The following is a 57671-nucleotide window of genomic DNA, read 5'->3' on the forward strand; positions in this document are numbered from 1 at the left end:
TGCACCGTGTTCGCGGGGCAGTTCTGCATGACGGGCAGCCGCGTGCTCGTGCACCGCGCGATTGCCGAAAAGGTCAAGGGCGCGCTCGCGGAGCGCCTGGGCGCGGTACGCGCCGGTCCCGCGCGCGATGCGTCGAGCCAGATGGGCCCGTTGATCGACAAGGCGGCCGTGCAGCGCGTGGATGCCGCGGTCGAAGCGGCGATTGCGGCCGGTGCTCGCGTCGTGGTGCGCGGCGGCCCGTCATCGGACCCGGCGCTCGCGGGCGGCGCGTTCTACCTGCCGACGCTGCTGGAAATCGACGATCCGTCGCTTCCCATTGCCCGCGAAGAAACGTTCGGGCCTGTGCAGACATTGCAGGTCTTCGACACGGAAGAGCAGGCCATCGACATGGCGAACGACAGCGAATACGGCCTGAGCGCCTGCGTGTGGAGTCGCGATGTCGATCGTCCTGTCCGCGTGGCCCGGCGCCTGCATGCGGGTCTTGTTTCGATCAACAGTTGGGCGAACCTCGCGGTCGAATTCGAGGAAGGCGGCTTCAAGGCCAGCGGATCGGGACGCCTGGGCGGTCTTGCCTCGGTTGAAGACTTCCTCGAATACAAGCAGATCACGCAGGACTTCGTGCCTCGCGCGCATTGAAGCGCGGCCGCGGCTGCTATGCAACCTTGATATAGCGACGCCTGTTTTGTCATGTGGCGTGGAGCCTGGGCGACTCCAATAATGGGCGAAGCCGTGGCCGGGAGGAGACAGCCACGGCTTCAAAAGCGCGCTAATAAAATGGAGACGTGAGCATGACCAGTAACGCAGGAGGGAGCCGTGAAGCGGCGCATGACGGCCCGTTCGTCGAACGGGCTGGCGACCTGACTGTCTCGGGACGCATGCGCGGCGTGGGCGCTTCGCCGCACGCCGTGGAGAGCCCGTTGATCGTCGCGCTTCATGGCGGAACGTATTCGTCGGCTTACTTCGATGTGCCAGGTTATTCGCTGATCGACCACGCGGGCGCGCTCGGCTTGCCGATCATCGCACTGGACCGCCCGGGCTACGGCGAAACGACACCGCTCACACCTGAAAACGCCACGGTCGCGGGCAATGCCGAGCGGCTCGACGCGATATTGGGCGAAGTCTGGAAACGCCACGGCGCGGGCCGCAGCGGCCTGTTCCTCGTGGGTCATTCGATCGGCGGCGCAATCGCGGTCTCGATTGCCGCGCGGCGGCCCGCGTGGCCGCTTGTCGGCATCGCGGTCTCCGGCGTGGGTCTGGTGACGCCGCCGGAAAGCCTCGATCACTGGTCGGCGTTGCCGCAGATTCCGATGATCGATCTGCCCGCGGAAGTGAAGGATCAGGTCATGTTCGGTCCCGAGTGGACGTTTGCCCCGGATATGCCCAGCCGCAGTCACGTAGCCGATGCGCCCGTGCCGCGCGCCGAACTGATCGACATCGTCACGACGTGGCATGGCTCCGCAAGAGACATCGCGAGCCGCGTTCAGGTGCCCGTGCATTACCGGCAGGGCGAGTTCGACCGCCTGTGGATCACGGACGCCGATCAGGTGGCCGGATTCGGCGCCGCGTTCTCTGCATCGCCGCATGTGGACGCCGCGCTCTATCGATGCGCCGGCCACTGCATCGACTTTCATCGTTTGGGACTTGCATTTCAGCTTGAACAACTCGCGTTTGCCCTGCGTTCAGCACGATTGCTGTAATTCGGGCGCTCACGAATTTCATATTAAAAATAGAATCTGGATTGGAGACGGTATGAAAAGAATCGCGTCCGCGATATCGCTTATGTGCATTTCCCTGAGTTCCCACGCGCAAGGCAGCGTCACGCTTTTTGGCATGGTCGACGAGGGGATCACCTATGTCACGAACGTGCACGGCGGGCATCAAGTGGCGGTGCAGGACTCAATACAGTTTCCCAGCGTATTTGGATTTCTGGGCAAGGAAGACCTGGGCGGAGGTACGTCCGCGATCTTTCAGATGATTTCGCAATTCAGCGTGAGCACGGGCGCGTTGATTGCCCCCAACACGCTGTTCAACCGGACGGCGCTGGTGGGGTTGAACAACGTCGACTATGGGAAGCTGACGTTCGGCAATCAATACAGCGTCATGATGGACAGCCTGGTTTTTGGCGGCTACGACGCGGCGTTTACGTACGGTGGCCTGTTCAACTTGCGGCAAGGTCCGTTCGCAAAGCTTGGTATTACTAATAATCCGACCGGATCGTTCGAATTCGATCAGCTTGGCGCGGGCGGCATTCCGAATTCCGTCAAATACGTTTCGCCCATTTTTCACGGCGTTTCCGCGGCGGCGCAGTACAGCTTCGGCGGCGTAGCGGGCGATTTCAGCGCCAACCGCGCAATGTCGTTCGCGCTCAATCTGCAGACGGGTGGATTCTCTGCGGCGCTGGCCTACCTCGATCGCCGCTATCCGTCCATGAACAACGGGCTCGACGGCATTCGCAACTATGGCGCGGGATTGAAGTACTTCTTCGCCGATACGACGGCCAGCGTACTGTTCACCGATACGCAAAACACCTTGACGGGTGCGAAGATCTGGGTCGTGCAGGCAGGCCTGCAGCGATGGTTCGGCACGGCGTGGCTGGCCGGCATCAACTACCAGTATATGAAAGGCAACGCCGAACTGAGTCACAACAAGGCGAACCAGGTGACCGCCGGCGTTCAGTACTGGTTGTCCAAACGGACCGATGTCTATGTCACCGCGGTGTTTCAACAGGCCGGTGGCGACGAGGGCGCCAATGCATGGATCAACGGGTTGTCGCAGTCGTCTTCCTCGCGGCAGACCGCGTTGCGCATCGGTCTCGCGACATCGTTCTAGGCCTCGGCCGCAACAATGCGGCTGGCGGTTCGCCGCAGCAAATCGCAAAGATACTCGCTGGCCGGCGTGGACGGCACGCTGCTGCGGCGGACCAGCGACATCGGCGCGCCCGCGAGTGTCTCTTCGATCGGAATGGCCACGGTCAGATCCTTCGTAAGGGGCGACGCCAGCCACATTTGCGGAACCATGACGAGCATGTCCGTCGAAAGTATCGCGGTAATCCAGCTAAGCGCCGATTCGGTTTGAAGCGCGAGCTTGGGCACCTTGAGGCCGCGGCCGGAAAAAACGCCGGAAAACTCCTTCTCGGCCTGCGAAGTCACGGAGGTCGTGATCCAGCTTGCTTCGGTCAGTTGCGCCAGCGAACGCGCGCGCGCCAGCGGGTGCCCTTTTCGCGCGAGTACGACGCGCTTCGTGGCGAAGAGCGTCTCGAGCTGCAAGCCCGGCGCGGTGCCGCTTTCGGGCGCGGGGCCCACATAGAAGTCGACCTGTCCGCTGCGAATGCGGGCGTCGATCACGGGAAACACGCCTTCGATCACACGCAACACGACGTTGGGATAGCGCTGCGTGAACGGCCCCAAAGCCTCTTGCAGAAGCGTCAAATGAGCCATTGAGGAAACGCACGCCACCACCGTGCCATGCACAGATCCCTGCAATTGCTGGATTTCGTCGCGAGCGCGGCGCAATTCGTTCATTGCCGTGCTCGCGCGGCGTACGAACAGATTTCCCATAGGCGTGAGCGCCGCGCCCGTGGCCTGGCGTTCGAGCAATGGCGCGCCCATTTCCTTTTCCAGTTCGCGCACGCTTCGGCTCAACGCAGGCTGCGATACGCCGAGATGTTTGGCGGCCGCGTTGATGCTGCCTTTCTCCGCGACGGCCAGCAAGTCGCGCAAATGATGCATTTTCATGGTCTCTCGCATGGCTCGCTATGAATGCCCTTGCCCGAAAAACCGGGCGCGCCCAGCCTACTGTCATTTCGCGGCGAATGAAATCATGAATGTCCCCATCCCTCATCCCTCATCCCTTCTCCCGCGCGTGCCGCAATGCGCCTATGTCGCCACGGCATAGGCACATCGTACCCGGCATCTAGGCTCGAATGACATCAGCGCACATAGTTTCCTGAATCCGGTGTGTGGATTCGCACTCCGATGAAAACCGGCCTGCATACGTGGCTCGACCTATCCGAGGAAACAACTTTGAATACGACCGTGCAGAATCCGGCCCGCGCCTGCGCACTCTTTCTGCCGCGCACGCTATCGGGCGCCGGTTCGATTGCATCGCTCGCGAGCGAATTGCATGACCTTGGCGTCACGCGGCCGCTGCTGGTGACCGATCGCGGCGTCGTGGCGGCGGGCCTCGCGGCGAAGACGGTTGCGGCGTGCGCAGAGGCCGCGTCGGTCGTGATGTTCGACAGCGTGACCGAAAACCCGCTCTTCGCCGACGTCGACAACGGCGCGGCGCTTTACGCTCGCGAACGATGCGATGGCGTCATCGCGTTAGGCGGCGGTTCGGTAATCGATACGGCGAAAGTCATTGCGCTGCTCGCCACGCATGGCGGCTCCGTTGCCGATTACATGGGCCCAGGCGGCGCGGCGCACGATGCGGGGGCGCCTTTGATCGCGATTCCCACCACGGCGGGCACGGGCAGCGAAGCGTCGCCATCGGCGGGCATTCATCCGGACGCGGTCACCGCATCGGTTGGCATTAGCTCGCGCTATCTCGTGCCTGGCGTTGCCATTCTCGACCCGAATCTCACGCGCAGTCTGCCGCCCCGGCTCACGGCCGCGACGGGTATCGACGCGCTTTCGCATTGCATCGAGGGCTATCTTTCGTCGCGCAGCATCCCGCTTGGCAAGGCAATCGCGCTGGATGGAATCGCGCACGTGGCTGCTTATTTGCGGCGCGCAGTGAGCGACGGCGACGACACCGCTGCGCGCGCGGGAATGTCGCTGGCCGCCTATGCGGGCGGGGTGGCCATCGGCATGGGGCTCGGGCCGGCGCACGCCGTCGCGCTCACATGCAGCGACCAGGGCTTCCATCACGGCGTATTGAGCGGCATTGGCCTTGTCACGACGCTGGAATTCACGGCCGAAGGCGCTCCTGAACAGGTTGCGCAAATCAGTTCCGCCTTCGGGCTGAGATCGTCGATGTCGCTCGCGCAGGGCGTCGCGGCGTTGATGCATGAGTTAGGTCTCCCTACGACTCTCGCCGAACTGGGCTACGCGCCCGGCGATCTGAAGGCGCTCGCTCGCGCCGCGCATGCAAGTCACTTCAACCAGTTCGCGCCGGTTCGCCCGGACGAACCGGAGTACCTGAGGCTGCTGCAAAAGTCCCTGAACGCGTCGTAGCCAGCGAAAGACACCATCCAACAATAAGCAGGAGACACCATGTTTGACGACTTGATCGACAACCGGGCCGTGAGTGGACGGCAAAAGCTCATCTTCGCGCTTTGTCTGATCGTCCTGATCATCGACGGGATGGACGTTCAGTTGCTTGCCTTCGCGAGCCCGGTGCTGCTGCGCGAATGGCACATCGTCAAGACGCAGCTTGCGCCGGCGCTGGCGGCCGCGCTGGTCGGCATGGCCGTGGGCGCCACGTTCGGCGGACTCACGGCCGACCGGCTCGGTTGCCGGCGCACGCTCATCGGCGCGGTCGTATCGTTTGGCTTGACGACACTGGCCTCCGCGCTGGTCACCGGCGTGACGCAGTTGATCGTGTTGCGCTTCCTGAGCGGAATTGGCTTTGGCATTGCCGTGCCGGTCGCCATGGCGCTAGTTTCCGAATGGAGTCCGCGCCGGTTGCGCGGGCAACTGGTGTTGCTCATGTCGATCGGCACCATGCTGGGCGGCACGCTCGGCGGCGTGCTCGCCGCGTGGCTGATCCCGGCGCTCGGCTGGCGCAGCCTTTTCTACGTGAGCGGCGGCGTGACGGTCGTCGCCGCGGTTCTCGGCGTCATTTACCTGCCCGAATCGCTGGCATTTCTGAAGCGCCAGGCGCGCGAGAGCGAAGCGCGCGCCTGGCTCGAACGGGTCATCGGGGGCGAGATCGGGCCGCTGCGCGCGTCCGCAGAGCGATCGACGCCCGACGCATCGGTTGCCGGAGCGGGCGCGCGTTTGCTCTCGCCCGCCAATCTGCGCGTGAACGTCGGGCTGTGGACGGCATTTTTTACGTTGTCCTATGCAGCGTACGCGTATGTAAGCTGGACGCCCACGATGCTGGTCGGCGCCGGTTTCAATCTGCGGAGCGCGATTGCAAGCACGTCGATCTACACGTTCGCGGCGGTGCTTGGCGTGCTCACGTCCGGCGTCATGCTGCCGCGCATGGGCTCGCGCAGCCTGCTTGTGATCGCGATCGTCGTAACAGGGGTCGCGACCGTCGCGTTTCCCTACCTGCTGGCCGGCGGCGTGACGATGCCCTTGCAGGTGAAGGCGGCCATGTTCTTCGCGGGACTCGGCGGAGGCATGTCGCAGTCGACCATCTATGCGCTCGCGGCAACCGCCTATCCGGCGACCTACCGCGCGACCGCGTTGGGGACGTGCGTCGGCATCAGCCGGGTAGGGGGAATTGTCAGCACGTCGAGCGGCGGCGTGTTGCTGGAGGCGAGCGGGGCGAACGGTGTCGTGTATTTCGGCGTGCTCGCCGTCATGCTGACGATCGGCTTGATCGGTCTCGTGGCGATGAACCGGCATACCGTGCGCACCGGCGCGGTTTCGAGGCGCGTGAGCGCCTGAACGGCACGAACTTCCGCACAGAGCCCGATCTGCTGCGCACTTATGCTGCGAAGCACGCTTTTCGACCCGTCAATTCGACACCATCTGCTCCATGGAACGAAATATCATCGAATTGCGGACGAAGCGGCGTTGCCCTGGTCGTATTCGTCGGGAGAAAGTGGGGATGGGACCGCATCGACGCGCTACACTCCTGGGCGTCAAGGCTGTGAGGCTGCGCGCATGTCGCGGCTTCGCTATCCGGCCGAATCGACTCTCCAGGACAGGCAATGGTGCAACTCGACGCAATCGACATAAGAATTCTCAACGAACTGCAGCAGGACGCGCGCCTGTCGAACGTCGAACTGGCGGCGCGCGTGAACCTTTCGGCTTCGCCCTGCCTCGCGCGGGTGCGGGCAATGGAACGCGCCGGCCTGATCCGGCAGCGCGTCACGCTTCTCGCCCCGGAAATGTTCGGCTTGAACGTGAATGTCTTCATTCACATCTCGCTCGAAAACCAGCGGCGCGAAGGGTTGGACGAGTTCGAGCGAGCGGTGGTTGCCATACCTGGTGTTATGGAGTGCTATCTGATGACAGGCGACGCGGACTATCTGCTGCGCGTGCTGGTGCGCGACACCCAGGCGCTGGAGCGGCTCATCGTCGACGAACTCACGCGCATTCCCAATGTGAAGAGCATACGTTCGAGTTTCGCGCTCAAGCAGGTAATGTATTCGACGGCGATTCCGCTGCAAGGCAGCTAGCCTGCGGCGTAGTCGAGAAATAGCTGACCTTCTTTCGAATTCATGTTGAGCGCCCAAAGCGGCTTGTTGACGTCGAGACGGCCCGAGGCCCAGTCCTGCAGGTAGGACAGCGAGAAGCCGACGCCCTCGTCGCAGAGCTTGCGGGTGCAGCCGAGGCTTGCCAGTGCCATGCGCGTGTACGCGTTCATGTAGGCGTTGGGGTCCGTCACGCCCTGCCTGATCGACTGGATTGCCTGGGACGTCGCGCCCATGAGGAAATCGGTGGCGGCCGCGACTTCGTCGAAATGGAATTGCCCGGCGCGCCTGCCGTTTTCGAGGTCGGCCGCCATGTATTTCGCGAGCAGCGTGTGGTGCGGCCACGCGTCGGGAAGCGCCATGAAACCGGCCCATTTACGGTCGAGCAGGGCGCGCACGAGGAAAACGCGAAAGCCGACGGACGCCCTTTGCCACGGCTGCGTGAGCACGTCGTAGACCGGCAGGATGTCCGTAATCATCTGGTTGCTGAACTCCTGGCCAATTGCGGCCAGCACTTGATCGAGCGAATCGAAGTAGTTGTAGAACGTCCCGCGCGAGACCCTGGCTTCGCGGATCACGTCGTCGATGACGGGCGCGGGCCCCGTATGGTCGGCGAATACGCGCGTTGCTGCGTCGATCAGTTTCGTGCGCATCATGAGGCGCTTTTTTTCGGCGATCTTGGAGCGGTGGTCCATGACTTTCATATTCCTTCGTGCAAACGCGGGCAGTACCGTTTTCGTAGTATATGACGTTTTGTCAGAATGACACGGGTGGCTTATAGGAAACCCCAGGAGAGGCCAATATAGCTTGAGCGCGCGCTAGCGTGGTCCTATATTTCTCGCATGGTTAAGAATGACATTGATGTCATTCATTATTCCGGGAGACGACCATTAAGCCGTGCGGGCCTGTCGATGACGGTGCCGCGCCATGCGCTGATCCCATCCCTGCCTGAGCGGGCGCGAACCGCGCGCCGGTCGCGGCGCTTGAACCTTGCCGTGTCGTGGCAGACAACGTGATTAGGATGACTAAGATGAACGTGATGACGAGCGAGTGTGCACTTCAGGACGAACAGATCGGCGCCGAGTGGCCTGTGCAGCAGCGCGCGACGTTCGGCCCGACGCTCCATGAACTGGTTGGCCGCGCAACAGCGCTTCAACCGTTGCTCATGAAGAACGCGGTGGAGTCGGAGCGCAATCGCCGGGCAAGCGAGGAGAATATCGCCGCCATCGCCGAGGCGGGACTCTTTCGATTGATGGTGCCCAAGCGTTACGGCGGCTACGAGGGCACGCTGCGTTCGCATCTGGAAGTGTCGGCGGCGCTCGGCGAGGCATGTGGCGGGACCGCGTGGGTAGTGGCGCTCACGAACGTGTGCGCGTGGTTCACGGGGCTGTTCCCGCAGCAGGCGCAGGACGAAGTCTGGGGCGACAATCCGGACGCGCGGGTGTCGGGCGTATTCACGCCCTCCACGCAATCGCGCCGCGTGGAAGGCGGTCTTGTGATTTCGGGCAAGTGGTACTTCTCGTCCGGCTCGCTGCACGCCGACTGGGCCGCCGTGGGCGTGATCGAGCACGACGCCAACGGTGCGTTCAGGAAGCAGTATCTGGCGCTCGTGCCGATGTCGGAACTGTCGATCGAGGACACGTGGTTCACCGCGGGCATGCGCGCTTCGGGCAGCAACTGCATTGTCGGCAACGAAGTGTTCGTGCCGGAGCATCGTCTGCTCGACATGATGGAAGCCATCGAAGGCCGATATCCGACCGAGTGCAAGGAAGAAGCGGCTTACCGCGCCGCGTTCGTGCCGTTTGCGGCGCTGATCCTCACGGGCCCGCAACTCGGGCTTGGCCGCGCGGCCCTGCGCTTCGTCATCGAGAAAGCGCCGCAACGGGCGATTGCCTACACATCGTTCGAAAAGCAGACGGATTCGACCGTCTTCCAGACACAGATTGCCGAAGCCGCCATCAAGATCGACAACGCGCACCTGCGCGCATTTCGCGCGGCCGACGAGATCGACGCGGCCGCGTGTCACGACATGCCGCTCGACCTTCTCACGCGTGCACGCGTGCGGGCCGACACGGGAATGGTGACCACCTACATCACCGAAGCGCTCAATACGCTGCTGTGGGCACACGGCGCGGGCGGCTTCGCGGAGACGAGTCCGTTGCAGCGCTGGTGGCGCGACTCGAATACGGCGGCGCGGCACGCGGTGGGATTGCCGGCAATCGGGCTGGAGTTGTATGGCAAGGCGCTGCTCGGCGTCGAGAACAACATCACGCCGCTGGTCTGATCATGAATGCACTGACTCAGCCGCGCGCGGAGTCCGCGATCGACGCCAGGGTGCTTCGCGCGACGATGGGCATGTTCGCTACGGGCGTGACGGTCGTGACCTACCAGGTCGAAGGTCAGCCGGCCGGCATGACCGCGAACGCGTTCATGTCGGTTTCGCTGGAGCCGCCGCTCGTGCTGGTTTCCGTGCGAAAGAGTTCGCGCTTTAACCAGTGGGTCGAGGAGGGCGTGCGGTTCGGCATCAACATTCTGGCCGAGGATCAGCGGGCATTGAGCGCGCATTTTGGCGGCTGCCCGCAGGACGATCTCGAACTGCCGTTTTGCGCGCACGAAGGCACGCCGCTGCTCGAGGGCAGCCTCGTGCAACTCGTCGCGCGGGCCGTGGACGTGCATCCTGCGGGCGACCATCTGCTTTACATCGGCGAACTGGAGTATGTCCGTCACGGTACGCAGCGTCGCCCGCTCGTGTTTTACAGCGCCAAGTATCAGCAAATGCATGCTCGCTCGCCGATGGTTACGGCGCAAGGCTGTATCGAAGGGTGGTAGCCGAGGCCATGCCGCCCGAACCGGAACCTGCGTGAAGTCAGTTAGGCATACAGAATAACTATGCGGCGCCGTGCGATGCGCGGGGCAGTAGTTGGGGGCGGGTATTGCATGGGTTGCATTCATGCAAGCCCCGCCTGTGATCGACGAACTACCGGATAAACGACATGAAGTCCGATCCTCACCATGTGTTGCATGATGCGCTGGCGCGTCATGCGGAACACGGTCTCGACAACGACAGGCAGGAAACCGCCGAATGGCTCGAAGCGCTGGAAGCCGTTGCACGCGTATCGGGCGTGGACCGCGTGACCTTCCTGCTGCAACGGCTCGCCGAGCACGCGAATCACTTGGGTGTTTCGCCCGCGGCGCATCCGTACTCGCTGTACCAGAACACCATTGCGGTTGAGGACCAGCCCGCGTATCCGGGCAACCTCGCGATGGAGGAGCGCATTACCTCCATCATCCGCTGGAATGCGCTGGCGATGGTTGCGAAGGCCAACAAGGCCTACGGCGAGCTTGGCGGCCATATTGCGAGCTATGCCTCGGCGGCAGAGATTTTCGAGGTGGGCTTCAACCACTTCTTTCGCGCCGACACCGGGACCGCCAGGGGCGATCTCGTGTATTTCCAGCCGCATTCGGCGCCGGGCGTGTACGCGCGCGCGTATCTGGAGGGACGTCTTGACGCCGGCCAGCTCGACCGCTACCGCCAGGAGGTGGACGGCGGTGGTCTGTGTTCCTATCCGCACCCGTGGCTCATGCCTGAATTCTGGCAGTTTCCCACGGGGTCGATGGGCATCGGGCCGATTAGCGCAATTTACCAGGCGCGCTTTCTCCGCTACCTGGAGCATCGCGGCATTGCGGACACGTCGCACCGGCGTGTATGGGGCGTGTTCGGCGACGGCGAGATGGACGAGCCCGAGTCGATTGCGGCGCTTTCGCTGGCCGCACGCGAAGGGCTCGACAACCTCGCGTTCGTGATCAACTGCAACCTCCAGCGTCTCGATGGTCCGGTGCGAGGCAACGGCCAGATCATCCAGGAACTGGAATCGCTGTTCACGGGCGCGGGCTGGAACGTCATCAAGGTGGTGTGGGGTTCGGACTGGGACGCGCTCTTCGCGCGCGACCGCAACCACGTGCTGCTGCGCCGCTTCGCGGCAACGGTGGATGGCCAGTACCAGACGCTCGGCGCCAACGACGGTGCGTACAACCGCGCGCACTTCTTCGACCTCGACCCGGAATTGCAGGCGCTCGTCTCGCACATGACGCCAGCGGAAATCGATGGTCTGCGGCGCGGCGGTCACGATTTCCGTAAGTTGTACGCAGCGTTTGCGGCCGCAGCCGCCCACGAGGGCCGCCCGACCGTGATTCTCGCCAAGACCAAGAAAGGTTATGGCATGGGTCAGGCGGGCGAGTCGCGCAACACGGCGCATCAGCAGAAGAAACTCGACGTGGACGCGCTCAAGGCGTTTCGCGACCGCTTCGCGCTGCCGCTCGACGACGAGCAGGTGGCCGCAATGAGCTTCTACCGTCCGGCGGAAGACAGTGCGGAACTGCGCTACCTGCGCGAGCGCCGCGACGCGCTGGGCGGCTACATGCCGCGCCGCGCCACGCATGCGCAGCCGCTCGCAGTGCCTGCGCTCGCGAGCTACGCGCAGTTCGCGCTCGCGCCCGACACCCGCGAGAACTCCACGACCACGGCGCTCGTGCGCGTGTTCACGAACCTCCTGAAGGACCGCGAACTGGGCCCGCGCATCGTGCCGATCGTGGCGGACGAGGCGCGCACCTTCGGCATGGCGAGCCTGTTCCGCCAGGTGGGGATCTACTCGCCGCAGGGGCAGCTTTACGAGCCGGAGGACGCGGGCTCGATGCTCTATTACAAGGAGTCGAAGGACGGGCAACTGCTGGAGGAAGGCATTACCGAGGCCGGCGCGGTCTCGTCGTGGACGGCGGCGGCGACCTCGTACAGCGTGAACGGCGTGGCGATGCTGCCGTTCTACATCTACTACTCCATGTTCGGCTTCCAGCGCGTGGGCGACCTGATCTGGGCCGCGGCGGACCAGCGCGCGCGGGGCTTCCTGATCGGCGCGACGGCGGGGCGCACGACGCTCTCGGGAGAGGGGTTGCAGCACCAGGACGGCACGAGCCACGTGATGGCCGCCACGGTGCCGAACTGCCGGGCCTACGACCCCGCATTCGCGGGCGAGATGGCGGTGATCGTGGACCACGGCGCGCGCCGCATGCTCGAGCAGCAGCACGACGAGTTCTACTACCTGAGCGTGACGAACGAGAACTACGTGCACGAATCGGTGGAGCCGCACGAATACGAAGACATCATCCGCGGCATGCGCCGTTACGGCGCGCGCGGCGAGGGTGAGCCCGTGGTGCGTCTGCTGGGCTCGGGCGCGATCCTGCGCGAGGTGATCGCAGCCGCGGAACTGCTGGCAAACGACTGGGGCGTCGCATCCGAAATCTGGAGCGTGACGAGTTTTTCGGAGCTGGCGCGCGAGGCGCGCGAAGTGGAGCGCGAACGCCTGTATGCAAGCGCCGCGCGGCGCACTAGCCACGTCGAACGCTGCCTGGCGGGCGCTGCGCCCGTGGTGGCGGCAAGCGATTACGTGCGCGCCTATGCGCAACTGATCGGCTCGTATGTCGAGGCGCCCTATACGGCGCTGGGCACGGACGGGTTCGGGCGCAGCGACACGCGCGGCGCGCTGCGGCGCTACTTCGAGGTGGACCGCTGGCATATCGCCGCGGCGGCCCTCGCCGCTATCGACCCGGAAAAGCATGCCCAGGCGCTGGCGCGCTACGAGATCGACGCAGGCGGCATGGCGCCGTGGAACCGGTAGATGAACTCAGGAACCCTAATCAAGGATCGGACATGCAGGAGTTGAGAGTCCCCGACATCGGCGACTACCGGGATATTCCCGTGATCGAGGTGCTGGTTCGCGCCGGAGATAGCGTGGCGCTGGAACAGCCGCTCGTGACGCTGGAGTCGGACAAGGCAACCATGGACGTGCCGAGCGCATTCGCCGGAACGATACGCGAAGTGTTGCTCAAACCCGGCGATCTGGTTTCGCACGGCTCGCTGATCGGGCGCGTGGAGTTCGATGCACTCGTCGCAGCAGCTCCAGAGGCGGCCATTCTGCCGGACGCCCCGGCACCGGAGCGGCCCCGCGAGCCCGTGCCGCCCATCCCGATCAATACCACGGCGCGGGAGTTGCCGCCGAAGATCGAAGTCGCCGCCGGCCCGTCCGTGCGCAAGCTCGCGCGCGAACTCGGCGTGAATCTGGCACAAGTGAAGGGCAGCGGCCGCAATGCACGCGTGCTCAGGGAGGACGTGCTTGCGCACGTGAAGGATGTTTTGTCGAGCCCCGCGCCCGCGCGCGCGCCGATGGATGCGCGCGCAACGGGTCTGGACATCCTCCCCTGGCCGCAGGTGGACTTCTCGAAGTTCGGGCCGGTGGAGCGCCGCCCGCTCTCGCGCATCCGCAGGATTTCCGGGGCGAACCTCCATCGCAACTGGGTGATGATTCCGCACGTCACCAACTTCGATCAGGCCGACGTAACGGAGATCGAATCCCTGCGTGCCGCGCTGAACCGCGAGGCGAAGGACGGCGCGGCGAAGGTGACGATGCTGGCGTTTCTCGTCAAGGCGTGCGTGGCCGCGCTGCAGCGCTACCCGCAGTTCAACGTGAGCCTCGACGCTCAGGAGGTCGTGCAGAAGCATTACTTCCATATCGGCTTTGCGGCGGACACGCCCAGCGGACTCGTGGTGCCGGTGATTCGCGACGCGGACCGCAAGGGCATCGCCGCGATCGCCGCGGAGATGTCGCAACTGGCCGCGCTTGCCCGCGAAGGCAAGCTCACGCCCGCGCAAATGCAGGGCGGCTCGATGTCGATCTCGTCGCTGGGCGGCATCGGCGGCACGCACTTCACGCCGATCATCAATGCGCCCGAAGTGGCGATTCTGGGCGTGGGCAGGGCGGCGACGCAACCGGTGTGGAGCGGCGCGGCGTTCGAGCCGCGCTTGATCCTGCCGCTCTCGCTCTCATGGGACCACAGGGCGGTGGACGGCGCCGAGGCCGGCCGCTTCCTCGCATATCTGGCCACGCTGATGGCCGACTTCCGCCGCGTGCTGCTTTGATGCGGCCTTCATCGACACAGGAAAAGTACAGGAGACAGACATGACGACAGCACAAACGGCAACGGAAGCGGGCGCGGCAGCGCGCGTCGTACCCGCGCGCATGGCCCACCTGGTGTACCGCTGCGCACGCCGCGCGGAAACGGTGGCGTGGTACATGAAGCTGTTCCAGGCGCGGCTCGTGTTCGAGGACAACATCCTCACCTTCATCACCTACGACGACGAACACCACCGCCTCGCTTTTTTCAACATGCCCGATGTTCCTCCGAAGGCAGGCGAGACGGCGGGCGTGCATCACGTCGCCTACAGCTACGACAACATTGGCGACCTGCTGACAACTTACGCGCGCCTGAAGCCGCTCGGCATCCAGCCGTTCTGGTGCATCAACCACGGTCCGACCACGTCGCTCTACTATCGCGATCCGGAAGGCAACGATATCGAACTGCAGGCCGACAACGGCGACGACCCCGCTGCGTATTTCCATTCGGAAGCGTTCGCGAAGAACAACCTCGGCGTGGAATTCGATCCCGACGAACTCGTGCGTTTGTGGAAGGCCGGCGCGAGCGACGCCGAATTGAGCGCGGTGGGCACGGCGGCCACCGGCAAATCGACGTTCATGTGAGCGGAGGGAACACATGAAACTCGTGACATTCCGTAGTGCGAACGATGTGACGGCGGTGGGCCTGGCGGTGGACGGCGGTGTAATCGACATCGGGCGGCATTTGCCCGATGCGCCGCGCGACGCAATCGCACTGATCGAAGCGTGGCCGGCCTGGCGCGAGCGCCTTGTGCCGCTGGAGGCTTCGCGCCCGGCGGACATCGGCTTCGATGCCGTCACGCTGCTCGCGCCTGTCCCGCGCCCGGGCAAGATTCTCGGCATCGGGCTGAACTACGCGGATCACGTCGAGGAGTCGGGCATGGCGCGGCCCGCCGATCAGTTGTGGTTCGCGAAAATGCCGACCTCGGCGACGGGACCCTTCGCGCCCGTCGATCTGCCGCGTGTTTCGGCGCAACTGGACTACGAGGCGGAACTGGCGTTCGTGATCGGCAAGCGCTGCCGTCACGTTCCGCGCGAGCGAGCGCATGAGGTGATCTTCGGCTACTGCGTGGCCAATGATGTCAGCGTGCGCGACTGGCAGCTCCAGACCTCGCAGTTCACGATCGGCAAGTCGTTCGATACGCACGCGCCGTTTGGCCCGTGGATCGTGACGGCCGATGCCGTCGCCGATCCGCACGCGCTCGGTATTCGCTGCTTCGTGAATGGCGAAAAGCGCCAGGAGTCCAGCACGGCGCAACTGATCTTCGACTGTTACGCGCAGGTCGAGCATCTTTCGAAGGCGATGACACTCGAACCGGGCGACCTGATCCTGACGGGCATGCCCGGCGGCGTAGGCGTGGCAATGAAGCCCGCTCGCTGGCTGCGTGCAGGCGATACGATGAAAGTGGAAATCGACGGCATCGGGGCGATCGAAAATATCGTCCGGGCCGAACCGGCATAAGGCGAAACCTACCGATGATTAGCAAAACTGAAGAAGCTGTGCGAGAAGAGGTGGCGGCACTCGAAGCGGCACGTTGCCGGGCGCTCGTGGCGGCCGATATCGAAGCGCTCGATCGTCTCGTGGCCGATGACGTCGTGCATGTCCACGCCAACGGCAAGGCCGACGACAAGGCCGCGTATCTGGCGATGGTGAAAGGCGCGATCCGTTTTCTCTCGGCGGAACGCGAAGCGCTGGAGGTGCGCGTATACGACGGCCTGGCTGTCGTGACGGGGCCGCTGCGACAGTCGATCGAGTTGACGGCGACGGGGCAGCGCATCGACATGCACGTCATGACCACGCAAGTCTGGCAGCAGCAAGCGGCCGGTTGGCGGCAGGTGAGTTTCCAGGCGACCAATCTGTAGTTGCGGGTCGGGCAGGCCGCAACGGACCTGCCCGCGCGCCACGATCCACGATCCGGCAGACGGTTCATTCCACCCCGAGCCACGCGAGCGCGTTCTTCCAGCGCAACGCCTCCTGTTCGCCTTCGCTGAAGCCCAATGTCTCCACACGCCGCGCCGGGTCGGCGTCCATGATCGCGAACGGGTAGTCGGTGCCGATCATCACACGGTCGCTTCCCACCGTTTCGACCAGCGCGCGTATGGCGGTCGCGCTGTAGAGCAGGTTGTCGAACCAGAGCGAGCGCGCGGCGTCGAGCGGCGCGACGGGCATGGCCTCGCGCAGCGCCGGCTGGCACTCCCATGCGTGCTGCAGGCGCGGCAGCACGGTCTGGATCGCGCCGCCGCCATGACTCAGCGCGATACGCAGGCGCGGAAATCGCGCCATCAGACCGCCCGTGACGATCGAAGCCGCCGCGAGGCCGATCTCGCCGGGAAACGCCACGATCTGTTCGAGCGAGGCCGGGCCCACCAGACGCTCCATGCCCGCGGGCCTCAACGGGTGCACGAACACCGCCGCGTTGCAGGCCTGCGCGGCCTCGAAGAACGGCCAGAAGCGCGGGTCGCCAATCGGCACGCCGCCCACGTTGCTGCCCACTTCCACGCCGGCCAGGCCGAGCGTGCCCACGGCGAATTCCATCTCCCGTATGGCCAGATCCATGTCCTGGAGCGGCGCGGCGCCCAGCGCGCTAAAGCGCCCGGGCGCGCCCGCGCACATCTGCGCGAGCGTCTCGTTAAGATAGCGCGCGAGCGCAGCGCCGTCGGCGGGGTCGAGCCAGTAGGAAAGCAGTTCGGGCATGGGCGAGAGCACCTGCCGCGCTACCCCCAACCGGTCCATGTCGGCGCGGCGAACTTCCGTGTCCCACGCCTGGTTCGACACCGTTCGATACACCTTGCCGGATATGACCACATGGCGGTGGCACGGCTGGGCCTCGCGCATGGACGGCCACGCCGCCCCGATACGATGGCCCAGATACGCCGGGAAATCGTGCGGAACGACGTGCGTGTGGACGTCGATGCACCCGCAGAGGGGGACTGGGCAGGCACGGCTCATTCGGGTAACTCCTGGGTGAAGGGCATCGTTTAAAGGTTGCAAAAGCAACTGTTGTGCGATGTAATTCGATCACGGATTGATTGCTTTTGCAATAATTTAGGAGATCATCAGGATGACCCCGACCTCTGAGGTACTCGACCGGCGCCCCGCGGCGGCGGCCACCGCCGATTCCGGCGTGTTCGACCGCCTGCTCGATGCGGCCACGCAGTTGCGCCCGCTCGTCGCAGCCCGCGCCCGCACAACGGAGCAGGAGCGGCGCGTTTCGGCCGCCGTCACGCAACAACTGAAGGAAGCCGGCCTGTATCGCGCGGTCCAGCCGCGCCGGTTCGGCGGCCACGAATTGAGCCTCGAAGCGCTGCGCCGCCTTGCATTCGAAATCGGGCGCGGCTGTACTTCCACGGGCTGGTGCTACGGCTTGAGCGCCGCCGCCTCGTGGGTGCTGGGCATGTTCCCCGAGCAGGCCCAGGAAGATGTGTGGGGAGACTCGCCCGATGCGCTCGTCGCGTCGTGCATCGCGCCCACGGGCAAAGCCGTTCCGGCCGACGGCGGGTTTTACCTCAAGGGCCGCTGGAGCTTTGGCAGCAACAGCGATAACGCGCAATGGCTTTCGCTGGGCGCGATGGTCGAACAGGAAGCGGGCGCCGCGCCGCGCGCGCTGTTCCTGCTGGTGCCCGCGCAGAGCGTGCGCATCGTCGATACGTGGTTTACGGTCGGGCTCGCGGGCACCGGGAGCAAGGACATCGCCATCGACGACGCCGTGTTCGTGCCGGCGCATCGCACCGTGGCCTTCGCCGACGTGCTCGACCAGCGCTCGCCGGGCGCCGGGCTTCACGAGGCGTCGCTTTACCGCGTGCCTTTTCTGAGCGGCTTTCCTCCGTTGCTTGCCAACCCGGCCGTGTCGGCGCTGCGCGGCGCGCTCGACGAATTCGTCGAAACCATCGGCGCGCGCGCCACGCGCGGCGCGTTCGCGGGTGGCGGCGCGCCCATGGCCCAGTTCGGCCACGTGCAGTCCGCGCTCGCACAGGGCGAAGCGGCGGTGGATGCGGCGCAGCTCATCCTGCAGCGCGATTTGCAGCAGGTGGAGGAGTGGGTGCGCAACGGCGAGCAACTGAGCACGGCGCAGCGCATTACGGTGCGGCGCGGTCACGCCTACGCCGTGCGCCTGTGTGTCGAGGCGATCAATGCGCTGTATGACGTCGTGGGCGGCACCGGCATTCAGCTCGACAGCGGGATTCAGCGCGCCTGGCGCGACATCAACGCGGTTGCGCACCATATCAGCGTGAACTGGCCTGCGGTGTCCACGATGTACGGCCAGATGCGGCTCGGCTTGCCCCCGCGCGGCCAGTATTGAAGGAGCGGCGAAGATGATCCGATACCGGAAGCTCGGGCGAGTCGAGCTTAACGTGACCGATCTTTCACGTGCCAGGGACTACTACGAAAACGTGGCGGGTCTTCAGTACGTCGATACGGGGCGGGACGGCGAAGTCCGCCTGCGTTGCGATCACGAACACCACAGCATGACGCTGCATGCGGCGCCGGAAGCCGGGCTGCGTTGCGCCGGTTTCATGCTGGAGGACATGGCGCAGTTCGAACCGCTCATCGAGCGCCTCGAACGTGCGGGCGTTCCCGTTCACGAGACCGACGCGGCGACGTGCGCGGCGCGCGGGCAACAGCGGGCCATCCGTATTTTCGAGCCGCTGGTGGGCGCGACGCTGGAGTTCTACGTGGCCGCCGCGGATTCGGCGCGCCCGTTCACGCCCACGGTCGCGCGCATCCAGCGCCTCGGGCACGTGGTGTTCAATACGCCGGACGCCGCGCAGGCAGTCGCATTCTGGCGCGATGTGCTCAACTTCAGCGAGTCGGATTCGGTGGGCGAGTTCATCACGTTCATGCGCTGCTGGCCGAACCCCTGGCACCACGGCGTCGGCATCGCGCAGTTCGAACGCCGTTGCCTGCATCACGTGAACTACATGGTCACGGAGATCGACGACATCGGCCGGGCGCTCTCGCGCCTGAAGCGGGCCGGGTCGGACGTGGTGTTCGGTCCCGGGCGCCATCCCGCATCGGACAGCGTGTTTCTGTATTTCCTCGACCCGGACGGCCTGACCATGGAATACAGCTTCGGCATGGAGGCCTTTCCCGAAGCGTTTCCGCGCGCACCCAGGCGGATCGCGCCTTCGCCCACGGCGCTCGATTACTGGTCATCCACGCGCGATCCACGCTGCTTTACGGGCGCCGGTGCGAATTCCCCGCTTTCACCCGCATCGATCGAGGAAAAAGCATGAGCACGGCCACTTCCGATAGCCGCGAGTTGCGCAACGCGCTCGGGCGCTTCGCAACCGGCGTATGCGTCGTCACGACCCGCGCGAGCGACGGCCGCCAGGCGGCGCTCACCATTAATTCGTTCTGCTCGGTATCGCTCGATCCGCCGCTGGTGGCGTGGTATCTGGGCACACGCGCGCCGAGCCTGCCGGTGTTCCGTCAAGCCGGCCACTTCGCCGTACACGTTCTTTCGGCCGGTCAGCAGGAACTGGCCGGCCATTTCGCCACGCCGGCCGAGGACAAGTTCGCGCCGCTCGCCGAGCGTGTGCAGCCCGGGCTCGGCGGCGTGCCGATCCTGGTCGATGCGTTGGCCCGCTTCGAGTGCCGCACGTCGGAACTGACGACCTATGGCGATCACGTCATGGTGCTAGGCCATGTCGAGCGGTTTTCGTACGGCAGCGATGCACCGTTGCTGTTTCATGCAGGACGCTTCTTCGAACATCGTCCGGCGGCGTGAAACGCAAGTCCGGAATAACAAAGGGAGACAATCGTGCGACGGATGTTTGGAAGCCGCGGGTGGATCGTGTTCGGCTCGGTTCTCGGGCTCACGGTAGGCAACGTCACCGTGCTGCAGTTTTCGGCCTCGGTGCTGATGAAGCCCATCATGGCCGAGTTCGGCTGGAATCGCGGTCTCGTGTCCGCCGCCGTCATGCTGGGCTCGATCTTCGCCGCGGTGGGAACGCCCTTCGCGGGCAGCCTGATCGACCGGCACGGCATTCGGCGGGTGACGCTCGCCGCCATCACGTTATTCGCGCTCGCCATTGCCGCGATGTCGCAAACGCCCGGCGTGCCCGCGGTGTTCCTCATCATGTTCGGCACGATGGGGCTGTTCAGCGCGGGGCAGGCGCCGCTGCCGTACGCCAAGGCCATTGCTGCCGCGTTCGATCGCCGGCGCGGCGTCGCCATGGGCATCGCCATGACGGGCGTGGGTCTCGGCGCGGCGTTCGTGCCGCGCCTCACGCAAATCTATCTGGACCGGTTCGGCTGGCGTGGCGCATTCGTCGCGGTAGGCGTGACGGTCTTCATCATCGCGTTTCTGGCTGTCGCGTTGTTCATTCGCGAAGCCGCCGCCACGCCGGGTTCGGGCGCGAGGGAGGCGCTGCCCGGGCTGCAGGCGCGCGAAGCCCTGCGCAACCCGCAGTTCTGGAAGCTTGCCTTCGTGTTTCTCTGCATTCCGATTGTCGCGAACGGGACCATCGTTCACCTCGTTCCCTTGCTGACGGACCGAGGCATACCGGCAAAGCAGGCCGTTGTCGTGTTTTCCGGCATCGGCGCCTCGCTGATCGTCGGGCGGCTGCTCTGCGGCTTTCTACTCGACCGCTTCTTCGGACCGTACGTGGCGATTGCCTTCGTGGTGCTGCCCGCCGTCGGCGTGCTGACGCTGCTGGGCAGCACGGCGAGCACGTTGACGATGTTCGGCGCCGTGCTGGTCGGCCTCGGCATGGGCGCCGAAGTCGATCTCATTGCCTATTTGCAAAGCCGCTATTTCGGGCTGCGCGCGTTCGGGCAAATCTATGGCTACCTGTTCGCCGTATTCACGGTGGGCACGGGGCTTGGGCCGTTCATGATGGGCGCCGTGTACGACGCGGCGCATTCGTACCGGCCCGCGCTGCTGATCTTCCTGGCCGTGCTCGCTTGCGCGGCGGCCCTGCTGTTGTGGCTTCCGCGCCGCTACCCGTATCCCGTGGGAAGTCATGAAACCTCGCCGCGTGAGCAGGACGCCTCGCGCGTGAGCATCGCATAAACCCTCATCATTCAGGACTCCAATGAAACTCGTGACGTATCAGCATCAAGGCCGCATTTCGATCGGCAAGGTCGAAGGCGACCGCGTGATCGACCTTCCGCTTGGCGACCCGTCGCTGCCCGCCACCATGCTCGCGCTGCTGCAGGGCGGCGAAGAGGCCATGGCGCGCGCGGCGGCCGTCAAGGACGGCCACGTGAGCGCGCTTTCGGAAGTCACGCTGCTCGCGCCGCTGCCGAATCCGTCGAAGTTCCTGGCCATCGGCATGAACTATCGCAAGCACGTGGCGGAGGCGGCGAAAGTGGGCGTGCAGACGCCGCCCACGCAGGTGTGGTTCAACAAGCAGGTGACGTGCATCAACGGCCCGTTCGGCGACGTGCATGTGCCCTCCGTTTCGGAGCAGCTCGATTACGAGGTCGAACTGTGCGTCGTGATTGGCCGGCGCTGCCGCCATGTGAGCCGCGAAGCCACGAGTTCGGTCATCGCGGGCTATATGGTGTGCAACGACGTTTCGGTGCGCGACTGGCAGCTCGCCACGCAGACCATGACGGTCGGCAAGTCGTTCGATACCTGCGGACCGACGGGCCCCTGGATCGTGACGCCCGACGAACTGGGCGATCCGCACGCGTTGCGCCTGCGGATGTGGGTGAACGGCGAGCTTCGTCAGGACGACGTGACCGCTTCGATGATCCACGACATCCACGCCCAGATCGCGCATCTTTCGACGGCCTTCACGCTGGAGCCCGGCGATCTGCTCGCGACGGGCACGCCTTCGGGCGTGGGCGTGGCGATGAGTCCGCCCACGTATCTGCGCGCCGGCGACGTGATGCGCGCGGAGATCGAGGGCATCGGCGCGATCGAGAACCGCGTGATCGCCGAGCCTGCCTGAGCCTCGGCGTGCTCAGGGCGCCCGATGCATTCAGTCCGCCGCTTCGTCGCGCGCTTCGCGGCGGCGCACGCGGCGGGCCACCGTTAGCTTGCGATTGACGTCGGTCGCCCCTTCGCAACTGTCAACGAGGTTCGAATACACCGCGCGCAGCGTTTTGAGCGTGACGGCGAGTTCGTGAGCCGACACGCCTTTCATCGACATGCGTTCGATTTCCCACGCGCGCGGTGCGAGTTCGCCGACGATTTCGACGCCGGCCTGCGTGAGCGAGAGATGAATGGTGCGCCGGTCGGCTGGCGATTCGCTGCGCCGGACATAGCCCCGCGTTTCGAGCGCCCCAACGGCGCGCGAGAGATACGACAGCTCGGAGCCGGTGTGGCTTGCAAGGTCGGAGAGCGTCTGGTGGCCTTCGTGACGCAGCGCGGCCAGCACGCGCCACGCTTGCAGGTTGATGTTGTACGCCTTCAGGTCGTCGCTGAAGCGTGCGGCGATGATGCTGGCGGCGCGATTGAGCAGGTAGCCGACCGAATGGTCGAGGTCGTGATCGGGACGTTCGGCCGGAAGCGGCTGCTTCGAGGGGGAGACGGGTTTCGACATGAAGTCATCGCACGCATGATGTTCGAAACCGAATGATAGCTTAAGCAACCGCTGCCGCCTTGATTCCAGCCAGAAATTGCGCGACGAGTTCGGCGTTTCGTGCGCATCAAGCGCATCAAGCGCATCACGCGCAGTCGAGCCAGCACGACGACGGATCGTGCGCGACGATCTGCTTGTATCTCCCGCTGAAAAAAAGCAGCGGCGGCCCGTCCGATTCGTGCAGCGCCTCCACGTGCGCGGTGTAGATCAGATGATCGCCGCCTTCGTGGACCGCTTCGGCGCGCGCCGCGATCTGCACGAGCGCGCCGCGCACGACAGGGACATCGCGCACATGCTCGAACGGATCGTCGAGGCCCTCGCGCGGCTGGCCGCCGAAGTGACGGCTCAGCGGTTCGTGCTCCTGCGCGAGGAAGCTCACGCCGAAAGCGCCGCCCCGCGCGACCGACTGCGCGAAACGCGACCGCGCGCGCACCGAGACGAGAATCATCGGCGGGTCCACGGAGAGCGAAAGAAACGCGTTGGCCGTCATGCCCACGGTGCGTCCCTCGTGCTCGAACGTGATGACGGTGACGCCCGTCGCGAATTTGCCCATGGCGCGGCGAAAACGCGCCGCTTCGAGATTGAGCTGGGTGAGGGTCGCGGTCATGGCTTTAGATCAGCGGCGTGTCGGCGGGCTGACCGCAGGCGAGGCGGCCGTAGGTCTCGAAGTTGGTTGTGGGCGCAACGATGCCGTGCAGCGACGCTACGCGAGCGTCGTGCCATACGCGTGCGAACGGATTGCCGAGCGAGGCGAGCGAGCCGCCCGACGCCGTGGCCAGCGAATCCACTGCGTCCCAGATCAGCGTTTCGGCGAAGCCCACGTCGCGGCGCACCTTCGCGCGATCCATGTACGCCATGTACTGGCCCGAAGCCGCGCTTGCGTCGAGCGCATCGGCGTGCTTTTCGATGATGGCGCGCGCGGCGTCGAGTTTCGCCGAGGCGAGGCCGACCTGAAGATGCGTAACGGGTGCTTCGGCCTGCTTCGTGTACCACGTGTACTGGATGCCGCGGCGCGGCAGCAGTTCGAGGAACGTGTCGAGCGCGTTGCGCGCAATGCCGAGTGCCGGGAACGTGAGGATGATCGCGAGCATCGGTATGCAGGCTACGCGGTAGAGCGGCTCGCCGGCGAGGTGCGTGGCGCCATACTTGCCTTCGATCGCCTGGCTCATCGAAGCCACGTGCGTGTCGGGCACGAAGAGATTCGTCACGCTCACGCTGGAACTGCCGGTGCCGCGCAGCGCCATGACGTTCCAGTCGTCGAGCGTGCGTACGTCGCTTGCGCGCACGAGCGCCACGCCCTGGTCGATCACCTTGCCGCTCGCATCGACGATGGGAATGCCCAGCAGGTCCCAGTTCGCGTGATAGATACCCGAGTTGAAACCCCACACGCCTTCTTCGATCACATAACCGCCGTCCACTTTTTTCACGCTGGCTTTGCGCGGCGAGAGCACGCCCACCACGCGGGCACGTTCAGGACCGCCAAATACTTCGTCGGTCACGCGTTCGTCGAACAGCGCGGCGGCAGCCCACGTCGTCACGTTGATAAGCGCTGTGACCCACGCGGTGGAAGCGTCGCCGCGGCCGATTTCGGCTACGACCTCGAGAAATGTGCGCACCGAAGCCTGCTTGCCGCCGTAGCGGCGCGGCGTGGTGAGTTCGAGCAGACCTGCGGCGTTCAGGTCGTCGATGGTTTCCTGCGGCAGGCGCGAAAGCTGATCGATGGCCGAGGCGCGTTGCTTGAGCGCGGGTACGAGCGCGGTGGCGGCGGCTACGAGTTCGGCTTCGGCGCCGAAGGTGGCGGGAAGGGTGCTGGGTGCATTCATGGTGTCGTCCTCAGGTGTCTCACGGTGTTTTTGATATTGTTATCAAAAATGATGAAAGCATCAATAAATTGATTGCCTGGTGCTTTCCCTGGCGAGCATGCGGCGTGGGACGCTGGAATTAAAGCGGGGAAGGGGACGAAGCGAAACGCGGCAGACCGCTTGATCGCGGTCTGCCGGCGAGAGGGCAAGTGCGGAGAAGGAAGATGTAGCGCTTAGGCGCGCGAGGCCGAGGCATGTTCCGCCTCGTATTGCTGGGCGGCCTTCATGATGCGGGGAATTTCCTGGTCGCGGATGCCGAGACCTCGCAGTGCGAATTCGGTGAAGCGATCGACGGATTCGGGCGGCCGGCGGCCTTCGAGCACCTGGCGCAGCACATGTAGCGCTCCGCCGATGATGCAGTCCATCGTGGCGAGCACGTCGGCGCAATGGAACCGGCCTGCGTCGACGCCGATGCGGATGTCGCGCGCGAGTCTTCCGCCCATCGTCTCCACGAGGTCGCCAACACTCGAAGCCGCGTGAACGAAGAACCATCCCCAGATCGGGTCGTCGAGCGTGTGGCGCATCGTCTGGCGAATGTTGAGGCCGACGATGACCGCGATATCCGCATCGGCGGGGCGGATCCGGTCCAGCAGGTCCGCAATGGCGAGCATGTCTTCGATGAAGACGGCGCGCGCGATTTCGTCCTTGCTCGAAAAGTAGTTGTAGAACGAGCCGAAGGCGACGCCCGCCTCCCCGGTGATGTCGTTGATCGCCGTGCCCGCGATGCCGTTGCGACCCATCGCTATGCGGGCCGCCTGCAATAATTTCGCGCGCGTGCGGGCACGAACGCGTTCGTTTACGCGCGGCGCGGCTGCGGTTTTCGCGGGCGGTTTTGCGGGTTTTTTTGCCGCGGCTGCTTTTTTTGCGGGCGCGTCGGCCGAGCCTTTGCGGGAGACTTTGCGCTCTTTCGCTGCAACGGGACTTCGGCGGTCGGTGGGCATGGCGAGTCAGGTACCGGATGGACGCGTCATTATTGCTGCGCGCAACGGAAATTGATAGTTGCGCGCCGCCGGGTTCGCCGCCGCAGCGCCCGTCAATCTTGCGGCTTCGCTTCCTGCGCAGTGTCGTCCACGCGGCGCACGCGCTCGAAAATGGCGCCGCGCGGCTGCGGGCAATCGACGAGCGGCGCCCACGCCAGCTTGCGCGCTTCCTGCGCGCCGACACCGAACGCCTGCAACAACGCAAACATCGACTGCTCGGTATAGTCCTCGGGCGCCTCGCCCGACAGCAGCGTTTCGATGCCATACATGATCGAGCCGAGCGCGATATCGCGCGCGACCGCCACATGGCCGACATGCAATCGTCCCGAATCGATGGCCGTCTGCAAGTCGCGCGTGAGGTATTCGTCGAGCAACCGGCCGCGCGAGCCGCGCCGTGTGCCCACGCGCGTAATGAATGCGCCCCACAGCGGATAACGCGCTGCCATCAGCATGTAAAGCCGCGAGCCCGTCACCACGCGCTGCGCGGGATCGCTCACTTGCAGCACGAGCGGGTCGATCACGCTGAGCACTTCGTCGCTGGTCTCGCCCGCGACGGCCCCGAGCAGTTCGCCAGTAGTCCTGAAGTAGTTGTAGAACGTGCCTCGCGCCACGCCTGCGGCGGCGATGAAGTCATCGATCATCGGCGCGTCGGGGCCCTTTTCCGCGAAAACGGCGAGTGCGCTTTCGATCAGCTTGTTACGCGTCTTTTCACGGCGCAACGCCCCTACGCGGCTCTGGTAGTTCTCAATCGGAGCCTTCATTTTTTCTCCCGTTCATTCGGCCCTGCATTACGCGCCCCATCCGGGTTTGTCCTGGCCGATTTCTAATTGACGATTTTATCAAATCAACTAGAATCGTGAATTGACAAATGTGTCAATTCGTTGCCGGGTGCTCCGCAACACCACGGCGAGCAACAGGAGATGGAAATGCGATTGGTCAGTTTTGAACGAAACGGCAAGGCAACGCTGGGCGTGCGCGACGGCGACGCGGTGCGCGTGCTGGGTGAGGAAACGCTGGAATCGCTGCTGGCCCGCGGCGCGAATCTCGCCGATCACGCTAGCAGCGCGGCAAGTCAGGAGCGCCTTGCAGCGAGCGAACTGAAGCTGCTGCCGCCGCTGCAGCGCCCGCCGAAAATCATCTGCGTGGGCCTGAATTTCGCCGATCACACTTCCGAAAGCCAGTACAAGCAACCGGACTACCCCACGCTCTTTTTCCGCGTTGCGACCAGCCTGATCGCGCATGACGAGCCCATGATCCGCCCGGCCGTGACCGATTCCGAAGGGCTCGACTTCGAGGGCGAGATTGCCGTGGTGCTCGGCAAGGGCGGCCGCCATATCGGCAAGGACGATGCGCTCTCGCACGTGGCGGGCTATTCCGTCTTCAACGACGGTTCCGTGCGCGAATACCAGTTCAAGACGCCGCAATGGACCGTGGGCAAGAATTTCGACGGCACCGGCGCTTTTGGCCCCGATCTCGTGACCGCCGACGAACTGCCGCCCGGCGTGAAGGGCCTGCGCCTCGAAACGCGTCTGAACGGCGAGGTGGTGCAGTCGGCGAGCACGGACGACATGGTTTTCGACGTCGCGAGCCTCATCAGCATCATCAGCGAGGCCATCACGCTCGAAGCCGGCGACGTGATCGTGTCCGGCACACCCGCGGGCATCGGCTGGGCACGCAACCCGAAGCTGCTGATGAAAGCGGGCGACGTGTGCGAAGTGAGCGTCGAGAAGATCGGCACGCTCAGAAACGTGATCGCCGACGAAGCCGCGCGCTGAGCCGCCGCTGAGCCGTGCCGCCGCGTCGTGCATTCAGCGGCGCAATTTCCACGAGCCGGCCGCAGAGCCGGCGCATCACCCGATTCAAGGAGACGGTCATGTCCGACCCGGCAGTCGTTTCGGCGCGCGCGAGCGTGCATTCAATCGATCACTTCGCCCTCAACGTTCCCTCGATCGACGACGCGGCGAAGTTCTATCGCGCCTTCGGGCTCGACGTGGCGACGGCAGGCGCGCAAGCCGGCGAGCTTGAGTTGCGGGCCGGCGACGGTCATCGTTGGGCGCGCATTTTGCCTGCGCCGTTCAAATCCCTGGCATGGCTAAGCTTCAACTGCTTCGAAGCGGACGTGGAGGCGTTGCGCGCCCAGGTGGAAGCGGCCGGCGTGGCCGTGCTGAACGAATCCGTGCCCGATGCGCAGGGTTTCTGGTTTCGCGATCCCGATGGCAATCTCATCCAGGTGAAGGCCGGACCGAAAACCAGTCCGTCGTCCAAGCACGCGTGCGTGCTCGCCGGTAGCGCCGCCGACGAGCGCGGTTCGCATACGCGATCCGAATCGAAAACGGTGCGGCCGCGGCGTCTCTCGCATGTGCTGCTCTTTACGCCCGACGTGCTGCGCGCGCTCGACTTTTACGGCAAGGCGCTGGGCCTGCGGCTTTCCGACCGCTCGCGCGACATCATCGCCTTCACGCACGCCCCGCACGGCAGCGATCACCACCTCGTCGCGTTCGCCAAAAGCAGCGCGCGCGGCTGGCACCACGCGGCGTGGGACGTGGACAACGTGAACCTCGTGGGCGAGGGCGCGTCGCAAATGGCGGCCGCAGGTTATACGAAGGGCTGGGGCACGGGGCGGCACGTGCTCGGTTCGAACTATTTTCACTACGTTGAAGATCCCTGGGGCTCGTTCTGCGAGTACTCGGCCGATATCGACTTCGTTTCGGCCGGCCATGCATGGCCCGCAGGCGACTATGCACCCGAAGATTCGCTTTACCTCTGGGGACCGGCGGTGCCCGCGAACTTCATCCACAACACCGAAGCCCCCGCTTAGGGCGGCACGCGCGCAGCTGCAAGGCTGAACGAACTCTCTTTCACGGATGTGCACTGGATGGCCGCCAGACTAGCTGGCGCCAGGGCACGACTCGCTTTTTTGCAGGTGAACTCAAATGGCTGACCAGAATCTTCTCGACGTCGTCATCATCGGTTACGGCCCTGTCGGGCAATCGCTGTCCATTCTGCTCGGCGAGCGCGGCTACGACGTCGCGGTCTTCGACCGCTGGCCGTCGCTTTATCCGCTGCCTCGCGCGGTGTTTCACGATCACGAAATCCGGCGCGTGTTTCATGCGATGGGAATTGGTGAGGATGTCGAATCGATTTCCCAACCGTCCGCGACTTATCAATGGTTCAACGCCGACTGGAAAACGCTCGTGGAAATCGACTGGTCCGCGGAATCGATCAGCGACGGCCCCGTGGGGTATCTGTTCAACCAGCCATCGCTCGAGGCGCTGCTCGACCGCAAGGCGAAGTCGTTGCCCAGCGTCTCGGTCAATCAGGGCTGGGAAGCCGTTGAACTGCGTCAGTTTCCCGATTGCTGCGAGGTGGTCCTGAAGCAGGGGCGCATGACGAACGGCGCCTGGCAGACGACGGGCGAGACGCGTACGGTGCGAGCCCGCTATGTCGTGGGGGCCGACGGCGCCAACAGCTTCGTGCGCCGCTCGCTGGGCGTGACCTTCGAGGACCTGGGATTCCAGGAAGACTGGCTCGTCATCGACCTGAAGCCGAACGAGGGTGTGAAGCTCGACGTGCCCGACATCGGCCAGTGGTGCAATCCCGCGCGCCCGACCACGATGGTCCCGGGCGGCCCCGGCTACCGGCGCTGGGAATTCATGCGCCTGCCGCACGAAACACTGGAGGACCTGCAAAAGCCCGAGAAAGTATGGGAACTGCTCTCGCCGTGGGTCGGACCGGATCGCGCCACGCTGGTGCGCTACGCGGTCTACACGTTCCGCTCGCTGATCGCGCAAACATGGCGCAAGTCCCGCGTGCTGCTCGCGGGCGACGCCGCGCACCAGATGCCGCCGTTCATGGGCCAGGGCATGTGCTCGGGCCTGCGCGACACCTGGAATCTCGCGTGGCGCCTCGACCTCGTGCTCAAGGGCATTGCGGGTGCCGCACTGCTCGACGGCTATACGCCCGAGCGGCGCCCCCAGGTTCGCGCGGTCATCGACGCGTCGATTGCCATGGGCAAGGTCGTGTGCATCTCGGACCCGCAGGAAGCCGCGCAGCGCGACGAGGCGTATCTGTCGGGCCAGGTGCCGGCGCTGCCGCCATTCCCGGGCCTGACCGACGGGCTCATTCGCGCCGACCAGAACTCTGCGGCAGGAGGCATAGGCGGGCAGCTCTGCGTGCACGGTCAGGTGCGAAACGACGGCGAAGTCATGCGTTACGACGACGCCATGCCGAACGGCTTTCACGTGATCGCGCTCGATGCTGACCCCGATCGCTATCTGGACGGCCAGGCGAAAGAAACGCTGGCTGTGATCGGTGCGCAGACGATTGGCATTACGCACGATGAAAGCCGGGTCGTGGCGGGCCGGGTGTTGTTCGACGTGAGCGGGAAGTACGAGGCATTCTTCAACGAGCACGGCGCCAAGGCGTTGATCGTGCGCCCTGACTACTACGTGTTCGGTGCGGTGAGCGAGTTGACGGAGCTTGCGGGCCTCGTCGGCATGCTCGCCTCGGGGCTGGCGCTCACGGGCGGGCACGGCGTCGCGCAGGAATGCCCCGTGAGCGCCCAGGCGTGACGGAGTAGCGAAAGGCCTGGCGGAAGGCGTTGTGCGTCTTCCGCCAGGACGATAGTGGAGGTGTTAAAAGTAAGCGCATCATAAAAACGTAGGATAACGAAATAAAAAAGGATTGATCGTAAACCCGAAGATCAACCGGAAACAGACATCAAACCGGAGACGTGGACATGGATAGCACAAGCAACGCGCGGTGGGACACCGCGTATGAATGGAAAGCCGTACTCCTTCTTTCGCTCGGGTTCGGGCTGGTGGGCATCGACCGGTTCATGATCATGCCGCTCTTTCCCGTCATGATGAAGGACCTGCATCTCGACTACCAGGATCTTGGCTATATCACGGGGGCGCTCTCGGTTGCATGGGGCTTTTCCGCCGTGTTCATGGGGAACCTGTCCGACCGCATCGGGCATCGCAAGGTGATCATTCCCGCTATCGTCATGTTCTCGCTGCTCGCGGGGCTCAGCGGGCTCGCCACAGGGCTCGGCACGCTGATCCTCATTCGCGCGGTGATGGGGCTCGCCGAGGGCGCGTTCACACCCGCCAGCATCGTCGCGACCATCGATGCGTCGCGGCCGAGCCGGCACGGACGCAACGTGGGCATCCAGCAGATGGCGTTGCCGCTCTTCGGGCTCGGACTCGCGCCGATCATCGTGACCCAGTTGCTGAAGGTCATGCCCTGGCATTCGATCTTCGCCATCGTGTCCATTCCGGGTCTTGTCGTCGCGCTGCTGCTCTGGAAGATTCTGCGCAACAGGAAGGCGTCGGGCGCAGCGGTCCACACCGTCACGCACGACGTGAGCGGCCACCGATGGAGCGACGTGTTCCGCTACCGCAACATCCCGCTGAATATCGTCGGCATGTTCTGCTGGCTGACGTGTCTTGTCGTGCTGACGGCGTTGCTGCCGAGCTACCTCGTGGACTATCTGCATCTGGAAATGCAGCAGATGGGCTATGTGCTTTCGGCCATTGGATTCGGCGGCATGCTGGGCACGGTGACGATGCCTGCGCTATCGGACCGTCTCGGGCGCAAGCCTGTAATGATTTTCTCGGTAATGGGCGCGGCCCTCTTTCTCACGCTGCTCACGCGCACAGGGGCGAACGCTACCGCACTGTTTGTCTATCTGATGCTGACGCTGCTATTCGTCTTCAGCATGATTACGCTCACTGTGGGGCCGTTGAGCGCCGAATCGGTGCCGGCGAAATTGATGTCGACGGCATCGGGGCTCGTTGTGGGCGTAGGCGAAGTGTTTGGCGGCGGCGTTGCGCCTGCGATTGCGGGTTACGTCGCCAAACACTTCGGCATTCAGTACATCATGACGCTCGGTTTCGTCGCGCTCGCCGTGGGCCTGGTGGTCGTGCTCAACCTGAAAGAGACCGCGCCCGCGCGCGTGGCGAGGCGAGGGGCGGCGAATGCGGCGGCAACCGGCGACGCGCTATGAACGCCGGGCATTCGCCCTTCACTGTCCCAACGTGCTTGCCACGAGCGCGCGGAACCAGCGGTGGCCCGCGTCGTTGTGGTATCGCGCATGCCAGAACTGTTGCACCGTCAAATCGTCCAGTGCAATGGGCGGCGCAAAGACATCGACGGCGGCAAGCCGCGAAAACAGATCGGCCAGTTCTTCGGGCACGACGGCGATGTAGTCGGAATTGGCTACGAGACTGGGCACGGCCAGCAGATAAGGAACGTCGACGCCGACCTTGAGTTTCACGCCGTGGCGGCGCAACTCCTTTTCTAGCAACTGGTTGGTGAGGGCAAGCGTTGCCGACACGACATGCCGGCTCGCGATGAACTGGTCGAGCGACATGTTCACCGTCTTGCGCTTGCCGCTTCCGCGAATGATGCCAACGAGCGGCCGGGTGAATAGCGCCTGTTGATGCAGATTTTCGCCAAGCCGCCCGAGATAGCCGACCGCGAGATCCACCGCGCCGTCCTGCAACGCGGACGCCAGTTCGACGGGCGGCATCTGGATCGGGCGCAGCGTGGCGCCCGGAGCCTTCGCATGGAGCGCGGCGAGCAGTTTTGGCAACAGGACGATGACGCCCATGTCGCTCAGGCACACCGAAAACGTGCGGGTCGTGCTCGCGGCGTCGAAAGACTTCGCCTGCCAGATGTCCTGCCGGATGACGGCCAGCGCGCGTTGCACGCCTTCGATGACTTTTTCTCCAACGGGCGTAGGCGCCATGACGGCGCCCGCTCGCACGAACAGGTCGTCCTGAAAGAAGCTGCGTTGACGGGCAAGCGCGTGGCTGACGGCAGGCTGCGTGAGCCCGAGGCGATCCGCGGCGCGGGAAACGCTGCGCTCCTCGGCGAGTGCTTCGATGACATACAGGCTGTTCAAATCCGGCTGACTCATCTATGCACCCAATTCATTTTCTATATGAAATTCATTGTATAGATTTATGACGCCAGTGCGTATAACTTTGCAGCCGGGCAATCGACCGCGAACGAAACGCGGCAAAACATCAGGAGACAACCCATGTCGGGCAGCGCCACCACAGTGGAAGAACTGATCAACGGAAGAAAAACATCAGGATTGCAAATTATCGTCCTGATTCTCTGCTTCATGGTCGTCGGGATGGACGGATTCGACGTTGCGTCAGCCGGCTACGTCGCGCCGCTGCTCAAGCGCGAGTGGCTTCTGGAGCCGCAGCAACTCGGCGCCATTTTTGGCGCCGGACTTCTCGGCCTGACGGTGGGCAGCTTCGTGTTCGGTCCGCTGGCGGATCGCATCGGGCGCAAGCGGACCATTGTCGTTTCCGTGATTCTCTTTGGCATTGGCAGCCTGCTTACTTCGGCGGCGCCGACGGCCGGCTGCTTCATCGCGCTGCGGTTTCTCACGGGCGTGGGACTTGGCGGCGGGATGCCGACTGCGATCACGCTAAGTTCGGAGTACAGCCCGGAGCGTCACCGCCCGATGCTCGTCACGCTGATGTTCTGCGGTTTCACTATTGGCCTTGCGTTCGGCGGTCAGCTTGCCGCGCTGATCATGCCCGCTTATGGCTGGCGTGGCGTGTTCGTGGCGGGCGGCGTCGCGCCGCTCGTGTTTGCGCCGGTGCTCTGGTTGCTGTTGCCGGAATCGCTGCGTTTCATGCTGGGAAAGCCCAGGTACGCAGGCGAGGCGCAGCGTCTCCTTGGCCGCCTGAGTGGCGATGCCGCAATCGAGCCCGGCAAGCTCGATCGTTCGGCGGCGGCCCAGTCCATGCAGGAAGGTTCGAAGCGGCCCGCGGCGACGCTCTTCAATGCGCACTACCGGATGGGCACGCTGCTGCTGTGGGTCGCGTTCTTCTGCACGTTGTGGGTGTACTACCAGATCAGTAGCTGGCTGCCTTCGGTACTCGCCGATTCGGGCATGAATGCCGCGCGCGCCGCGCAGGTTAGCTCGCTGCTGCCGGTGAGCGGCACGGTCGGCGCGTTGATCAATGCAGCGCTGATGCGGCGGATCAATCCGTTCGTCGTGCTAAGCGCTTCATACGTGATGGCCGCCGCTGCGATTGCCTGCATCGGCCCGGCAATGGGCAACCCGACGATGCTCGCGCTTGCCGTGTGGTTTTCGGGCCTCGGGCTCTCGGGCGCGCAGACCGGCGCGAACGTCCTCGTGGCGGGCTTCTACGAAACGCGCGCCCGCGCGACCGGCGTGAGCTGGGCGCTAGGCGTCGGGCGGGTGGGATCGATCATCGGCTCGATGACGGGCGGCGTGCTGCTCGCGCTGCTGCAGTCGCCCCGCGTTGCGTTTCCCGTATTCGCGCTGCCCGCGCTGGTCGCCGCCGTAGCGATGTCGGTAACGGGGCGCCTGTATCGCGGCAAGGCGGTGAACTGAAGCCGGAGCGGATGTGGTTCGTTCCGCGTCCGGCGAAACGATAAAAAATAACCTGGAGACGTCAATGAAGAAACTGGCAACGGCGGTATCTCTCGCGTGCGTGACGCTCGGCGCACACGCACAAGGCAGCGCGACCATTTACGGCTTGCTCGACGAAGGCTTTACGTTCGTGACCAACGAACTGGGCAGCCACAATTACAAGCTCGACAATTCGATCCTGTACCCCAGTCTCTTCGGAATCAAGGGATCGGAAGACCTGGGCGGCGGCACGAAGGCGATTTTCAACCTGGTTTCGCAGTTCAATCTCGGTACGGGTGCATCGATGCCGGCCGGTTCGATCTTTGGACGTAACGCGTACCTCGGTCTGACCGACGATCGATACGGTACCGTCACGTTTGGCAACCAGTACGACTTCATGACCGACACGCTTTTCTACGGCGGCTACGATGCGAGTTATGCTTACGGCGGCCTCTATAACCTGCGGCAAGGACCGTTTGCGAAACTTGGCATTCCCGAGAATCCAACGGGCGCGTTCGAATTCGACAACGTGGGCGGCGCGCACCGCGTACAGAACTCGGTCAAGTACGTAACGCCCAATCTCGCCGGATTTTCGGCGGGCGCCATGTATGGCTTCGGCGGCGTGGCGGGCTCATTCCAGGCCGACCGCACGGTAGGCTTTTCGGCGAACTACACGGCGGGGGCGATTTCCCTGGGCGGCGCGTATGTCGACGCTCACTATCCCGAACTCGCCAACGGCCAGGAAGGCATTCGCAACTACGGCTTCGGGGCGCGGTACGACGCGCTCGGCAATCGGTACAACGTGCTTTTCACCGATACAAAAAATACGCTGACGGGTGGCGAAGTGTGGGTCGTCCAGGCAGGCATCATGCGTTGGCTTAACGACGCGTGGCTCATCGGAACCAATTACCAGTACATGAAGGGGAACGCAAAGGTATCGCACAACAAGGCCAGCCAGGTGACCGCTGCGGTGCAGTATCTGCTCTCGAAGCGGACGACAGTGTACCTGGAGGGCGTATTCCAGCAGGCGGGGGGAGACGGACAGGCAAACGCATGGATCAACGGCCTCTCGCCTTCCGGTTCGAACCGGCAGACGGCGTTGCGCGTCGGTCTCGCCACGCGGTTCTGAGGGGCGGAGTGCATCGCCGATGCGATCCAGTCGATAGCGAAAACTTGCAACAGCAGAGTGACGAAAATGGACGAGAAACAATACAGCGGTCCGGGACAGATGATAGTTGACGAACGCGGTCGTGGGCCGCGCGTCGTGTTCATTCATGGCGGTGGCGCTGGCGGCGCGATGGCGTGGCAGGAACAATGGCCGCTTGGCGACGCCTGGCGTCTTGTCATGCCGGCACGCCCCGGCTATGGCGCGAGCCCTTGGCCCGGCAACGAGGATTTCGAGCGCGACGCCGGTTACGTAGCAGATCTAATCGAACCGGGCGATCACGTGGTCGCGCATTCGTATGGCGCCGCCGTTGCGATGCTGGCGGTAGCGAAGGATGCGAGTCGCGTGGCGTCCCTGACGCTGATCGAGTCGGGCACGAGCGACATCGCAAAGGAAGATCCCCGCGTTACAGCCTTCCACTACGCAACGCTCGGGCTGGCCGCGCACCCACCCGCGGACGACGAAGCGTATCTGCGCACGCTCTTCAGGATTCTGGAGCCCTCCAGGGCGCTGCCCGACCCGTTGCCGCCGCCGCTGCGCGCGTTTGCCGGCCACTTGCGACATTTCCGTTCGCCATCGGAAGCGATCGTGCCTGTGCGCGAACTGGCGGCGGCCCGGTTCCCGAAGCTTCACGTTTCCGGCGGCCATAGCGCGGCCTACGAGGGTATTACCGATGCGCTCGCTTCGCAGCTTGGCGGGGAGCGCATCGTGATCGAGGGAGGCGGTCACACTCCGCAGCGGACCGGCGAGCCGTTTAATGCGGTGCTGCGCCGATTTCTCGGCGGTAAGACGCTGTCGGGTCGAGACTCGGCTGCATAACTCAAATTCACGGGGGCATCGCAGTGCTGCCCCTAATCAAAGGAGTACGAACATGACGATGAACGCTGACGATCGCTGGCAGATCAACGACCTCATGACGGGATGGATTCATCGCGATCTGAGCGAATGGGACCAATTGCGCAATTTGTTTCATCCGGACGGAGAGATAGAGGTGACATGGTTTGAAGGCAAGGCTTCGGATTTCGTGGACGCTTCCATGCGCATGGGCGCATCGGCGCTGAAAACGAAACACCTTATCGGCTCGCCGGTCGTGACGTTCAACGGCGATCGCGCGCTGGTCGAAACGAATGCCGTTATCGTTGCCGATAATGCCGCGCTGAATCTGGGCTGCGCGGCCCACAACCGGTTCTTCGACAAGGTGGAGCGGCGCGACGGCGTCTGGAAACTGGTCAAGCGTCAAAGCATTTACGACATGGGTTCGTTTACTTTTCCGGGCGGTATCGTCGAGATCGAGCAGGCGGTGGTCGGGAAATATCCTCGGGAATATGCGGCGCTTGCCTATCTGCTCGAAAAGAGCGGCTTTCCGGTTGGCCGTGTTTTCGCAACTCGCGGAAGCGAAATCGAAAGGAACATGAAGGCCGAGGCGCGGCGGTGGCTAGAGGGCGCGTAAGCGGGCTGAGGGGCGGCTTGCGGATAACAACTTGATCGGGACGGTGGTCGGCCGCGCCATTTACACAAATTAATGATTATCCGATTTGTGCGCAGCCACGGATCAGGCACCGTCTTGGCGGTTGATAGCCCATGCAGATTCGTAAGAGATATGAAAACAGGAACACGGCCCGTACTCAGGGCGCTGTCATTGGTAGCGGCGGGATTCTTCGCCCATGCGGTATTCGCGCAGAATCCGCCGCGCAATACGTTCGGTTTCAGGATGCCCCAACAGGAAAGACCGAACAGGCGCCCACTGCAAATCGGGCCGCCGCCTTTCGCTCTGCATCGTTCGCCCGTAACTACGGCGCCAGCCGGCACCGAAAAGAGCTTAGGGGAACTACTGGCGCAACACCCCGAGATACAGACGCACTCTCATATGACCTACTACGGTCCTACCATCTACATGGGGCAGCGGGCGCGCCTTCAACCGCCGAATAACGAGTTGCCGCCGCACTAGCGCACGACGGGCGCACTGAACTGGCCCGATGCGCCAGGCAATGACCCCGCGCCGCAAAGCACAATACCGTGGCGCTCGCGCGCAGTCTCGCGCGTCGCCTCGATTTCCCGAAGCGTGCGAGCGGCATCCCATCCCAGCGCCTGCGCGGCAATGGCGGAAGTCTCCAGCAACGAAGCGTTCGTCAAACGCCCTGAAATCGCAATGGTCGTGCGGCGGAAAAGCAGGTCGGCGAGATGCGTCACCATGTCGTGCTCACACAGGTATTGAATCTCGCGCGCCGTGTATCCCGGCTCGCTCGTAAGCGAACGGTCTGCGCATGCGTCCTGCGCCTGCGCGCAGAATGCGGCAACCGCGGCCGCCGCCGTGCCATAGCGCGCGAAAAGCGCCTCGGCCCGCGCGGCCGGAATATCGTTGCGCTGGGCGATTTCGCCGATCCACGCTGTCCTTTTCCCGCTATCGTGCGGATAGTCGCGGCCGCCGCCAATCGGCTCGTGCCGCGTGCTGATTTTGCGCGTGCGTCCGAGGCGTCTGAGCGTATCGTCGGCGACGGATTCCGCGAAGCCGCGAAAGGTCGTCCATTTTCCGCCTACCAGCGACAAAACGGGAATCTGCGTACCCGGCAGTCGATCGACGTGCATGACATGATCGCGACTCACGTCGCCAGGATTCGCCGCGTCGGACCAGGGTAGAGGCCGCACGCCGCTGTACCGGAAAGTAATATCGGACTCCTTGAGATCGACGCGCGGAAAGACTTCGCGCAAAACGCCGAGCATGTAGGCGACTTCGTCGTCTTCGCAGCGCACGCCGTCCGGGTCGTCGATGCGGATATCCGTGGAGCCGATCAGCAGCTTGTCCATGAACGGATAGATGAGCGAGATGCGACCGTCCTTCGAGCCGTAGTACACCATGCGGCCGCGCAGTTGCGCATGGAGTTCGGGATGATCGACGATCAAATGCGACCCCTTCGCCGCACCGATATACTTCCGCTCGATTCCTAGCGCACCGTTGACGCGGTCGATCCACGCGCCGCCCGCATTGACGACGATGCTGGGCGCGACAGCCATGCGTTCCTGCGTCACGAGATCGCGCAGCCATACAACGCCGTTCTCCGCGCGTTCGACGCTCACGTAATTGGCCGCGGCAGCCTGCTCGCAAGCGGCGAGCCCATCGGCGACGAGTTCGAAGTTCAGCCGTTCGGCCTGCGTCACGCGCGCGTCATAATACGTGGCCGTCGCCTTGATCGAGGGATCGAGCAGCGGCAGGCTCCGCAGCGACTGCTTTCTGAGCGCGAAGCGATGCCGCGGCATCGTGCGGTCGTGGCGGCCGAGAAAGTCATACATCGCGAGGCCGATCTTCGAAATGAGCGCGCCCCGGTCGGTCAGCTTTGCCTTCATGCCGAAGAAGCGGCGCGCGGACGCGATCGTTCCTCCGAAGTATGAATGAACCGGTAAAACGGTTTCGAGCGGCAGCACGTAATGCGGCGCGTTTTTCAGCAACAGGTTGCGCTCCAGCGTGGATTCGGCCACGAGGCGAAACTCGCCCGTTTCGAGGTACTTCACGCCGCCGTGAATAAGACGCGACGGCGCGCTGCTCGCGCCGGAAGCGAAATCCGCCTTGTCGATCAGCAGGCAGTCCACGCCTTGCAGCGAGAGATCGCGAAAGAGGCCCGCGCCGTTGATGCCGCCGCCGATAATCAACACGCTGACTTTGGGTTGTTGCTTCAGCCGGTCGAGAAAGAATTCGCGGTTTCGTTGCGTCATGGTTATTCTCCGGATTCAGTTCGCGATGGCCGCATGATCGAGCGCGGGCCACAACGGCGTCATGGCTGCGGCGAGCCGCGACCAGAGCGCATACGCCTCGTCGAGTCGGGCATGCCGCTGAGTATCGGGAGCGTAGGTGCGCGCCACCCGGCACGCCCGCGCGCATGCATCGGAGAGCGAAGCAAAAATGCCCACGCTGACGCCGGCGCATAGCGCCGCGCCAAGCGCGCTGGCTTCCTGACTCTCGGGAATATCGATTTCGACGCCAAGCACATCGGCGAATAGCTGCGCGAGCAAGGGGCTCGACGATCCACCGCCGGTCAACCCGGCGCGGCGCGCGGGAAACGCGCTCGTCAATGCTTCGATGTGCCAACGATGATTGAACACCATGCCCTCGATCACGGCGCGCGCCAGATGCGCGCGGCGATGCCACGAGCGTATGCCGAAGAACGACGCGCTTGCGGGCTGCTCGAACGGCGAGCCGAACAGAAACGGATGAAACATCACCGAACTCGGCTCCGCGAAGGCGCCCTGGATTTCGTCGCCGATCAGGTCGAACAGGGAACAGCCGCGCCGCGCGGCTTCCTGCGCCTCGTGCTGAAAGAGTTCGCGCAACGCCCAGTCGACATTGCTGGACGACGCGGGCGAAATGGACATGTTCATCCACTGGCCGGCCCGCGTTCCGTTGCGGCATGACCAGCGCGGATCGAGCTGCGGGCCATCGGACAAAATTTCGTTGATGCTGAACGTGCCCGCCGTAACCGAAAGAACGCCCGGCTCGATATTGCCCATGCCCAGGGCGCTCGACGTCACATCGTGCACGCCGCAGGCAACGGGTGTGCCTTCTTTCAGGCCGGTTTGCGCGGCGGCCTGCGCCGTGACGCGGCCAGCGGGCGCGGCCGACGCGACGATCTCAGGTAAAGCGTGGCCAATCGACGCCAGGCCGTAAAGCGCGAGGACATCGTCGCTGTATGTTTGCGTGTTGACGTCGGTGAAGGAAGAGCTTGCTTCGGTCGGATCGGTGGCCGCCGCGCCGGTCAGGCACAGGCGCAGCCAGTCCTTGCAGAACAGCACGTGGCCGATCTTCGCGTAGCGCTGCGGCTCGTTGAGCTGAATCCACTTGAGCAGGCTCACGGCGGCATACGGATAGGGCTGTTGTCCCGTCAGCGTCAGCGCCTTTTTAAGGACGCCTGATTGACGCCACTGCTCGGTCACGTCGAAGGCGCGGCTGTCGAGCGACAGAATGCCCGCGCCGAGCGGCGCGCCGGCGCGATCGACGAGATAGAGTCCGTCGCCGTGGCCGGTTACGCCGACTGCCGCAATCGCGTCCGCCGGAATCTCGCCCAAGGCATCGCGAATGGCCCCGCAGGCCGCGGCCCACGTCTGCTGCATGTCTCGCTCCACGTGCCGTGCGCGCGGCTGGCGCTGCTCCACGCGCCGGCTTCCCACGGCGACGGTGCGCCCGGATACATCAAAGATCACGGCCTTGGTAGCGGTCGAACCGCTGTCGACGCCGAGCAGATATCGCTCCATTCGTGTCTCCACATCGTTTTGTGCGTTGCAACACACCGCTTCGAACCCGTCGGCCGTTCAAGGCGTATCCAGGGTTACAGCGGATGGTAATCGCCGAAGGGGATGCTTATCTTGGAATCATTGAAAAAAATTTCAGCACGAGAAAAAAATATCACTTTTTCACGTGCGCCAGGAGGCAACATGACGAAAATCGCCGGAAAGCGGGATGCCGAGGATAGTCTTGCGATACGCGCGGCGTGGCTGCACTACGCGGCCGGGCAGACGCAGGCCGACGTGGCGTCCCGGCTCGGCGTGAGCAGCGTCAAGGCGCATCGGCTGATTACGCGCGCCAATCAGAGCGGCGCGATCAAGTTCACGATCGACGGCGACGTTGCCGAGTGCGTGGTGCTCGAAGCCGAACTGGCGCGGCGCTATGGTCTGAGCTATTGCGAAGTGGTGCCGGATCTGCACGAAGGCGATTTGCCCTTGCGTGCGCTGGGCGTGGCCGGGGCCTATTTCCTGCAACGCGAGATCGCGGTACGGCAGGACGGCGTGATCGGCATCGGGCACGGCCGCACGCTCGCCGCCGTGGTCGCGAACATTCCGCGCATGGATGCGGGCACGGTGCGCTTCGTCTCGCTGCTCGGCGGCGTGACGCGCAAGTACACCGCGAATCCCTATGACGTCATCCACAAACTGGCCGATCAAACGGGCGCCGTCTCGTACGTGCTGCCGCTGCCGTTTTTCGCCAATACCGCCGAGGATCGTGAAGTGCTGCTCTCGCAGCGCGGCGTGCGCGAAGTGTTCGATCTCGCGGCGCATGCCGATTTGATGGTCGTCGGTATCGGCTCCGTGGATGAGGATGCGCAGCTCGTCGCGTCGCAGATGATCGAGCCCGCCGAAATCGAGGAAGTGCGCGGCAAGGGCGGCAAGGGCGAACTGCTGGGGCATTTTTTCAGCGATGCGGGCGAGTCCGTCGAGACCTCGCTGGCGGCGCGCACGGTGGCGCCCGCGCTGGCCGATTTGACGAGCCGCCGCATCGTCGCCATCGCCGGCGGCACGTCGAAGATCGCGGCCATCCGCGCCGTGCTCAACAGCGGCCTTCTCAGCGGCTTGATCACCGACGAGGTCACGGCGCTGGCGCTGAAGCAGGACGCCGTGGAGACGGAGGCATCGTGACGGGCAACGCGGCACAAGATCTCCTGATCGGCATCGATGCAGGCACCTCGGTCATCAAGGCCGTGGCTTTCGATTTGTCAGGACAACAAATTGCTGTGGCGTCGCTGCCGAACCGCTACGCAACGAGCGCGGACGGCGCGGCGACCCAGTCGCTCGACCGGACCTGGGCGGATTGCGCGCAGACTTTGCGCGACCTGGGCGCGAAGGTCGAGGGCCTGGCGCAACGCACGTGCGCACTGGCGGTCACCGGCCAGGGCGACGGCACGTGGCTCGTGGGCGCGGGCAACCAACCCGCGAGCGATGCGTGGCTGTGGCTCGACGCGCGCGCCGCGAACACCGTGCGCACACTCCAGGAAAGGCCCGCGAGCCGCGCGCGCTTCGAGGCAACGGGCACTGGCCTCGCCGCATGCAACCAGAGCGCGCAGATCGCCCACATGGCCGCGACGATGCCAGAGGTACTGGAGCGCAGCGAAGTCGCGCTGCATTGCAAGGACTGGCTATATCTCAACCTGACCGGCGTGCGGGCGACGGACCCATCGGAGGCGAGCTTCACGTACGGCAATTTCCGCACGCGCCGCTACGACGACGCCGTCATCGAGGCGCTCGGCCTGAGCGGGTGGCGGCGTCTGTTGCCCGATATCGTCGACGGGACCGAGGTCACGCATCCGCTCACTGCCCAAGCGGCGGCGGCGACGGGGCTGCTCGCCGGCACGCCCGTGTGTCTGGGTTTCGTCGATATCGTGCTGACGGCGCTGGGCGCGGGCATTCACACCGAAGGCGCGGCGGGCGCGAGTTGCTCGATCGTCGGCTCGACGGGCATGCACATGCGGGCCCTGCGCAACGAACACGTGCATCTGAACGCGGAAGGCACGGGCTACGTCATCGCGTTGCCGCTGCCGGGCATGTCGGCGCAGGTGCAGTCGAACATGGCGGCGACGCTGAACGTGGACTGGGTGCTCAATCTCGCGTGCGATCTGCTCACGCAGTTCGGCACGCGCCTGTCGCACAGCGACCGCATTCAGTGCATCGACGGATGGCTGCTAATGGGGCGGCCGGGCTCGCTGCTGTATCACCCGTACATCTCGGACGCGGGCGAGCGCGGGCCGTTCGTCGAGCCCAACGCGCGCGCCGACTTCATCGGATTGACGAGCGAAAGCCGATATCCCGACCTCTTTCGCGCCGTGGTCGAAGGGCTCGGCATGGCGGCGCGCGACTGCTATACGTCGATGGGCATTCCGATGCCGGACGAACTGCGCCTGACCGGCGGCGCAACGCGTTCGCGCGCATTGCGCGGCGTGCTCGGCGCCGTGGTCGGCGCGCCGACGCGCATCTCCACGCGCGAGGAAGCGGGCGCGGCCGGCGCGGCCATGATGGCCGCGGTCGCACTGGGCGTGTATCCGGACATGAACGCGTGCATCGCCGAATGGGTGACGCCGCTGCTGGGACAACCGGAATCGCCCGATCCGGAACTGACACAGTTGTACGCGCAACTTTTTCCCGCGTACCGCAAGGCGCGCGAGGCGCTGGTGCCGACGTGGGCCGAAACGGCCCGATTGCTGAAATCGCGGCATCGGCCCGACACGCTTTCCGCGAGCCTCAACTAACGTCGAACAGGGAACGCTGAAATGAGCGAGAAGGACATGGTGGACCTGTGTGTCGTGGGCGGCGGCATCAACGGCGCGGGCATCGCGCGCGATGCGGCGGGCCGCGGGCTCGCGGTGGTGCTGTGCGAGAAGGACGATCTCGCGCAGGGCACGTCGTCGCGCTCCGGCAAGCTGGTGCATGGCGGGTTGCGTTATCTGGAGTACTACGAATTCCGGCTCGTGCGCGAGGCGCTGATCGAGCGCGAAGTGCTGCTCAATGCAGCGCCGCACATCATCTGGCCGCTGCGCTTCGTGCTGCCGCATAGTCCCGGCGATCGTCCCGCGTGGCTCGTGCGCACGGGCCTCTTTCTGTACGACCATCTCGGCGGCCGCAAGAAACTGCCGGGCACGCGTTCGCTCGACCTGTGGCGCAACCCCGAAGGCGCGCCGATCAAGGACGAGTACCGCAAAGGCTTCGAGTATTCCGACTGCTGGGTCGACGACGCGCGCCTCGTGGTGCTCAATGCCGTGGACGCCGCGCGCCGCGGCGCCGAAGTGCTCACGCGCACCGCGTGCGTTTCGGCGCGGCGCGAAGGCGGCGCATGGCGCGTCGAACTGCGCGACGCGCGCAACGGCGCGACGCGCGTGGTGAACGCGCGGGCGCTCGTCAACGCGGCCGGGCCGTGGGTGTCGGAGGTGATCGGGCGCGCGGGCGCGCAATCGACGCGCAAGGTGCGGCTCGTCAAGGGCAGCCACCTGGTCACGCCGAAGTTCTGGGAAGGTCCGCATTCGTACCTCGTTCAGAACCACGACAAGCGCGTGATTTTCATCAACGCATACGAGGGCGACAAGGCGCTCATCGGCACGACCGACGTTCCGTGGGACGGCGCGCCGGAAACGGTGGCGATCACGAACGACGAGATCGACTATCTGCTTTCCGCGGTGAACCGCTATTTCAAGCATCCGCTGCGCAAGCAGGACATCGTGGAGACGTTTTCGGGCGTGCGCCCGCTGTACGACGACGGCAAGGGCAACCCGTCGGCGGTCACGCGCGACTACGTGTTCGATCTCGACGAGAGCGGCGGCGCGCCGCTACTGAATGTATTCGGCGGCAAGATCACGACCTTTCGCAAACTCGCGGAGCACGCGCTGCAACGGTTGCAACCGACGTTTCCGAAGATGGGCGCGAACTGGACCGCGACTGCGCCGCTGCCGGGCGGCGACATCGAAGGCGCGGACGTGCCGCGTTTCATGGCGCATCTGCAAAAGCAGTACGAATGGCTGCCGCGCAATCTGTTGCGCTATTACACGCAGACCCACGGCACGCTGACGGCTCAGGTGATAGACGGCGCGACCTCGCTCGCGGGGCTTGGCCAGCAGTTCGGGCCGAACTTCTACGAGGCGGAGGCGCGCTATTTGATGGCGAACGAATGGGCCGAATCGGCCGAAGACATGCTCACGCGGCGTACCAAGCACGGCTTGCACATGAGCGCCGCGCAAAAGGCCGCGTTCGAAGCGTGGCTCGACGGGCTCGTCAGGAAATCCGCGTGAACGACGCGTAGCGCAGCAAGGCGCGCCGCAACCGATACGACACGAGACAGACATGGCATTCACGCTTGCACTCAACACGAATCCGCTGGTGAACCGCTTTGCCGAGCCGGCGGATCTCATCGACGCCATTGCGCACGACATGAAAATCCGCGACGTGCAGTTGACGCACGAGTTCATCAATCCATCGTGGCCGGCGGCGACCACGCGCAGGCTCACGCGCGAGATGCGCGCGGCCATGACGCGAACCGGCGTGCGTATCACGTCGGGCATGACCGGGCCTTACGGACGGCTGAACCACTTCGGCCACCCGGATGCCGATGTGCGCCGCTATTACGTCGACTGGTTCAAGACCTTCGCGGACATTACCGCCGATCTTGGCGGCCACGCCATCGGTACGCAGTTCGCCATCTTCACCTACAAGGACTTCGACGACCCGGCGCGTCGCGATGAACTGATTCGGACTGCGATCGATTGCTGGTCGGAAGTTGCCGAGCATGCGAAGGCGGCGGGGCTCAAATACGTGTTCTGGGAACCGATGTCGATTGGCCGCGAGTTCGGCGAAACCATTGACGCGTGCGTGGCGCTGCAGGACAAGCTGAGCGCCGCGAACATGGCGATTCCCATGTGGATGATGGCCGATATCGACCACGGCGACGTGACCAGCGTCAATCCCGACGACTTCGATCCCTATGCATGGGCGCGCGCCGTGCCGCGCGTGTCGCCGATCATACACATCAAGCAGTCGCTGATGGACAAGGGCGGTCATCGCCCCTTCACCGCCGAATTCAACGCGCGCGGGCGCATTCAGCCCGCGCCGCTGATCGAGGCGCTGCACGCGGGCGGCGGCCGCGACAACGAGATTTGCCTCGAACTGTCGTTCAAGGAGCGCGAGCCGACGGACCGGCAAGTGGTCGAACAGATTGCCGAATCGGTGGCGTTCTGGGCGCCGCATTTCGATTCCGGCGCGGCCGACCTGAATATCTGAGGAGTCCGGACGATGCACGGCACAAGGACACAGAAGCTGATCAACGAAGGCGACGCCGCCGTCGACGAAATGCTCGAAGGCATCATGGCCGCCCACGGCGATCTGCTCACGCGCAACGACGGCGCGCCGCGCGCGATCATTGCGCGCAACGGACCGCGCGACGGCAAGGTGGCGCTCGTGATCGGCGGCGGGTCGGGGCACGAGCCGACGTTTGTGGGTTTCGTCGGCAAAGGGCTTGCCGATGCGGCCGTGATCGGCAACGTCTTCGCTTCGCCGCCGCCGCAACCGGCCGTGGATGCCGCGCTGGCCGCGCATGGCGGCGCGGGCGTGCTGTTCATGTACGGCAACTACGCGGGCGACGTAATGAACTTCGACATGGCCACCGAGATGCTCGAACTCGAAGGCGTCGAGGCGCGCACGGTGCTCACGACCGACGACATCGCGTCGGCGCCGCGCGAGAAGCGCGAAACGCGGCGCGGCGTGGCGGGCAACGTGTTTATCTTCAAGGCGGCGGGCGCGGCCGCCGACCTGATGATGCCGCTCGACGAAGTGGAGCGCGTGGCGCGCCATGCGAACTCGCGCACCTACACGCTGGGCGTCGCGCTCGCGCCGTGCTCGCTGCCGCAAACGCGCCGCCCCAACTTCGAGATCGCGCCGGGCGAGATGGAAATCGGCATGGGCATACACGGCGAGCCGGGCATGCGCCGCGAAGCACTGCGTCCGGCCGACGCCGTCGCCGACGAAATCATGGACGCGATTCTTGCCGAGATGAATGCCGCGAAAGGCGATCGCGTCGCCGTGCTCGTGAACTCGCTCGGCTCCACGCCGCTCATGGAACTGTACATCCTCAACCGGCGCGTGTCGCAGCGGCTCAAGGACGCCGGGCTCGTGGCGCATCGCACGCTGGTCGGACCGCTTTGCACGTCGCTCGAAATGGCGGGCGCGTCGATCACCGTGATGCATCTGGACGACGAACTCCAGCGCCTCGTCGATCACCCGTGCGAATGCGCGATGTTTCAGCAGAGGGCCGCATGACACGCGTACTGACCACCGCCGACGTGGCAAGCCTCTTTCGCGAACTCGCGAGCACCATCGCGCAAGCGCGCGACGAGCTTTGCCGCCTGGACGGCGTGATCGGCGACGCGGATCACGGCATCGCAATGGAGCAAGGCTTCATGGCCGCCTCGCAGGCGATCGAGGCGCTGCCCGCGCAGGCCACCCTCGCGGATCAGTTGAACGCGGCGGCAAAGGGCTTTTTGAATGCGGTCGGCGCTTCGTCGGGGCCGCTTTACGCCACCGCATTGATGCGCGCGGCGAAGGTCGCCGGCGCGCGCCAGGCATTGCCGCTGAACGAGGCGCCGGGCCTGATCGTCGCCATGGCGGAAGGCATCCGCTCGCGCGGACGCGCCGAAGTCGGCGAGAAAACCATGGTCGATGTCTGGGCGCCCGCTGCCGCAGCCGTCGAACAAGGCATGGCGGACGGCCTGCGGGTGCGCGAAATCATGACGCGTACGCGCGAGGCGGCCACGGCGGGCGCCGAGTCCACGATCGCGATGGTCGCGACCAAGGGGCGGTCGTCGCGTCTTGGCGAACGCAGCATTGGACACGTCGATCCGGGCGCGGCGTCGGCCGCGATGGTGCTCAACGTGATCGCGGAGAACTGGAGGAAACATGACGCGGACTGAATGGGCAGACGGCCAGCAACGCCGTCGCGCAGGCAAAAGGGAGGTGAGCTAATGAATACGGTTGCTTCATCGAAGGGTCACGCCCGGCGCGGCGTTCGCATGGCGATCGAGATCGTGTTGCTGGTGATCCTGCTGGTTGCGATGGCGTTGAGCACGAAGGTCGTGAAGATCGGCTCCGACGCCGATTCGCAGACCAAGGAATTCGAGCCGGCCGCCTACGGGAAGAAGCAGTTCCCGAAGACGCAGGCGGCGATCGAAAAGCGCGCGGTCGATGCCGCCACGCTGGCCGCGGCCATCGCGAAGGACCCGGATGCGGCGGGCAAGCAGTACGGCATGGCGGGCGGCGGTGTCGGTCCCGAGATGTCGGTGAAGTTCACCGGCGTGGCGGGCAAGCAGGATTCGGGCGTGTACGAAGTGAAAGTGCCCGGCTTGCCCGATTCGCTCATTGTCCGCGTGCAGACGGGGCCGGCGATCAACGGCACCGATCTGCGCGACGACACCGGCGACATCAGCTTCGGTCAGTTCACGAACCAGATCGACTATCAGAACGCCGGCTATGCGATCAATGCGGAAATGAAGAAAGAGGTCCTGTCGAAAATCGACACGACGAAGCTGACCGGCAAGACCGTCTCCGTCGTCGGCGTGTTCCAGCTAATCAATCCGAATGGCTGGCTCGTTACTCCTGTGAAGCTGGACGTCAAATGAGCACCGCAACTGCAACTACGGCGCCGTCCGCGGCGAAGGGCAGCGTACTGCTTTCGGCGCGCAACATCGTGAAGTCGTATGGCGGCGTGCATGCCCTGAAGGGCGTGAACTTCGAGATCCATCGCGGCAAGGTCACGACGCTGTTCGGCGAAAACGGCGCGGGCAAATCGACGTTGATGAAGATCCTCTCCGGCGTGGAAAAACCGACGTCCGGCGAAATCGAACTCGACGGCGAGCGCGTGGCCTTTACTTCGTCGAGCGACGCGCGCGATCACGGCATCTCGATCATTCACCAGGAACTGAGCCTCGCGCCGAATCTGAGTGTGCGCGACAACATCTTCATGGGCCGCGAATTGCGCACGCCGACCGGCGTGGACTTTGCCGAAGAAGCGCGCCAGACGCGCGCGCTGATGGTCGACCTGGAGGAAGAGATCGAACCGACGACGCTGATTCACGACCTGCGCCTCGGTCAGCAGCAGGTGGTGGAGATCGCGCGCGCTCTCTCGGTCGATTCGCGCATTCTCATCATGGACGAGCCCACTTCGGCGCTGAGCGCTTCCGAAGTCGAGGTGCTCTTCAAGGTGATTCGCGACCTGACGAGCCGCGGCGTTTCCATTGTCTACATCTCGCACCATCTCGAGGAAGCGTTGCAGGTCACGGATTACGCCGTGGTGTTGCGCGACGGAAAAATCACCGCGACGGCCGAGCGCAAGGACATCGACCTCGGCTGGATCGTGCGCAACATGGTGGGCGAGAACTTCGATCTCGGTTCGCCGCCCACGGGTTACGCGTTCGGCGAAACCGCGCTGGACATCGACGACCTCAGCGTGGCCGACGAAGGCGGTACGGGCGCCTCGGTGGTCGATCATCTATCGCTCAAGGTGCGCGCGGGCGAGATCGTCTGCATTTACGGTTTGATGGGCGCGGGCCGCACGGAACTGCTCGAGGCGGTGGCGGGGCGCACGCGTCTTCCCGTGACGGGCGGCAAGGTGCTGCTCGAAGGCGAGGACATGGCGTCGCTGAGCATCGCGGAACGCATTGCGAAGGGCCTCGCGCTGGTGCCGGAGGACCGGCAGCGCGATGGCCTCGTGCCGACCATGAGCGTGGGCTCGAACCTCTCGCTCGCGAGCATCCGCGCGTTCGTGAAGGGACTGCTGATGTCGACTGCCGCCGAGCGCGATCTCGTCGGCGAATCGATTCGCAACGTGCATGTGAAGACCGCGGGCGCGGGTGCGTCGATCCGCTCGCTATCCGGCGGCAACCAGCAAAAGGTGGTGATCGGCAAGATGCTCGCAACCGGGCCGAAAGTCGTTTTGCTCGACGAACCCAGCCGCGGCATCGACATCGGCGCGAAAGCGGAAGTGTTTCGCCTGCTCGCGGAGAACGCGAAGCGCGGGCTGGCCGTCGTGTATTCGACTTCGGAAGTGGGGGAGTGTCTGAGCGTCGCGCATCGCATCATCGTGATGCGGCGCGGCAAGATATCCGCCGAATTCGGCCCGGACGCCAACAAGGACGACATCATGGCCGCCTCGGGCGAAGCCGTCGTCGTCTGATCGTAGCAACGCCAGGAGACATTCAACATGAGCCACGCCGCCAAAACACAGAGATCCCACCGCTTCGGCGCGGAAGGGTTCGACCTTGGCAAGATCCTGCTCGAAGGACGCGCGTTTTTCGCGCTGATCGCCATCGTCATCATCTTTTCCTTCCTTTCCCCCAATTATTTCGCACTAGAAAATTTCCTGACCATGGCTTCGCACGTGGCCATTTACGGAATCCTTGCGATCGGCATGCTGCTCGTGATCATCAACGGGGGGATCGATTTGTCGGTCGGCTCGACGCTCGGGCTTTCCGGCGTCGTTGCGGGCTTCTTCATGCAGGGCGTGACGCTGAAGATGTTCGGCGTGGTGCTGTATCCGTCCGTTTGGGTGGTGGTGGTGCTGTGCTGCGCGCTCGGCGCGTTCATCGGCCTCGTCAACGGCGTTCTCATCGCGCGCTTCAGGGTGCCGGCCTTCGTCGCCACGCTCGGCGTGATGTACGTGGTGCGTGGCTTCGCACTGCTGATGACCAATGGTCTGACCTATAACAACCTGGGCGGACAGGCCGATCTCGGCAACACGGGCTTCGACTGGCTGGGCTTCGACCGGCTCTTCAACGTGCCCGTTGGCGTGCTGATTCTCGCCGTGATCGCGGTGCTCTGCAGCATCACGCTCAACCGCTCGGCATTCGGCCGCTGGCTTTACGCTTCGGGCGGAAATTCCCGCGCGGCGGAACTCTCGGGCGTACCCGTAAAACACGTGCAAATCAGCGTGTACATGCTTTCGGGCATTTGCGCGGCGATTGCCGGGCTGATTCTCTCGTCGCAACTCACCTCCGCCGGTCCGACGGCGGGCACGAGCTACGAACTGACGGCGATCGCGGCAGTGGTGATCGGCGGCGCTTCGCTGATGGGCGGCACCGGCAATATCCGCGGCACGCTGCTCGGCGCATTCGTCATCGGCTTTTTGTCCGACGGCCTCGTGATCATCGGCATTTCGTCATATTGGCAAACCGTATTCACCGGCGCGGTCATCGTCCTCGCGGTGCTGCTGAACGCCATTCAATATCGCCGCCGCGTCAAGCGCCCCGCGCCGACGGGCGGACAACTGGCTTCTCCGCAAAGCGGCGGCAAGGCATAGGCAGTACGACCGGCAAGCGGGAAGTGTATTGAAGCCCACGTTATCACCCACCAGAAAGAGACCTCTCATGAACACGAAGACAAAGACCACGATCCTTGCTGCCGTCGCCCTGGCCGCGCCCTTGTTCGCCGGACAGGCTCATGCGGCCGGCGGCCTCATCAGCATCATCGTCAACGATCCCGCGAATCCGTACTGGCTCGCGGAAGGCAATATCGCCTCGGCCGAAGCGAAAAAGCTCGGCTACACCGCGAATGTTTCCGCTTCGAAGGGCGACACGAACACCGAGAGCCAGCAGATCGATACCGCCATCACCAACAAGTCGGTGGCGATCATTCTCGACCCGGCTAACGCCAGCGGCTCGGTGGGCGCGGTGAAGAAAGCGCTGGCTGCGAATATTCCGGTGTTCCTCGTCAACGCGGAAATCAACCAGACGGGCCTCGCCAAGGCGCAACTGGTTTCGAACAACGCGCAAGGCGCCGCGCTGGGCGCCCAGCAATGGGTCAAGGACGTGGGCTCGAAGGGCAATTACGTCGAACTGCTCGGCGCGCCGTCCGACAACAACGCCGCGACGCGCTCGAACGGCTACAAATCCGTGTTGAGCCAGTATCCCGATCTGAAGATGGTGGGCTCGCAAGTGGCGAACTGGGACCGCACGCAAGGCTTCAATGCCACGCAGAGCCTGATGCAGGCGCATCCCGATGTGATCGGCATTATCAGCGGCAACGATGAAATGGCGCTCGGCGCAATTGCGGCGCTCAAGCAGTCGGGCAAGCTCAAGAGCGTGAAGGTGGGCGGTTTCGACGGCTCGCCGGCGGCGGTCGATGCGGTCAAGGCCGGCGAATTGCAGTACACGGTGCTGCAACCGGTTGCCGTGTTTTCCGCCAAGGCGGTGCAGGAAGCCGACCAGTTCCTGAAAACCGGCAAGACGGGCGCATCGAGCGAGAAGCAGCTTTTTGACTGCGAACTGATCACCAAGGCGAATGCTTCGAAATATACCGCGCCGTTCGTGCTTTCGAAGTGATTTGACTGGCGGACGCATTCGCGCGCGGGACTGACGGTTCGAATCATCCCGTTGGCTCCGGCGCGCAGTGCGTCCCACGACATGTGCCGCAAAAACGTAAGTTCACCGCACCACAAGTTCACCATGACCGATTCCCTGTTTTGGGTTGGCACAAGCTGGAAAATGAACAAGACGCTGGCGGACGCCATTGCGTTTGCCGAACGTATGCTTTCCAGTCCTGACGATCCGCGAATTCAGTGCTTTGTGATTCCGCCTTTCACCGCGATTCGGGAAGTTAAATCCATTCTTGCGGAGACCGACATCAAGGTGGGGGCGCAAAACATGCACTGGGCCGAGCACGGCGCGTGGACCGGCGAAATTTCCGCGCCGATGCTGGTGGATTGCGGAATGGATCTGGTCGAACTCGGCCATTCCGAACGGCGCGAGCATTTTGGCGAGACCGACGAGACGGTCGGCCTCAAGGTCGAGGCGGCCGTACGCCATGGACTGACGCCATTGATCTGCATTGGCGAAACGCTGGCCGACAAGGAAAGCGGCCGCGCCGCCGAGGTCCTCGCCGCCGAAGTGCGCGGCGCATTGGCGAAACTGGGCCCGCAGCAGCGCGCCGCGCCGATTCTGCTCGCGTACGAGCCGGTGTGGGCGATCGGCGAACACGGCGTTCCCGCGAGCCCCGAATACGCCGATGCGCGACAGGCGGAAATCAGCCAGGTTGCGCAGACGATTCTCGGCCGCCGCATTCCGTGCCTTTACGGCGGCTCGGTCAACCCGGACAACTGCGCGGAACTCACTGCCTGCCCGAATATCGACGGGCTGTTTATCGGCCGTTCCGCGTGGAATGCCGGCGGTTATCTGGACATATTGAAGCGCGTCGGTGCGGTCCTCTGACCACGACGCGGGTTTTGCAAACGCCTATTCTCAAGGAGATCGCCATGAAAGTGGCCATTGGAGGCGACAGCGCCGGGGTCGGATTGGCACGCGTGCTGGCCGACTATTTGAAGGATCGCTTCGAAGTGTTTGAAGTGTCGACCAACGAAGCGGATCCGAATGAGTTTTATGCCAATCTTTCGGACCGTGTGGCGACCGGCGTGATCAGCGGCGAATACGACCGCGCGATCCTCGTTTGCGGCACCGGCATCGGTGTCAGCATATCCGCGAACAAGGTGCCCGGCATTCGGGCCGCGTTGTGCCACGACACCTATTCGGCGGAGCGCGCGGCGCTTTCGAACAATGCGCAGATCATTACGATGGGGTCGCGGGTGATCGGCCCGGAAGTGGCCAAGGCGATTGCCGATGCTTTTCTGGAAAACACGTTCGACGAAAACGGCCGAAGCGCGGGCAATGTCGCGGCGATTAACGAAGTCGATTCGAAATACCACCACCGGTGACCACGCCGGAGTCAGTTGATTGGCGCCGGCAGCATTGCCTTCCACAGACGCGCGACGGCATCGGTCATGTTTTCCTGCGCAACGGGCAATATCGATGCGTGCTCGCGGTGGACCTTGGCGTAGAGCACTTCGCTGACGCTAAAAACGGCGCCGTCGGCGGCTTTCTCGCGATCGGACGCAGGCACGATGCCGATTGGGAGAAAGCCCGCGCGTTCGAGCATTCTTTGCATCGCGGGCGTTTTCATCGTGGCGAGGGTATGGGACATCACGAAGCCCATCGCTTTCGCCTGGGCGTCGAGCATGAAGCCGCCGAACGCGGCCACCCCCGCGCGGCGATGCTCTGGTGCGACCGCGCCAAAGTCGCCGAAGAGCGTGAGACTTTGCGTGTTGCGTGTTAGCACGAGAATCGAAACGATCTCGCCCGCGTATGTTCCGCAGTAGGCGATGGTGTCGCGTTCGGGTTCGCCTTTGAGCCCGACCTGCTGCTCGTAAAAGCGGGGTTGCAGAAACTTCGATCCGATACCGACTTCGATGTCCGGATGCCATCGTTCGATTGCGGCGCACAGGCGCGGAATGTCGTTCCTCGAAAGCACGGCCTGCGTGTATCCGGGAGGGAGAATTTTTCCGATATCTAGCTCGCCGAGATCTTTCCAGTTAGGCATTTCCACTCCTGATTATTTTTCCACGAGGTGTTCGTAGGTGAAAACACGCGAAGCGGGGGTGGTATTCCGTTGGTACGAGTAGCAGGGTTTCACGGCGCCCTGGCGTGGGCGCGGAACTTGCGGGTCCGTACTCGCCACAAGGTCGGTCCTTGTAAGCCCGATGTCGTCGGCGTAGACTGCAAAAAGGAGATGGCATTCCTCCTTATAACCGCCCCAACGGGGGCTAATGATGCCTACAGGCCTGGGAACAGGTGCTGTGGGCATGCGCGGGAACCGCGTTAGTCCCTCCGTGTCTGTACTGCGCTGCGGCGCGTCCCGGATCGTGATCGCCCTTTTCGGCTACCTGATTTAGCCGAAGGGTTTCGTGCGCGCTAATTGCGCCCGCGCGCGGTAGCGAGGGGTATCGATGCAATTCCATAGCATCCTTTTTGAAAAGCCCGAAGACGGCCCGCCTCCCGGCGATGTCGACGAACCTGACTTCTTCGGCGACCTGAATCTCGATCAGTTCGTAAGCGAAGTCACGCGCGGGCTCGACGAATACAAACTCACGCCGTTTTTCCGCATCGAACTGAATGGCGAAAGCGCCGTCACGTACCGGCACGAGGTAATGCGGGACCTCGACGGCCCGGACGCACTGCGTGCCGTACAGTCGTTCGCGCTCGTGGTGCGAAAAATGCGCGACTGCCTCGGGGACGTCCAGAAGCTTTACTACAAGCGCCAAAAACAATGGTGGTTCCTCGAAGCCGCTTCGCGTTACTGCCAGGGTGTGCTGGCGTTTTCCAGCGAACTGGCGGACGCGGGCCCATCGTCGCGCGGATTGACGGCGTTCAGTCTATGGCTCAAGGGATACGTGGACTCCGAAGCCTTTTCGAACCTGTCGCGCGATATCGACGAGACACGGGCGGCGCTGGCGGGCGTGCGATACAGCATTCATCTGCACGGAAGCGCCGTCACGGTTCTCAATTATCACGACGAGGAGGACTACAGCACCTATGTTCTCCATCTCTTCGAGCGCTTCAAGCAGGGCGAAGCCAAGGATCATCGCGTGGCGCAAAAAGACTGGCCCGAGATGAACCACGTAGAGGCGCAAATTCTGGACTGTGTTGCCGAACTCGATCCTCAACCCTTTCTCCTGCTCGAAGCGTTCTGCGAGAACCATGCGGATTTCCTCGATCCGACGATTGGCAACTTCGACCGTGAGATCGAGTTCTATATCGCGTACCGCCATTACATCCAGTCGTGTCGCGACGCGGGGTTGAAGTTCAGCTATCCGGCGGTATCGAGCGAATCGAAGGCGATTCGCTGCAACGAGACATTCGATCTGGTGCTGGCCCACAAGCTCTGCGCGGATAAAACGGCGGTTGTTTGCAACGATCTCTATCTTGAGGGACCCGAACGAATATTCGTGGTTTCCGGTCCCAACAATGGAGGCAAAACCACGTTTGCGCGAACCTTTGGTCAACTGCATTTTCTCGCGAAGCTGGGGTTGCCCGTTCCGGGACGCGACTCGCATCTTTTTCTCTACGATCGCCTTTTTGCGCACTTCGAGCGCGAGGAAAACACGCTGGATCTGCGCGGCAAGCTTCAGGATGACCTCATGCGCATGCACGGCATCCTGAAGGCATCCACTGCCAGCAGCATCATCCTGATGAACGAGATTTTCAGTTCGACGACACTCGCGGACGCACTGTTTCTCTGCCGGCAAATCATCGGCGAAATCATGGAGCGAGATGCGCTCTGCGTCTGCGTGACGTTTATCGAGGAACTGGCGCGGCTGGGTCCGCAGACGGTGAGCATGGTGAGCGAGATCGATCCGGGCCGGCCTTCGGTCCGCACGTTTCGTGTGCGCAGGCGTCCGGCCGACGGCCGCGCGTACGCGCTCTCCGTAGCCGAACAATACGGTCTCACTTATGAACGTATCAGGGAGCGCCTGGCATCATGAAAGCCTATCTACTCCATGAAGCCAGTGATTTCCCCTGGGGCCGCGACGAATTCTGGAACGAGCGAACGCTCAATCAGGACCTCGAACTGAATACGCTCTACAAGGCGATGTCCGCGGGCGACGAGTATTTGTTCGACACGGTCAAAAAGGTGCTCCCGGTGAGTCTCAGCGACCTCGACGCCATCCTTTACCGGCAGGCTGTGCTCAGGGACTGTGTGGAGCACGAAGAAACGGTCCGGCAGCTTTACGCCATTGCGGTCGAGGCGCTCGAAGTCGAACGGAAGACGTTTTACTGGGCGCTTTCGGCATCGGCAAGCAGTGTGCTGCACAGTGCGCGGGATCTGATTCAGGCGATGCTCGATGTGCTGGGTAAGCTTCGCCGCGTCGCCGACGACAACGTGGGACAGTTCGAGTCTGCCGGATTCCGGCGCTTCTACGCGATGGTGAAGGAGGAGTTGACGGACGACTATTTCGTGACCATTACGCGGTGCCTGAAGGAACTCAAGTTCAGCAGCGGCGTGCTTATCAGCGCGCGTCCCGGGCGCGGAAACAAGGGCGAACACTACGTGCTGCGCAAGCCGCACGAAAAGGACCCGAATCTTTTCAAGCGCCTGCTGGCAAAAGGGCCGCCGTCCCGCACTTTCCATATTGCGGAGAGGGATGAAAACGGCGCGCGCGCAGTGTCGGAACTGGAGGCGAGGGGCGTCAATCACGTCGCGAACGCGCTGGCGCAATCGGCCGACCACATCAAGAGTTTTTTCTTCATGCTCCGTGCGGAACTCGGCTTTTATCTTGGTTGCCTCAACCTCCGTAACGACCTTTCGCAACGCGCAATGCCGGTGTGCTTTCCCGTGCCGCATCCAGCCGGCGAGCGGCGGCATCGCTTTCAAACGCTCTATGACGTGAGCCTCGCGTTGCGTATGGAGCAGCCGCCCGTTGCGAACGACGTCGATGCGACCGGTAAAGACCTCGTCGTCGTGACCGGCGCGAACCAGGGCGGCAAGTCGACGTTTCTGCGCAGCATCGGCATCGCCCAGATGCTGCTACAGGCCGGGATGTTCGTGGGCGCCGCGGAATTCGAGGCCAATGTGGCGCAGGCGATTTTCACGCATTACAAGCGCGAAGAGGACGCCACGATGCACGGCGGAAAGTTCGACGAGGAACTGAAACGCATGAGCGAAGTGGTCGATCATCTGGAGGAAAACGGGCTGTTCCTTTCGAACGAGTCGTTCGCGTCGACCAACGAGCGGGAAGGATCGGACATTGGCCGGCAAATTGTGGATGCACTGCTTGCCCATCACGTAAAGGTGTTTCTCGTGACGCATCTATTTACGCTGGCTAAGGGCTTATACGACGACGCGTCTCACGCGGGGACGTTTCTCCGTGCTGAACGCCTTGACGACGGTGTGCGCACGTTCAGGCTGGTGGAGGCCGAACCGTTGCAAACAAGCTTCGGCCAGGACCTTTACCAGGAGATATTCGGTGCGGAGCAAGGCACGCCGGACGACAGCGTCAAATCGGAGGGCACGTTGTCCGGGGTCGACGAGTCTTGACGCGCCGCTTTATTGCCCCTTCATTGCCCCTTCATTGCCCTGACAGGTCGTTGTGTTCCGCCGCGCCAAGAATCGCTATATCGTCGCTCAGGCGCTGTATGTTCTGCGAATTCCGTTCGTCCCCCTGATCGCGGGCGCGTTCGAATCGCTCCAGGTGTTCGGTGAGTGCCTGAGCCAGCGAGGTCAGGCTTCGTTGTTTCCACGTTTCGAGCAATTGCAGGTAAAGGTCGAGCGACCGGGTCGCGATCTGCACGGATGGACTTGAG

General features: G+C 63.9%; 53 protein-coding genes and 1 riboswitch (2 of these 54 only partly in view). Of the genes, 40 read left to right on the top strand and 13 right to left on the bottom strand.

The genetic code is table 11. From position 1 onward, the window contains the following. The 3 genes from U5768_RS01320 to U5768_RS01330 form a co-directional block, all read left to right on the top strand. Positions 1-636, top strand: the end of a protein-coding gene (locus U5768_RS01320) for an aldehyde dehydrogenase family protein (RefSeq protein ID WP_322028574.1). The gene continues 825 nt to the left of window position 1, outside the view; the window shows 636 of its 1461 coding nt (coding positions 826-1461); the start codon falls outside the window, past its left edge; the stop codon is at positions 634-636. A gap of 152 nt (positions 637-788) precedes the next feature. Beyond that, positions 789-1697 (top strand): alpha/beta hydrolase, encoded by a 909-nt coding sequence (locus tag U5768_RS01325; RefSeq protein ID WP_322028575.1) that lies wholly within the window; start codon positions 789-791, stop codon positions 1695-1697. After that, entirely contained in the window at positions 1654-2829 is a 1176-nt protein-coding gene (locus U5768_RS01330) for a porin (protein ID WP_322028576.1), read from the top strand. Before U5768_RS01325 ends, U5768_RS01330 begins: the two co-directional genes overlap by 44 nt. On the opposite strand, the gene U5768_RS01335 is transcribed toward U5768_RS01330, so the two are convergent. After that, positions 2826-3734 (bottom strand): LysR substrate-binding domain-containing protein, encoded by a 909-nt coding sequence (locus U5768_RS01335; RefSeq protein ID WP_322028577.1) that lies wholly within the window; start codon positions 3732-3734, stop codon positions 2826-2828. The genes U5768_RS01330 and U5768_RS01335 overlap by 4 nt on opposite strands. Positions 3735-4022: 288 nt before the next feature. Here U5768_RS01335 and U5768_RS01340 point away from each other — a divergent pair, with 288 nt between their 5' ends. From U5768_RS01340 to U5768_RS01350, 3 genes are all read left to right on the top strand, one after another. Then, positions 4023-5174, top strand: coding sequence for an iron-containing alcohol dehydrogenase (locus tag U5768_RS01340; RefSeq protein ID WP_322028578.1), 1152 nt, complete (start codon positions 4023-4025; stop codon positions 5172-5174). A gap of 39 nt (positions 5175-5213) precedes the next feature. Beyond that, a complete protein-coding gene (locus U5768_RS01345) occupies positions 5214-6557 on the top strand; it encodes an MFS transporter (protein ID WP_322028579.1) in 1344 nt (447 codons plus the stop codon). Between the two features lie 266 nt (positions 6558-6823). Then, positions 6824-7294 (top strand): Lrp/AsnC family transcriptional regulator, encoded by a 471-nt coding sequence (locus U5768_RS01350; protein WP_322028580.1) that lies wholly within the window; start codon positions 6824-6826, stop codon positions 7292-7294. Here U5768_RS01350 and U5768_RS01355 read toward each other — a convergent pair. Next, complete coding sequence (locus tag U5768_RS01355) at positions 7291-8004, bottom strand: TetR/AcrR family transcriptional regulator (RefSeq protein ID WP_322028581.1); 714 nt, start codon at positions 8002-8004, stop codon at positions 7291-7293. The two genes, U5768_RS01350 and U5768_RS01355, sit on opposite strands and share 4 nt — an antisense overlap. 326 nt (positions 8005-8330) lie before the next feature. Here U5768_RS01355 and U5768_RS01360 point away from each other — a divergent pair, with 326 nt between their 5' ends. The 7 genes from U5768_RS01360 to U5768_RS01390 all read left to right on the top strand — a co-directional run bounded on the left by U5768_RS01360 (position 8331) and on the right by U5768_RS01390 (position 16176). Beyond that, positions 8331-9593 carry an acyl-CoA dehydrogenase family protein gene (locus tag U5768_RS01360; protein ID WP_322028582.1) on the top strand — a complete coding sequence of 421 codons (1263 nt, stop codon included), beginning with the start codon at positions 8331-8333 and terminating at the stop codon, positions 9591-9593. A gap of 2 nt (positions 9594-9595) precedes the next feature. Next, positions 9596-10138, top strand: coding sequence for a flavin reductase family protein (locus U5768_RS01365; protein ID WP_322028583.1), 543 nt, complete (start codon positions 9596-9598; stop codon positions 10136-10138). A gap of 155 nt (positions 10139-10293) precedes the next feature. Then, on the top strand, positions 10294-12981 hold the full coding sequence (gene mdeB / locus U5768_RS01370) for an alpha-ketoglutarate dehydrogenase (RefSeq protein ID WP_415913838.1): 2688 nt from the start codon (positions 10294-10296) through the stop codon (positions 12979-12981). A gap of 32 nt (positions 12982-13013) precedes the next feature. Further along, positions 13014-14279, top strand: coding sequence for a dihydrolipoyllysine-residue acetyltransferase (locus U5768_RS01375; RefSeq protein WP_322028585.1), 1266 nt, complete (start codon positions 13014-13016; stop codon positions 14277-14279). Between the two features lie 40 nt (positions 14280-14319). Beyond that, positions 14320-14898, top strand: a complete 579-nt coding sequence (locus U5768_RS01380; protein ID WP_322028586.1) for a VOC family protein — start codon at positions 14320-14322, stop codon at positions 14896-14898. A gap of 13 nt (positions 14899-14911) precedes the next feature. After that, positions 14912-15775, top strand: coding sequence for a fumarylacetoacetate hydrolase family protein (locus tag U5768_RS01385; RefSeq protein ID WP_322028587.1), 864 nt, complete (start codon positions 14912-14914; stop codon positions 15773-15775). A 14-nt stretch (positions 15776-15789) separates the two neighbouring features. Continuing rightward, entirely contained in the window at positions 15790-16176 is a 387-nt protein-coding gene (locus U5768_RS01390; protein ID WP_322028588.1) for a nuclear transport factor 2 family protein, read from the top strand. 64 nt (positions 16177-16240) lie between these two features. Here the strand turns inward: U5768_RS01390 and U5768_RS01395 are convergent, their stop codons facing one another. Beyond that, the gene (locus U5768_RS01395; RefSeq protein ID WP_322028589.1) at positions 16241-17263 is read right to left on the bottom strand and encodes an amidohydrolase family protein; all 1023 of its coding nucleotides are present in this window, start codon (positions 17261-17263) and stop codon (positions 16241-16243) included. Positions 17264-17375: 112 nt separating this feature from the next. Between U5768_RS01395 and U5768_RS01400 the strand changes: the two genes are divergently transcribed. The 5 genes from U5768_RS01400 to U5768_RS01420 are packed head-to-tail and all read left to right on the top strand — an operon-like array spanning position 17376 to position 22215. After that, complete coding sequence (locus tag U5768_RS01400) at positions 17376-18614, top strand: acyl-CoA dehydrogenase family protein (protein ID WP_322028590.1); 1239 nt, start codon at positions 17376-17378, stop codon at positions 18612-18614. A gap of 13 nt (positions 18615-18627) precedes the next feature. Further along, positions 18628-19548 carry a VOC family protein gene (locus tag U5768_RS01405; RefSeq protein ID WP_322028591.1) on the top strand — a complete coding sequence of 307 codons (921 nt, stop codon included), beginning with the start codon at positions 18628-18630 and terminating at the stop codon, positions 19546-19548. Beyond that, entirely contained in the window at positions 19545-20042 is a 498-nt protein-coding gene (locus U5768_RS01410) for a flavin reductase family protein (RefSeq protein ID WP_322028592.1), read from the top strand. The genes U5768_RS01405 and U5768_RS01410 overlap by 4 nt, the downstream gene beginning before the upstream one ends. Before the next feature lie 42 nt (positions 20043-20084). Then, positions 20085-21329, top strand: a complete 1245-nt coding sequence (locus U5768_RS01415; protein WP_322028987.1) for an MFS transporter — start codon at positions 20085-20087, stop codon at positions 21327-21329. A gap of 22 nt (positions 21330-21351) precedes the next feature. Continuing rightward, the gene (locus U5768_RS01420; RefSeq protein ID WP_322028593.1) at positions 21352-22215 is read left to right on the top strand and encodes a fumarylacetoacetate hydrolase family protein; all 864 of its coding nucleotides are present in this window, start codon (positions 21352-21354) and stop codon (positions 22213-22215) included. A 30-nt stretch (positions 22216-22245) separates the two neighbouring features. Here U5768_RS01420 and U5768_RS01425 read toward each other — a convergent pair whose 3' ends face one another. The 5 genes from U5768_RS01425 to U5768_RS01445 form a co-directional block, all read right to left on the bottom strand. Continuing rightward, positions 22246-22809, bottom strand: a complete 564-nt coding sequence (locus U5768_RS01425) for a MarR family transcriptional regulator (RefSeq protein WP_322028594.1) — start codon at positions 22807-22809, stop codon at positions 22246-22248. 124 nt (positions 22810-22933) lie between these two features. Further along, on the bottom strand, positions 22934-23455 hold the full coding sequence (locus U5768_RS01430) for a flavin reductase family protein (protein ID WP_322028595.1): 522 nt from the start codon (positions 23453-23455) through the stop codon (positions 22934-22936). A 4-nt stretch (positions 23456-23459) separates the two neighbouring features. After that, positions 23460-24671, bottom strand: coding sequence for an acyl-CoA dehydrogenase family protein (locus tag U5768_RS01435; protein WP_322028596.1), 1212 nt, complete (start codon positions 24669-24671; stop codon positions 23460-23462). Positions 24672-24883: 212 nt separating this feature from the next. Next, positions 24884-25651, bottom strand: a complete 768-nt coding sequence (locus U5768_RS01440; RefSeq protein ID WP_322028597.1) for a TetR/AcrR family transcriptional regulator — start codon at positions 25649-25651, stop codon at positions 24884-24886. Positions 25652-25743: 92 nt separating this feature from the next. Then, positions 25744-26451 (bottom strand): TetR/AcrR family transcriptional regulator, encoded by a 708-nt coding sequence (locus U5768_RS01445; protein ID WP_322028598.1) that lies wholly within the window; start codon positions 26449-26451, stop codon positions 25744-25746. 165 nt (positions 26452-26616) lie between these two features. Between U5768_RS01445 and U5768_RS01450 the strand changes: the two genes are divergently transcribed. From U5768_RS01450 to U5768_RS01465, 4 genes are all read left to right on the top strand, one after another. Continuing rightward, entirely contained in the window at positions 26617-27465 is an 849-nt protein-coding gene (locus U5768_RS01450) for a fumarylacetoacetate hydrolase family protein (RefSeq protein ID WP_322028599.1), read from the top strand. Between the two features lie 98 nt (positions 27466-27563). After that, positions 27564-28508 carry a VOC family protein gene (locus U5768_RS01455; RefSeq protein WP_322028600.1) on the top strand — a complete coding sequence of 315 codons (945 nt, stop codon included), beginning with the start codon at positions 27564-27566 and terminating at the stop codon, positions 28506-28508. A gap of 115 nt (positions 28509-28623) precedes the next feature. Next, positions 28624-30261, top strand: coding sequence for a bifunctional 3-(3-hydroxy-phenyl)propionate/3-hydroxycinnamic acid hydroxylase (locus U5768_RS01460; RefSeq protein WP_322028601.1), 1638 nt, complete (start codon positions 28624-28626; stop codon positions 30259-30261). 167 nt (positions 30262-30428) lie between these two features. Continuing rightward, on the top strand, positions 30429-31697 hold the full coding sequence (locus U5768_RS01465; protein WP_322028602.1) for an MFS transporter: 1269 nt from the start codon (positions 30429-30431) through the stop codon (positions 31695-31697). 18 nt (positions 31698-31715) lie between these two features. Here U5768_RS01465 and U5768_RS01470 read toward each other — a convergent pair whose 3' ends face one another. After that, positions 31716-32612, bottom strand: coding sequence for a LysR family transcriptional regulator (locus U5768_RS01470; RefSeq protein ID WP_322028603.1), 897 nt, complete (start codon positions 32610-32612; stop codon positions 31716-31718). 123 nt (positions 32613-32735) lie between these two features. Here U5768_RS01470 and U5768_RS01475 point away from each other — a divergent pair, with 123 nt between their 5' ends. From U5768_RS01475 to U5768_RS01490, 4 genes are all read left to right on the top strand, one after another. Continuing rightward, positions 32736-34076 carry an MFS transporter gene (locus U5768_RS01475; protein ID WP_322028604.1) on the top strand — a complete coding sequence of 447 codons (1341 nt, stop codon included), beginning with the start codon at positions 32736-32738 and terminating at the stop codon, positions 34074-34076. Between the two features lie 64 nt (positions 34077-34140). Next, on the top strand, positions 34141-35223 hold the full coding sequence (locus U5768_RS01480; RefSeq protein WP_322028605.1) for a porin: 1083 nt from the start codon (positions 34141-34143) through the stop codon (positions 35221-35223). Between the two features lie 66 nt (positions 35224-35289). Continuing rightward, positions 35290-36078 carry an alpha/beta hydrolase gene (locus tag U5768_RS01485; RefSeq protein ID WP_322028606.1) on the top strand — a complete coding sequence of 263 codons (789 nt, stop codon included), beginning with the start codon at positions 35290-35292 and terminating at the stop codon, positions 36076-36078. Positions 36079-36136: 58 nt separating this feature from the next. Further along, a complete protein-coding gene (locus tag U5768_RS01490; protein WP_322028988.1) occupies positions 36137-36709 on the top strand; it encodes a nuclear transport factor 2 family protein in 573 nt (190 codons plus the stop codon). 494 nt (positions 36710-37203) lie between these two features. Here the strand turns inward: U5768_RS01490 and U5768_RS01495 are convergent, their stop codons facing one another. Together U5768_RS01495 and U5768_RS01500 are read right to left on the bottom strand one after the other, a co-directional pair. Next, positions 37204-38967: a glycerol-3-phosphate dehydrogenase/oxidase gene (locus U5768_RS01495; RefSeq protein WP_322028607.1), complete on the bottom strand. Its 1764-nt coding sequence runs from the start codon at positions 38965-38967 to the stop codon at positions 37204-37206. A 15-nt stretch (positions 38968-38982) separates the two neighbouring features. Continuing rightward, positions 38983-40500, bottom strand: coding sequence for an FGGY-family carbohydrate kinase (locus U5768_RS01500; protein ID WP_322028608.1), 1518 nt, complete (start codon positions 40498-40500; stop codon positions 38983-38985). Between the two features lie 180 nt (positions 40501-40680). On the opposite strand from U5768_RS01500, the gene U5768_RS01505 reads away from it, so the two are divergent. The 12 genes from U5768_RS01505 (at position 40681) to U5768_RS01560 (ending at position 53248) form a co-directional block, all read left to right on the top strand. Then, a complete protein-coding gene (locus U5768_RS01505) occupies positions 40681-41658 on the top strand; it encodes a sugar-binding transcriptional regulator (RefSeq protein WP_322028609.1) in 978 nt (325 codons plus the stop codon). Continuing rightward, entirely contained in the window at positions 41655-43262 is a 1608-nt protein-coding gene (locus U5768_RS01510) for an FGGY-family carbohydrate kinase (RefSeq protein WP_322028610.1), read from the top strand. The genes U5768_RS01505 and U5768_RS01510 overlap by 4 nt, the downstream gene beginning before the upstream one ends. 21 nt (positions 43263-43283) lie before the next feature. Then, complete coding sequence (locus U5768_RS01515) at positions 43284-44792, top strand: glycerol-3-phosphate dehydrogenase (RefSeq protein WP_322028611.1); 1509 nt, start codon at positions 43284-43286, stop codon at positions 44790-44792. Between the two features lie 52 nt (positions 44793-44844). Further along, positions 44845-45777, top strand: coding sequence for a sugar phosphate isomerase/epimerase family protein (locus tag U5768_RS01520; protein ID WP_322028612.1), 933 nt, complete (start codon positions 44845-44847; stop codon positions 45775-45777). 12 nt (positions 45778-45789) lie between these two features. After that, positions 45790-46812 carry a dihydroxyacetone kinase subunit DhaK gene (locus U5768_RS01525; RefSeq protein ID WP_322028613.1) on the top strand — a complete coding sequence of 341 codons (1023 nt, stop codon included), beginning with the start codon at positions 45790-45792 and terminating at the stop codon, positions 46810-46812. Then, positions 46809-47462, top strand: a complete 654-nt coding sequence (gene dhaL / locus U5768_RS01530; protein WP_322028614.1) for a dihydroxyacetone kinase subunit DhaL — start codon at positions 46809-46811, stop codon at positions 47460-47462. The genes U5768_RS01525 and dhaL overlap by 4 nt, the downstream gene beginning before the upstream one ends. A gap of 51 nt (positions 47463-47513) precedes the next feature. After that, entirely contained in the window at positions 47514-48167 is a 654-nt protein-coding gene (locus U5768_RS01535) for a DUF2291 domain-containing protein (RefSeq protein ID WP_322028615.1), read from the top strand. Next, positions 48164-49720, top strand: coding sequence for a sugar ABC transporter ATP-binding protein (locus tag U5768_RS01540; RefSeq protein WP_322028616.1), 1557 nt, complete (start codon positions 48164-48166; stop codon positions 49718-49720). Before U5768_RS01535 ends, U5768_RS01540 begins: the two co-directional genes overlap by 4 nt. 27 nt (positions 49721-49747) lie before the next feature. Next, positions 49748-50842, top strand: coding sequence for an ABC transporter permease (locus U5768_RS01545; RefSeq protein WP_322028617.1), 1095 nt, complete (start codon positions 49748-49750; stop codon positions 50840-50842). Positions 50843-50909: 67 nt separating this feature from the next. Continuing rightward, positions 50910-51863: a D-ribose ABC transporter substrate-binding protein gene (locus U5768_RS01550; RefSeq protein WP_322028618.1), complete on the top strand. Its 954-nt coding sequence runs from the start codon at positions 50910-50912 to the stop codon at positions 51861-51863. An 81-nt stretch (positions 51864-51944) separates the two neighbouring features. Further along, positions 51945-52748, top strand: a complete 804-nt coding sequence (locus tag U5768_RS01555) for a triose-phosphate isomerase (protein WP_322028619.1) — start codon at positions 51945-51947, stop codon at positions 52746-52748. Between the two features lie 44 nt (positions 52749-52792). Further along, positions 52793-53248, top strand: a complete 456-nt coding sequence (locus U5768_RS01560; protein ID WP_415913839.1) for an RpiB/LacA/LacB family sugar-phosphate isomerase — start codon at positions 52793-52795, stop codon at positions 53246-53248. Between the two features lie 11 nt (positions 53249-53259). Here U5768_RS01560 and U5768_RS01565 read toward each other — a convergent pair whose 3' ends face one another. After that, positions 53260-53910 carry a hypothetical protein gene (locus U5768_RS01565; RefSeq protein ID WP_322028621.1) on the bottom strand — a complete coding sequence of 217 codons (651 nt, stop codon included), beginning with the start codon at positions 53908-53910 and terminating at the stop codon, positions 53260-53262. Positions 53911-54086: 176 nt separating this feature from the next. Beyond that, positions 54087-54153, top strand: a riboswitch (Fluoride riboswitch). Between the two features lie 163 nt (positions 54154-54316). Between U5768_RS01565 and U5768_RS01570 the strand changes: the two genes are divergently transcribed. Together U5768_RS01570 and U5768_RS01575 are read left to right on the top strand one after the other, a co-directional pair. Next, complete coding sequence (locus tag U5768_RS01570) at positions 54317-55852, top strand: MutS-related protein (RefSeq protein ID WP_322028622.1); 1536 nt, start codon at positions 54317-54319, stop codon at positions 55850-55852. Further along, positions 55849-57405: a MutS-related protein gene (locus tag U5768_RS01575; protein WP_322028623.1), complete on the top strand. Its 1557-nt coding sequence runs from the start codon at positions 55849-55851 to the stop codon at positions 57403-57405. The genes U5768_RS01570 and U5768_RS01575 overlap by 4 nt, the downstream gene beginning before the upstream one ends. 31 nt (positions 57406-57436) lie before the next feature. Here the strand turns inward: U5768_RS01575 and U5768_RS01580 are convergent, their stop codons facing one another. After that, on the bottom strand, positions 57437-57671 hold the final stretch of the coding sequence (locus U5768_RS01580) for a dynamin family protein (protein ID WP_322028989.1). It continues 1883 nt past the right edge of the window; only the last 235 of its 2118 coding nucleotides appear in the window; its start codon lies off the right edge, out of view; its stop codon occupies positions 57437-57439.

This window comes from Paraburkholderia sp. J76, from assembly GCF_905220295.1.
In the GTDB taxonomy this organism is placed as follows: domain Bacteria; phylum Pseudomonadota; class Gammaproteobacteria; order Burkholderiales; family Burkholderiaceae; genus Paraburkholderia.

Coding starts and splice junctions, on each gene's coding strand:
- U5768_RS01425 (WP_322028594.1), bottom strand. CDS start 22,809: ATGTCGAAACCCGTCTCCCCCTCGAAGCAGCCGCTTCCGGCCGAACGT.
- U5768_RS01560 (WP_415913839.1), top strand. CDS start 52,793: ATGAAAGTGGCCATTGGAGGCGACAGCGCCGGGGTCGGATTGGCACGC.
- U5768_RS01335 (WP_322028577.1), bottom strand. CDS start 3,734: ATGAAAATGCATCATTTGCGCGACTTGCTGGCCGTCGCGGAGAAAGGC.
- U5768_RS01345 (WP_322028579.1), top strand. CDS start 5,214: ATGTTTGACGACTTGATCGACAACCGGGCCGTGAGTGGACGGCAAAAG.
- U5768_RS01375 (WP_322028585.1), top strand. CDS start 13,014: ATGCAGGAGTTGAGAGTCCCCGACATCGGCGACTACCGGGATATTCCC.
- U5768_RS01535 (WP_322028615.1), top strand. CDS start 47,514: ATGAATACGGTTGCTTCATCGAAGGGTCACGCCCGGCGCGGCGTTCGC.
- U5768_RS01575 (WP_322028623.1), top strand. CDS start 55,849: ATGAAAGCCTATCTACTCCATGAAGCCAGTGATTTCCCCTGGGGCCGC.
- U5768_RS01490 (WP_322028988.1), top strand. CDS start 36,137: ATGAACGCTGACGATCGCTGGCAGATCAACGACCTCATGACGGGATGG.
- U5768_RS01390 (WP_322028588.1), top strand. CDS start 15,790: ATGATTAGCAAAACTGAAGAAGCTGTGCGAGAAGAGGTGGCGGCACTC.
- U5768_RS01540 (WP_322028616.1), top strand. CDS start 48,164: ATGAGCACCGCAACTGCAACTACGGCGCCGTCCGCGGCGAAGGGCAGC.
- U5768_RS01505 (WP_322028609.1), top strand. CDS start 40,681: ATGACGAAAATCGCCGGAAAGCGGGATGCCGAGGATAGTCTTGCGATA.
- U5768_RS01405 (WP_322028591.1), top strand. CDS start 18,628: ATGATCCGATACCGGAAGCTCGGGCGAGTCGAGCTTAACGTGACCGAT.
- U5768_RS01460 (WP_322028601.1), top strand. CDS start 28,624: ATGGCTGACCAGAATCTTCTCGACGTCGTCATCATCGGTTACGGCCCT.
- U5768_RS01520 (WP_322028612.1), top strand. CDS start 44,845: ATGGCATTCACGCTTGCACTCAACACGAATCCGCTGGTGAACCGCTTT.
- U5768_RS01495 (WP_322028607.1), bottom strand. CDS start 38,967: ATGACGCAACGAAACCGCGAATTCTTTCTCGACCGGCTGAAGCAACAA.
- U5768_RS01570 (WP_322028622.1), top strand. CDS start 54,317: ATGCAATTCCATAGCATCCTTTTTGAAAAGCCCGAAGACGGCCCGCCT.
- U5768_RS01555 (WP_322028619.1), top strand. CDS start 51,945: ATGTGCCGCAAAAACGTAAGTTCACCGCACCACAAGTTCACCATGACC.
- U5768_RS01350 (WP_322028580.1), top strand. CDS start 6,824: ATGGTGCAACTCGACGCAATCGACATAAGAATTCTCAACGAACTGCAG.
- U5768_RS01415 (WP_322028987.1), top strand. CDS start 20,085: ATGTTTGGAAGCCGCGGGTGGATCGTGTTCGGCTCGGTTCTCGGGCTC.
- U5768_RS01385 (WP_322028587.1), top strand. CDS start 14,912: ATGAAACTCGTGACATTCCGTAGTGCGAACGATGTGACGGCGGTGGGC.
- U5768_RS01445 (WP_322028598.1), bottom strand. CDS start 26,451: ATGAAGGCTCCGATTGAGAACTACCAGAGCCGCGTAGGGGCGTTGCGC.
- U5768_RS01550 (WP_322028618.1), top strand. CDS start 50,910: ATGAACACGAAGACAAAGACCACGATCCTTGCTGCCGTCGCCCTGGCC.
- U5768_RS01465 (WP_322028602.1), top strand. CDS start 30,429: ATGGATAGCACAAGCAACGCGCGGTGGGACACCGCGTATGAATGGAAA.
- U5768_RS01515 (WP_322028611.1), top strand. CDS start 43,284: ATGAGCGAGAAGGACATGGTGGACCTGTGTGTCGTGGGCGGCGGCATC.
- U5768_RS01480 (WP_322028605.1), top strand. CDS start 34,141: ATGAAGAAACTGGCAACGGCGGTATCTCTCGCGTGCGTGACGCTCGGC.
- dhaL (WP_322028614.1), top strand. CDS start 46,809: ATGACACGCGTACTGACCACCGCCGACGTGGCAAGCCTCTTTCGCGAA.
- U5768_RS01360 (WP_322028582.1), top strand. CDS start 8,331: ATGACTAAGATGAACGTGATGACGAGCGAGTGTGCACTTCAGGACGAA.
- U5768_RS01545 (WP_322028617.1), top strand. CDS start 49,748: ATGAGCCACGCCGCCAAAACACAGAGATCCCACCGCTTCGGCGCGGAA.
- U5768_RS01395 (WP_322028589.1), bottom strand. CDS start 17,263: ATGAGCCGTGCCTGCCCAGTCCCCCTCTGCGGGTGCATCGACGTCCAC.
- U5768_RS01435 (WP_322028596.1), bottom strand. CDS start 24,671: ATGAATGCACCCAGCACCCTTCCCGCCACCTTCGGCGCCGAAGCCGAA.
- U5768_RS01525 (WP_322028613.1), top strand. CDS start 45,790: ATGCACGGCACAAGGACACAGAAGCTGATCAACGAAGGCGACGCCGCC.
- U5768_RS01410 (WP_322028592.1), top strand. CDS start 19,545: ATGAGCACGGCCACTTCCGATAGCCGCGAGTTGCGCAACGCGCTCGGG.
- U5768_RS01440 (WP_322028597.1), bottom strand. CDS start 25,651: ATGCCCACCGACCGCCGAAGTCCCGTTGCAGCGAAAGAGCGCAAAGTC.
- U5768_RS01565 (WP_322028621.1), bottom strand. CDS start 53,910: ATGCCTAACTGGAAAGATCTCGGCGAGCTAGATATCGGAAAAATTCTC.
- U5768_RS01420 (WP_322028593.1), top strand. CDS start 21,352: ATGAAACTCGTGACGTATCAGCATCAAGGCCGCATTTCGATCGGCAAG.
- U5768_RS01365 (WP_322028583.1), top strand. CDS start 9,596: ATGAATGCACTGACTCAGCCGCGCGCGGAGTCCGCGATCGACGCCAGG.
- U5768_RS01380 (WP_322028586.1), top strand. CDS start 14,320: ATGACGACAGCACAAACGGCAACGGAAGCGGGCGCGGCAGCGCGCGTC.
- U5768_RS01450 (WP_322028599.1), top strand. CDS start 26,617: ATGCGATTGGTCAGTTTTGAACGAAACGGCAAGGCAACGCTGGGCGTG.
- U5768_RS01500 (WP_322028608.1), bottom strand. CDS start 40,500: ATGGAGCGATATCTGCTCGGCGTCGACAGCGGTTCGACCGCTACCAAG.
- U5768_RS01355 (WP_322028581.1), bottom strand. CDS start 8,004: ATGGACCACCGCTCCAAGATCGCCGAAAAAAAGCGCCTCATGATGCGC.
- U5768_RS01325 (WP_322028575.1), top strand. CDS start 789: ATGACCAGTAACGCAGGAGGGAGCCGTGAAGCGGCGCATGACGGCCCG.
- U5768_RS01485 (WP_322028606.1), top strand. CDS start 35,290: ATGGACGAGAAACAATACAGCGGTCCGGGACAGATGATAGTTGACGAA.
- U5768_RS01475 (WP_322028604.1), top strand. CDS start 32,736: ATGTCGGGCAGCGCCACCACAGTGGAAGAACTGATCAACGGAAGAAAA.
- U5768_RS01430 (WP_322028595.1), bottom strand. CDS start 23,455: ATGACCGCGACCCTCACCCAGCTCAATCTCGAAGCGGCGCGTTTTCGC.
- U5768_RS01470 (WP_322028603.1), bottom strand. CDS start 32,612: ATGAGTCAGCCGGATTTGAACAGCCTGTATGTCATCGAAGCACTCGCC.
- U5768_RS01455 (WP_322028600.1), top strand. CDS start 27,564: ATGTCCGACCCGGCAGTCGTTTCGGCGCGCGCGAGCGTGCATTCAATC.
- U5768_RS01400 (WP_322028590.1), top strand. CDS start 17,376: ATGACCCCGACCTCTGAGGTACTCGACCGGCGCCCCGCGGCGGCGGCC.